Origin of the sequence: Winogradskyella sp. (genome assembly GCF_028289625.1) — a bacterium.
In the GTDB taxonomy this organism is placed as follows: domain Bacteria; phylum Bacteroidota; class Bacteroidia; order Flavobacteriales; family Flavobacteriaceae; genus Winogradskyella.
The window spans coordinates 1-52563 of record NZ_JANQOM010000091.1 but is presented as its reverse complement, the minus strand read 5'-3'; the positions used below and the strand labels follow the sequence as shown (position 1 = coordinate 52563).

50 protein-coding genes, 1 tRNA gene and 1 pseudogene are annotated in these 52563 nt (G+C 34.3%); 36 read left to right on the top strand and 16 right to left on the bottom strand.

Features of this window, described 5'->3' with window-relative positions; genetic code table 11:
- From Q0992_RS16800 to Q0992_RS16750, 11 genes and pseudogenes are all read left to right on the top strand, one after another.
- Positions 1-380: pseudogene (locus Q0992_RS16800) on the top strand (acylneuraminate cytidylyltransferase family protein); the annotation flags it as partial.
- Positions 381-420: 40 nt separating this feature from the next.
- Positions 421-1224 carry a sulfotransferase gene (locus Q0992_RS16795; protein WP_299527073.1) on the top strand — a complete coding sequence of 268 codons (804 nt, stop codon included), beginning with the start codon at positions 421-423 and terminating at the stop codon, positions 1222-1224.
- A gap of 3 nt (positions 1225-1227) precedes the next feature.
- Complete coding sequence (locus tag Q0992_RS16790) at positions 1228-2271, top strand: N-acetylneuraminate synthase family protein (protein WP_299527072.1); 1044 nt, start codon at positions 1228-1230, stop codon at positions 2269-2271.
- Positions 2264-3394, top strand: a complete 1131-nt coding sequence (gene neuC / locus Q0992_RS16785) for a UDP-N-acetylglucosamine 2-epimerase (RefSeq protein WP_299527070.1) — start codon at positions 2264-2266, stop codon at positions 3392-3394. Before Q0992_RS16790 ends, neuC begins: the two co-directional genes overlap by 8 nt.
- On the top strand, positions 3387-4772 hold the full coding sequence (locus Q0992_RS16780; protein WP_299527069.1) for a hypothetical protein: 1386 nt from the start codon (positions 3387-3389) through the stop codon (positions 4770-4772). The genes neuC and Q0992_RS16780 overlap by 8 nt, the downstream gene beginning before the upstream one ends.
- Positions 4772-5923: a glycosyltransferase family 4 protein gene (locus Q0992_RS16775; RefSeq protein WP_299527067.1), complete on the top strand. Its 1152-nt coding sequence runs from the start codon at positions 4772-4774 to the stop codon at positions 5921-5923. The genes Q0992_RS16780 and Q0992_RS16775 overlap by 1 nt, the downstream gene beginning before the upstream one ends.
- A 7-nt stretch (positions 5924-5930) precedes the next feature.
- Complete coding sequence (locus Q0992_RS16770; RefSeq protein ID WP_299527065.1) at positions 5931-7067, top strand: glycosyltransferase; 1137 nt, start codon at positions 5931-5933, stop codon at positions 7065-7067.
- Positions 7064-8143 carry a glycosyltransferase gene (locus Q0992_RS16765; RefSeq protein ID WP_299527063.1) on the top strand — a complete coding sequence of 360 codons (1080 nt, stop codon included), beginning with the start codon at positions 7064-7066 and terminating at the stop codon, positions 8141-8143. Before Q0992_RS16770 ends, Q0992_RS16765 begins: the two co-directional genes overlap by 4 nt.
- Before the next feature lie 12 nt (positions 8144-8155).
- Positions 8156-9511, top strand: a complete 1356-nt coding sequence (locus tag Q0992_RS16760; RefSeq protein WP_299527061.1) for an O-antigen ligase — start codon at positions 8156-8158, stop codon at positions 9509-9511.
- Positions 9465-10472 (top strand): glycosyltransferase family 4 protein, encoded by a 1008-nt coding sequence (locus Q0992_RS16755; protein ID WP_299527059.1) that lies wholly within the window; start codon positions 9465-9467, stop codon positions 10470-10472. Before Q0992_RS16760 ends, Q0992_RS16755 begins: the two co-directional genes overlap by 47 nt.
- 55 nt (positions 10473-10527) lie before the next feature.
- Positions 10528-11922, top strand: a complete 1395-nt coding sequence (locus Q0992_RS16750; RefSeq protein WP_299527057.1) for a sugar transferase — start codon at positions 10528-10530, stop codon at positions 11920-11922.
- A 7-nt stretch (positions 11923-11929) separates the two neighbouring features.
- Here Q0992_RS16750 and Q0992_RS16745 read toward each other — a convergent pair whose 3' ends face one another.
- Positions 11930-13099 (bottom strand): DUF4105 domain-containing protein, encoded by a 1170-nt coding sequence (locus tag Q0992_RS16745; RefSeq protein WP_299527055.1) that lies wholly within the window; start codon positions 13097-13099, stop codon positions 11930-11932.
- A gap of 8 nt (positions 13100-13107) precedes the next feature.
- Complete coding sequence (locus Q0992_RS16740; RefSeq protein WP_299527053.1) at positions 13108-14178, bottom strand: PorV/PorQ family protein; 1071 nt, start codon at positions 14176-14178, stop codon at positions 13108-13110.
- 143 nt (positions 14179-14321) lie between these two features.
- On the opposite strand from Q0992_RS16740, the gene Q0992_RS16735 reads away from it, so the two are divergent.
- Positions 14322-15080 (top strand): CDP-alcohol phosphatidyltransferase family protein, encoded by a 759-nt coding sequence (locus Q0992_RS16735; protein WP_299527052.1) that lies wholly within the window; start codon positions 14322-14324, stop codon positions 15078-15080.
- A 159-nt stretch (positions 15081-15239) separates the two neighbouring features.
- Positions 15240-15539, top strand: a complete 300-nt coding sequence (locus tag Q0992_RS16730) for a hypothetical protein (protein ID WP_299527050.1) — start codon at positions 15240-15242, stop codon at positions 15537-15539.
- A gap of 1 nt (position 15540) precedes the next feature.
- On the opposite strand, the gene lptB is transcribed toward Q0992_RS16730, so the two are convergent.
- The 4 genes from lptB to Q0992_RS16710 form a co-directional block, all read right to left on the bottom strand.
- On the bottom strand, positions 15541-16281 hold the full coding sequence (lptB, locus tag Q0992_RS16725; RefSeq protein WP_299527048.1) for an LPS export ABC transporter ATP-binding protein: 741 nt from the start codon (positions 16279-16281) through the stop codon (positions 15541-15543).
- A gap of 73 nt (positions 16282-16354) precedes the next feature.
- Positions 16355-16702, bottom strand: coding sequence for a carboxymuconolactone decarboxylase family protein (locus Q0992_RS16720; RefSeq protein ID WP_299527046.1), 348 nt, complete (start codon positions 16700-16702; stop codon positions 16355-16357).
- Positions 16695-17519, bottom strand: coding sequence for a twin-arginine translocase subunit TatC (tatC, locus tag Q0992_RS16715; protein WP_299527044.1), 825 nt, complete (start codon positions 17517-17519; stop codon positions 16695-16697). Before tatC ends, Q0992_RS16720 begins: the two co-directional genes overlap by 8 nt.
- Positions 17519-18484 carry an SIS domain-containing protein gene (locus Q0992_RS16710; RefSeq protein ID WP_299527042.1) on the bottom strand — a complete coding sequence of 322 codons (966 nt, stop codon included), beginning with the start codon at positions 18482-18484 and terminating at the stop codon, positions 17519-17521. The genes tatC and Q0992_RS16710 overlap by 1 nt, the downstream gene beginning before the upstream one ends.
- Positions 18485-18650: 166 nt before the next feature.
- Between Q0992_RS16710 and recQ the strand changes: the two genes are divergently transcribed.
- The 10 genes from recQ to Q0992_RS16660 all read left to right on the top strand — a co-directional run bounded on the left by recQ (position 18651) and on the right by Q0992_RS16660 (position 28545).
- Positions 18651-20852 carry a DNA helicase RecQ gene (gene recQ / locus Q0992_RS16705; protein WP_299527040.1) on the top strand — a complete coding sequence of 734 codons (2202 nt, stop codon included), beginning with the start codon at positions 18651-18653 and terminating at the stop codon, positions 20850-20852.
- Positions 20853-20943: 91 nt separating this feature from the next.
- Entirely contained in the window at positions 20944-21732 is a 789-nt protein-coding gene (locus Q0992_RS16700) for a hypothetical protein (protein WP_299527039.1), read from the top strand.
- Positions 21733-21892: 160 nt separating this feature from the next.
- Positions 21893-23362: a hypothetical protein gene (locus tag Q0992_RS16695; RefSeq protein ID WP_299527037.1), complete on the top strand. Its 1470-nt coding sequence runs from the start codon at positions 21893-21895 to the stop codon at positions 23360-23362.
- A gap of 151 nt (positions 23363-23513) precedes the next feature.
- On the top strand, positions 23514-24230 hold the full coding sequence (locus Q0992_RS16690) for a hypothetical protein (protein WP_299527035.1): 717 nt from the start codon (positions 23514-23516) through the stop codon (positions 24228-24230).
- A gap of 139 nt (positions 24231-24369) precedes the next feature.
- Positions 24370-24945, top strand: a complete 576-nt coding sequence (locus tag Q0992_RS16685) for a hypothetical protein (RefSeq protein ID WP_299527034.1) — start codon at positions 24370-24372, stop codon at positions 24943-24945.
- A gap of 241 nt (positions 24946-25186) precedes the next feature.
- Positions 25187-25999, top strand: coding sequence for a type II secretion system protein GspG (locus Q0992_RS16680; RefSeq protein ID WP_299527032.1), 813 nt, complete (start codon positions 25187-25189; stop codon positions 25997-25999).
- Between the two features lie 267 nt (positions 26000-26266).
- Complete coding sequence (locus Q0992_RS16675; RefSeq protein ID WP_299527030.1) at positions 26267-26533, top strand: hypothetical protein; 267 nt, start codon at positions 26267-26269, stop codon at positions 26531-26533.
- A 179-nt stretch (positions 26534-26712) separates the two neighbouring features.
- Complete coding sequence (locus tag Q0992_RS16670) at positions 26713-27288, top strand: cysteine hydrolase family protein (protein WP_299527028.1); 576 nt, start codon at positions 26713-26715, stop codon at positions 27286-27288.
- Between the two features lie 47 nt (positions 27289-27335).
- On the top strand, positions 27336-27899 hold the full coding sequence (locus Q0992_RS16665; protein WP_299527025.1) for a hypothetical protein: 564 nt from the start codon (positions 27336-27338) through the stop codon (positions 27897-27899).
- A gap of 160 nt (positions 27900-28059) precedes the next feature.
- Positions 28060-28545 (top strand): DUF3667 domain-containing protein, encoded by a 486-nt coding sequence (locus Q0992_RS16660; protein WP_299527023.1) that lies wholly within the window; start codon positions 28060-28062, stop codon positions 28543-28545.
- A gap of 366 nt (positions 28546-28911) precedes the next feature.
- On the opposite strand, the gene Q0992_RS16655 is transcribed toward Q0992_RS16660, so the two are convergent.
- Complete coding sequence (locus Q0992_RS16655) at positions 28912-29349, bottom strand: hypothetical protein (protein WP_299527020.1); 438 nt, start codon at positions 29347-29349, stop codon at positions 28912-28914.
- A gap of 148 nt (positions 29350-29497) precedes the next feature.
- On the opposite strand from Q0992_RS16655, the gene Q0992_RS16650 reads away from it, so the two are divergent.
- The 5 genes from Q0992_RS16650 (at position 29498) to Q0992_RS16630 (ending at position 34805) form a co-directional block, all read left to right on the top strand.
- Positions 29498-30430: a peptidylprolyl isomerase gene (locus Q0992_RS16650; RefSeq protein WP_299527017.1), complete on the top strand. Its 933-nt coding sequence runs from the start codon at positions 29498-29500 to the stop codon at positions 30428-30430.
- Between the two features lie 310 nt (positions 30431-30740).
- The gene (locus Q0992_RS16645) at positions 30741-31442 is read left to right on the top strand and encodes a tetratricopeptide repeat protein (protein ID WP_299527015.1); all 702 of its coding nucleotides are present in this window, start codon (positions 30741-30743) and stop codon (positions 31440-31442) included.
- Positions 31443-31554: 112 nt separating this feature from the next.
- The gene (gene crtD, locus Q0992_RS16640) at positions 31555-33033 is read left to right on the top strand and encodes a 1-hydroxycarotenoid 3,4-desaturase CrtD (protein WP_299527013.1); all 1479 of its coding nucleotides are present in this window, start codon (positions 31555-31557) and stop codon (positions 33031-33033) included.
- Positions 33030-33665, top strand: coding sequence for a carotenoid biosynthesis protein (locus Q0992_RS16635; RefSeq protein WP_299527010.1), 636 nt, complete (start codon positions 33030-33032; stop codon positions 33663-33665). The genes crtD and Q0992_RS16635 overlap by 4 nt, the downstream gene beginning before the upstream one ends.
- Positions 33666-34805, top strand: coding sequence for a lycopene cyclase family protein (locus Q0992_RS16630; protein ID WP_299527008.1), 1140 nt, complete (start codon positions 33666-33668; stop codon positions 34803-34805).
- On the opposite strand, the gene Q0992_RS16625 is transcribed toward Q0992_RS16630, so the two are convergent.
- Entirely contained in the window at positions 34802-35041 is a 240-nt protein-coding gene (locus Q0992_RS16625; protein WP_299527005.1) for a hypothetical protein, read from the bottom strand. The two genes, Q0992_RS16630 and Q0992_RS16625, sit on opposite strands and share 4 nt — an antisense overlap.
- Positions 35034-35489: an SRPBCC family protein gene (locus Q0992_RS16620; RefSeq protein WP_299527003.1), complete on the bottom strand. Its 456-nt coding sequence runs from the start codon at positions 35487-35489 to the stop codon at positions 35034-35036. The genes Q0992_RS16625 and Q0992_RS16620 overlap by 8 nt, the downstream gene beginning before the upstream one ends.
- A gap of 232 nt (positions 35490-35721) precedes the next feature.
- Between Q0992_RS16620 and Q0992_RS16615 the strand changes: the two genes are divergently transcribed.
- The 4 genes from Q0992_RS16615 to Q0992_RS16600 are packed head-to-tail and all read left to right on the top strand — an operon-like array spanning position 35722 to position 40891.
- A complete protein-coding gene (locus Q0992_RS16615) occupies positions 35722-37668 on the top strand; it encodes a peptidylprolyl isomerase (RefSeq protein ID WP_299527001.1) in 1947 nt (648 codons plus the stop codon).
- 6 nt (positions 37669-37674) lie between these two features.
- Positions 37675-38526 carry a peptidyl-prolyl cis-trans isomerase gene (locus tag Q0992_RS16610; RefSeq protein WP_299526998.1) on the top strand — a complete coding sequence of 284 codons (852 nt, stop codon included), beginning with the start codon at positions 37675-37677 and terminating at the stop codon, positions 38524-38526.
- Positions 38474-39934, top strand: a complete 1461-nt coding sequence (locus Q0992_RS16605; protein ID WP_299526995.1) for a peptidylprolyl isomerase — start codon at positions 38474-38476, stop codon at positions 39932-39934. Before Q0992_RS16610 ends, Q0992_RS16605 begins: the two co-directional genes overlap by 53 nt.
- A gap of 3 nt (positions 39935-39937) precedes the next feature.
- Positions 39938-40891, top strand: a complete 954-nt coding sequence (locus tag Q0992_RS16600; RefSeq protein ID WP_299526992.1) for a MoxR family ATPase — start codon at positions 39938-39940, stop codon at positions 40889-40891.
- 75 nt (positions 40892-40966) lie between these two features.
- On the opposite strand, the gene Q0992_RS16595 is transcribed toward Q0992_RS16600, so the two are convergent.
- Positions 40967-43276 (bottom strand): S9 family peptidase, encoded by a 2310-nt coding sequence (locus tag Q0992_RS16595; RefSeq protein WP_299526991.1) that lies wholly within the window; start codon positions 43274-43276, stop codon positions 40967-40969.
- A gap of 394 nt (positions 43277-43670) precedes the next feature.
- On the opposite strand from Q0992_RS16595, the gene Q0992_RS16590 reads away from it, so the two are divergent.
- From Q0992_RS16590 to Q0992_RS16580, 3 genes are all read left to right on the top strand, one after another.
- Entirely contained in the window at positions 43671-45938 is a 2268-nt protein-coding gene (locus Q0992_RS16590) for an aconitate hydratase (RefSeq protein WP_299526989.1), read from the top strand.
- A 134-nt stretch (positions 45939-46072) separates the two neighbouring features.
- Positions 46073-46744: a Crp/Fnr family transcriptional regulator gene (locus Q0992_RS16585; protein WP_299526987.1), complete on the top strand. Its 672-nt coding sequence runs from the start codon at positions 46073-46075 to the stop codon at positions 46742-46744.
- A gap of 9 nt (positions 46745-46753) precedes the next feature.
- On the top strand, positions 46754-47317 hold the full coding sequence (locus Q0992_RS16580) for a TlpA disulfide reductase family protein (protein WP_299526985.1): 564 nt from the start codon (positions 46754-46756) through the stop codon (positions 47315-47317).
- Between the two features lie 251 nt (positions 47318-47568).
- Here the strand turns inward: Q0992_RS16580 and Q0992_RS16575 are convergent, their stop codons facing one another.
- The 6 genes from Q0992_RS16575 to Q0992_RS16550 all read right to left on the bottom strand — a co-directional run bounded on the left by Q0992_RS16575 (position 47569) and on the right by Q0992_RS16550 (position 51931).
- Positions 47569-48015, bottom strand: a complete 447-nt coding sequence (locus tag Q0992_RS16575) for a sterol desaturase family protein (protein WP_299526983.1) — start codon at positions 48013-48015, stop codon at positions 47569-47571.
- Between the two features lie 15 nt (positions 48016-48030).
- The gene (locus Q0992_RS16570) at positions 48031-48870 is read right to left on the bottom strand and encodes a phytoene/squalene synthase family protein (protein WP_299526981.1); all 840 of its coding nucleotides are present in this window, start codon (positions 48868-48870) and stop codon (positions 48031-48033) included.
- Positions 48871-48901: 31 nt separating this feature from the next.
- Positions 48902-50356: an NAD(P)/FAD-dependent oxidoreductase gene (locus Q0992_RS16565; RefSeq protein ID WP_299526979.1), complete on the bottom strand. Its 1455-nt coding sequence runs from the start codon at positions 50354-50356 to the stop codon at positions 48902-48904.
- Positions 50356-51261 carry a MerR family transcriptional regulator gene (locus tag Q0992_RS16560; RefSeq protein ID WP_299526977.1) on the bottom strand — a complete coding sequence of 302 codons (906 nt, stop codon included), beginning with the start codon at positions 51259-51261 and terminating at the stop codon, positions 50356-50358. Before Q0992_RS16560 ends, Q0992_RS16565 begins: the two co-directional genes overlap by 1 nt.
- 145 nt (positions 51262-51406) lie before the next feature.
- Positions 51407-51491: transfer RNA gene (locus tag Q0992_RS16555), tRNA-Leu, on the bottom strand.
- Between the two features lie 83 nt (positions 51492-51574).
- Complete coding sequence (locus Q0992_RS16550; protein WP_299526975.1) at positions 51575-51931, bottom strand: hypothetical protein; 357 nt, start codon at positions 51929-51931, stop codon at positions 51575-51577.
- A gap of 113 nt (positions 51932-52044) precedes the next feature.
- Here Q0992_RS16550 and Q0992_RS16545 point away from each other — a divergent pair, with 113 nt between their 5' ends.
- Positions 52045-52341, top strand: a complete 297-nt coding sequence (locus Q0992_RS16545; RefSeq protein WP_299526973.1) for a hypothetical protein — start codon at positions 52045-52047, stop codon at positions 52339-52341.
- Positions 52342-52563: the final 222 nt, after the last annotated feature.

Genomic DNA, 52563 nt, shown 5'->3' with positions numbered 1-52563 from the left:
TCGTTTTATTGCAACCAACCAACCCTTTACGCCCAAAATTGCTTTTGGAAGAAGCTTATAAAATTTTTATGGATAATAATTCACAAAGTCTCTTTACGGTTACTAAGTATCATAAGAAATTAGGAAAAATTAAGAACAATACATTTCAACCTTTCAATTATGACATTGGTCAACGCAGCCAAGATATAGAGCCCTTGTATTTCGAAAATGGATTAATATACATTACTAAAGCGGATATCATAAAAAAAGGAATAATATTCGACCAAATGTCTTTTCCGTTAATTGTCGATCATAAATTTGCCCAGATTGACATTGATACTTTTGAAGATTTAAAATATGCTGAATATCTACTTAGTTCAAGTGGTAATTCGTTGTTATGAAAAGAATTATTCAATCTTTTAAATCAGATCAGATAAAATAATGAAAATTTCAAATAAAATTAAGGTGATATTTAGAAGTTTCTTCTATCGGATTATTAATAAAAGACAGAATCCCATATTCATATTAGGTACAGGAAGATGTGGTAGCACCTTATTAGTTGATATTTTAATGACTAATCCAGGGATACAAATAGATCAACAAGAACAGTACGATTGGTTTTTAATGGCGGCTAATGATGAGGGGAAAAAGCAAAATCCTATATATTCAGATTTAATAAATTTTGAGCTTACCGCTCAAAAAAGTTTAGAGCAGTGGACCCCTTTTTATAGAGCCAAATTACGGTTAATGATGGATAGTAAAATATTAAAAAACGATAAAGTATTTTTTTTAAAGAGCCCAGCCATCACCTTTTTACTTCCTGAAATAAAGAAATTATACCCAAAGGCAAGATATGTTCATTTATATAGAAATGGTTATGCGGTTTCAAGATCTTGGTGTAAAAAGGAATATTTTAGAGTAAAGGAATATCAAAATGCTTTTACCGAGGATCATTTTATTTTAGAATGTGCAAAGTATTACAATGCCTCAATTGTTGTTATAAATACTTTTTTAACAACGGTCGAAAAAGAAGATCAATATACATTAAGTTATGAGGCACTTACCCTTAACCCAGAAAAAGAGATCAATGGACTATTAAAATTTGCTAATGTAGAACATCCTTGTGCATATGATTTTTCTAAAATTAAGAGTACAAACTTTAAAATAGATAAAATCGAAAAGAAGTTAAAATCCCAACTGACTTCAATTATGAACGAAAGTCTAAAATCATTAAATTATATTTAATTAATGTCAGCACCCTACATCCAAATATCAGATCGAAAAATAGGACGTGATTACCCGCCTTTAGTTATTGCCGAAATTGGTATTAACCACGAAGGGTCATTACAAGTTGCAAAAGAAATGGTAGATGCCGCAAAAAGAGCGGGTGCTGAAATGGTAAAACATCAAACACATATTGTAGAGGATGAAATGAGCAAGGCTGCAAAGGCTGTCATTCCTGGTAATGCAGATGTTTCCATTTATGATATTATGGAACGTTGCGCACTAAATGAAGCTGATGAACTGGCACTGAAGAATTATGTAGAAGATAAGGGTATGATTTTTATATCTACACCATTTTCAAGAGCAGCTTCAGAGCGTCTCAATAAATTTGATGTACCTGCTTATAAAATAGGTTCTGGTGAATGCAATAATTACCCTTTGTTAGAACATATTGCAAAGTTCGGTAAACCAGTAATAATGAGTACAGGTATGAACACCATTGAAAGTGTTAGTAAAGCCGTGGACATATTTAAAAAACATCAAACCCCTGTTGCATTATTACACACTACAAATTTATATCCTACACCTTCACACTTAGTGCGTTATGGAGCAATGATGGAATTGCACAAGGCTTTTCCAGATCATGTATTTGGTCTCAGTGACCATACATTAAATAACAATGCATGTCTAGGTGCTGTGGCCCTAGGTGCTTCAATTTTAGAACGCCACTTTACTGACCATATGAATAGACAAGGTCCAGATATTGTATGCAGTATGGATGAAGATGCCTGTACTGAACTTATAAATGGGAGCCGTGAAATTTGGTCCATGCGTGGTGGTACCAAAGCACCCGCTAAAGAAGAGCAAGTCACCATAGATTTTGCTTTTGCAACCGTATGTTCCATCACGGATATAAAAAAGGGAGAATTACTTTCAAAAGATAATATTTGGGTAAAGCGACCCGGAACAGGTAAGATATTAGCAGAACATTATAATAACCTTTTAGGAAAAACAGCATTACGCCATATTCCTGAAGGGGAACATTTAGACTATACGGATTTTGAATAACAAAAAGCGCAACATAGTTTTTTTAACCGGGACACGTGCCGATTTTGGGAAGATAAAAGCCTTAATCCAAAGTTTGGAAAAGCATACGGAATTTGAGCCTTTTATTTTTGTCACTGGTATGCACTTAATGGACGAGTATGGCTATACTTTAATAGAGGTGGAGCGTTGTGGATTTCAACATGTTGAGACATTTCATAATCATACAGACGAAGCAACAATGGATTTAACCTTGGCTAAAACGATTAATGGATTCTCAGCCTATGTTAAATCTATTAATCCAGATTTAATAGTTGTGCATGGTGATCGCGTAGAAGCTTTAGCCGGAGCGATAGTCGGAAGCCTTAATAATATTCTTGTCGCGCATATAGAAGGTGGTGAGCTCTCAGGAACTATTGACGAACTTATTAGACATTCAGTTTCTAAATTAAGTCATCTGCATTATACCTCAAATGATGAAGCTAAGAAACGCTTAATTCAAATGGGTGAATTGGAAGCTACCATTTATACGATTGGTTCACCAGATGTGGATATTATGTTTTCAGATAAATTACCAGATTTAGCTGAGGTAAAAGAGTATTACGAAATACCTTATGAGAGCTTTGCCTTAGTAATGTACCATCCTGTCACTACAGAGCTAGACTCTATTTATGAGAATGCCACTAAATTGGTGGAAAGCCTTATTCAAAGTGGAAAAAATTATGTGGTCATTTATCCTAATAATGACTTAGGCAGTAAACGTATTCTTAAGGCCTTTCAAAAACTAAATACAAACTCAAGATTTAAAATATTCCCCTCGATACGGTTTGAATATTTCTTGACGCTTTTGAAAAACTCGGAATTTATAATTGGAAATAGTAGTGCAGGTGTGCGAGAAGCGCCATATTATGGCATACCCACTATAAATATTGGTAATCGCCAAATGAATAGGGTAATTGGTTCAGAAATTATAAATATTTCATGTGAGAAAAAGGATATTAGCGAGGCTATTAAAACTGCTGAAACACTTACTTTAGATAAGAGTAAAACTTTTGGAAATGGAAATAGCGCGGCGCTATTTATAGAAAGTCTAGAATCGAGTACGATATGGAATGTTAACCATCAAAAGCAATTTAAAGATGCCTAAAAAGCACGTTTTATTTTTGGTTCCAGATGGTGTCGGCATAAAAAATTACTTGTACTCTGATATTATTAAGCATTTAAAAAACAACTGTAAAATTACCATTTGGTCTCCTTTGCCAAAAGATGCTTTTGAAAATGTAGTGCAACTTCACAATATAAAGTTCGGGTATAAGCATCTTCAATTTAAGCCCGAGAATTTTAGAACTAGACTGTATAGAGAAGCAACCACCTATGCGCGCTTGGTACATAATAGTAAATTGATGAAAAACGATACCATAATGACCAATTGGAGGCGTCCAAACTATAGTGTCAAGGTTAAGCTATTGTATCGATTAGCGGAGTTATTGGGTAAGCTTATTTCAAATAACTATCAAAAAATTTTAAAGTTTGAATCTAAAAGCAGAAACAATATTTCAAAAAGTCTCATTCAGAAATATATCAAAGATTTAGAGTTACTCGAGCCAACATCTATTTTTATTACTCATCAGCGTGTGCCAGGACTAATGCCTATATGTTTGGCAGCCAAAACCTTAAATATTAGGACCTATACAGCTATTTTTTCATGGGATAACCTATCAAAAGCACGATTGGCAGTAAAGACAGATAACTACTTGGTTTGGTCAGAATGGATGCAGGACGAAATGAAAGCCTATTATCCAGAAATACCTCAGAGCAATGTGCTATTAGTAGGAACACCACAATTTGAATTTTATCTGGATAAAAGCAGAATTATAGAGCGATCAGAATTTGCCTCAAAGTATCAGCTAAACGTCAACAAAACATGGATTTGTTTCAGTGGCGATGATATGACGACCTCCCCACATGATCAGTTATTTTTGGACCATGTATTAGACTCCTTAAATAGAATGAAGGATAACATCCAAGTCATCTTTAGACGTTGTCCTGTAGATTTTTCTGATAGATATGATGAGGTTTTAAAAAAGCATAAAGACGTTGTAGTTTCCATAAATCCAATTTGGAATGCCCAAGCTCAAACTGGTTGGGAAGGTTTTTTTCCGATGTATGATGATATCGATATGCAGGTAAATTTAGTGCGTCATTGTGCATTAGTTATTAATTTAGGAAGTACTATGGCACATGATTTTACAACCCATGGTAAACCATGTTTATATCTTAATTATAACCCATCTAAAGAATCTGAATGGAGTACTAAAATTATTTATAATTTTCAGCATTTTAGAAGTATGGCTGGCTTAGATGCAGTGGGTTGGATAAATAGTAAATCCGATATAGATACCGTTGTGTCCATGGTTCTAAAGAATCCGAATAGTGTTGCCAAGGACAAAAAGATATGGATGGAAAAGGTCGTTTTACATCCATTAGATCAGAGCTCTAAAAATATAGCTAAAACTATTGAATAATGCATATTTGTTTTATAACACACGAGTATCCCAAAACTGGATTTTCACATGGTGGGATTGGTACCTTTGTTAAAACATTTTCAAGGCAGCTTGTAGAAAAAGGGCACGAGGTTTCGGTAGTAGGAATTAATAATTATACCTTGCAAAACGAGGTTGAACATGATTTAGGCGTAACAGTTTATCGTTTAAAACCGAAACGTATAAAAGGCCTTACTTGGTTTTTTAATACGAATAGCATTAATAACAAAATTAAGAAGATTAATGCCAACTCACCTATTGATATAGTTGAATCGTCAGAACTAGGATTAGCATTCACCAGAAAACTAAAAAACATTAAATATATAATTCGGTTACACGGTGGCCACCATTTTTTTGCAGAATCTGAAGAACGAGGTATTAATAAGTGGAAAGGATTTCAAGAAAAAAGATCTTTTAAAAAAGCAGATGCCTTCATAGCAGTTTCAGATTATGTAAAAACGCACACAGAGCAATATCTGAGCTATGATAATAAGCTAGTTGTAACCATTAAAAACGCTGTTAACCTTGATGTGTTTCAGCCAAAAACGAATGTGGAAATTGAAAACCATTCACTCCTATTTGCTGGAACCGTTTGCGAAAAGAAAGGGGTAGGGCAATTAGTTAAAGCCATGCCAAAGGTATTAAAGTACAATCCTAATGTAAAATTGTATCTCTACGGTAGAGATTGGAAATTAAAAGATGGAAGGTCATACATTGATTATGTGAAGCATGATATTATGAAGCCGCAAAGTTTGGATGAAAGACAGATTAAATTTATGGGAGTCGTTCCTTTAGCTAAGTTAGCAAAAGCCTATGCGAAAGCTCAGATTTGTATATTTCCTTCACTGATGGAAACTCAAGGTTTAGTGGCACCTGAAGCTATGGCCATGCAACGGTTAGTAATTTTTTCAGACAAGGGTCCAGGTCCAGAAACAATTACCCATGGCAAAACAGGTTTACTATGTAACCCTTATAATCCTGAGGATATTGCAGATAAAATTATTTGGGCACTTAATAATAAGTCAGAAAGTGAAAAAATCGCTTTTGAGGGCTATAAATTTGTAATGAAGAATTTTAATAACCAGACCATTACTTTACAAAATTTAAATTTTTACGAGTCTATTATAAAGTAATCATCATTTGAAACAAATTAGAACCATAGCAATTTTCACACTTGTAGAGCATAAAAATAAAGACGGAAAATTTTATGGTTATGGTCCATATGTTAAAGAAATAAATATTTGGACGCGTTATTTTGATAAAGTCATTATCGTTGCGCCAAAATCTGATGACAATGTTATTGAGGCGATTGATTTAGCGTATTTACACCACAATATTGAGTTTAAGTCTATTCCGCATTTTAATATAAAATCTATAACTAACCTTTTTAAATTAGGAATAAAATTGCCTGCTATCGCTTTAAAAATGATTTCGGCGATGCGCAAGTCTAATCATCTTCATTTTAGGTCACCAAGTAATGTTGCAGCCATTGCTAGTGTCTTACAAATCTTCTTTCCATCCAAAAAAAAGACGGTAAAGTATGCTGGAAATTGGGATCCGAAGAGCAGACAACCGTTTGGTTATAGGTTCCAAAAATGGCTATTTAGTAATACATCACTATCAAAAAACATGAAGGTGCTGGTTTATGGTGAATGGCAAAAACAATCACACAATGTTTTGCCGTTTTTTACAGCCTCATTTAATGAAGTTGACAAAATTGATTTTCTCAATAAGGATTATAGTTCAGCTTTAAAATTCATTTACCTAGGCGCATTAGTAGAAGGTAAACAACCCTTACTAGTTATTCAAATCGTTGAGCAACTGCTTAAAAATCATCTAGAAGTTGAGTTACATATGTATGGATATGGTAAGTTATACCAGCCTTTGCAAGACTATATAACATCAAAAAAATTGACATCGGCTATTTTTTTACACGGTAATAAACCGTTTAATGATATTAAAGAAGAAATAAAAAAAGCACACTTTACAATTCTTCCATCTAAGAGTGAGGGCTGGCCCAAAGCTTTAGCAGAAGGCATGTTCTTCGGAGTAATCCCTGTCGCAACAGCGGTTTCATGTATCCCCTGGATGTTAGATAACGGGAAAAGAGGTATTTTAATAGCATCTGAATTGAATAGTGCTGTGGCCAAAATAGAAGAAGAATTGAAAAGAGGCAATTCTCATCTAAATTCAGTTGCTTTTAAAGCTCAGAATTGGGCACAACAATTTACACTAGATTCTTTTGAAGAAGGTGTGAGACAAGTATTAGAAGTATGACATTGAGGGTGATGCAAATAATAGATACTTTACAGGCTGGCGGAGCCGAACGATTGGCTGTAAATTACGCCAATGGTTTAATCAAGTTAGGCGTTACCTCTTTCCTGTGTACAACGAGAGACGAGGGACCCTTACGACAATCCATACATGATAAGGTGGGCTATATGTATTTAAAGAGGAGATCAACATTTGATTTTCAAGCAATTTTAAAATTAAAACAATTTGTAAAGCAAAATAAAATAGATATCATTCACGCTCATGCAACATCGTATTTCATTTCAATTTTAGTGAAAATCTTTGTGCCAAAGGTTAAAATTATTTGGCATGATCATTATGGCAATAGCGAATTATTAGAAGATCGACCAAAACGTATGTTACGAGTTTTCTCACGATGGTTTGCTTTTATTTTTAGCGTAAATGAAAAATTAAAACGTTGGTCAGAAAAAGAATTGAAGTGTAAAAGTGTAACTTTTATAAAGAATTTTTCAGTTCTAACTAGAGCTAACACCAATAAGACTATATTAAAAGGCACGAATGGAAAACGTATTTTATGCCTAGCAAATCTGCGTCGACAAAAAGATCATCCACTACTTTTAAAGGCTTTTAAACAGATTCATCAAGATTATCCCGAATGGTCCTTGCATTGCGTAGGTAAAGATTTTAAGGATGCGTATTCTAGTGAATTTTTTAAATTGGTCGACAATCTTGGGTTGCAGAATTCCGTTTATTTCTACAATAGTAAATCTGATGTTTTAAATATTATGAAACAATGCCAAATCGGTGCGCTATCCTCAAAATCTGAAGGTTTACCTTTAGCAATATTAGAATATGGGTTTTCAGAATTAGCAGTAATAACAACCAATGTTGGAAACTGTGGGGAACTTATTAAAAACAGTACATATGGCATATTGGTAGACTCAGGCAATGTTAGTCAGTTTGTAAAAGGGTTAGAAAGCTATATCAATGATAAAGATTATAGATTATCTTGTGCTAAGGCATTTAATCAGAAAGTCATCAAGGAATACTCTGAAGAGGCAATTCTTAATGAAGTATTAGAAATTTATAAATCCTTATAACAGTCTAGCATTTTGAATCTAAGCTATATTCATAAAATTACCATTCATATAATTCTAGGACTCTTATTATATAATCTAGACTTTTTTCCACGTTTGTTTTATTTTGGGGTCATCGCTTATTTCTTGATATCAATTTTTAATGCTGCTCAAAGCGATAAGACGACTACAATTTTACAGGCTAGTGCTTACATTGTCGGAGTTGAAGTATTGTTTAGAATGACCGGAGCAGGAGTATTCTATGAGTCTTCCAAGTATTTGGTAATTTTGTTTATGGTAATCGGAATGACCTACAATGGCTTATCCAATAGGTCATATCCATATATGATTTTTTTATTTTTATTAATACCATCCATTTTAGTGGCCTCATTAAATACTGGTATTGACGCTAATCTCAGGAAAAATGTTGCCTTTGTATTAAGTGGTCCGGCCTGTTTAGGGATATCGGCATTATATTGTTTTAATAAGAGACTAAACCATCCCCAGCTAAAAAGTGTAATTCTTCATCTCGGTTTACCAATAATTAGTCTTACAACGTATCTATTTCTCTATACTGTGAGATTGGAAGAAATATTTAAAGGGACACAATCAAATTTTGCAGCTTCAGGTGGATTTGGACCCAATCAGGTTTCTACTGTTCTAGGATTGGGAATGTTTGTGTTTTGTGTTAATTTTTTCCTGAGTTCTAAGAGTACGGTGATAAAAGGCATTAACATTCTTTTATTTGGCCTCATAAGTTATCGCGCCATTATAACCTTTAGTCGTGGGGGAGTTTTAACTGCAATATTGATGATTATCGGCTTTTTAGGTATATTTTATCTAAAGACAAGTTTAAAAAGCAAAAGAAGGATTAGTTTATATTTTGTGATGTTACTTTTTGCGTCTTCAGTTATATGGCTTGTAAGTTCAAGTCAAACAAGTGGATTAATTGACAAGCGTTATTCTAACCAAGATGCTAGTGGTCGAGTTAAGGAAGATGTCTCGGCGGGAAGAGTAGAAATTTTTAAGAGTGAATTGGAAGGATTTTATAGCGAGCCTATATTTGGTGTTGGAGCTAGCGTCATGAAAGAACGGCGTAAGGCAATTACTGGGGAAACTATTGCGACACACAGTGAGTTGAGTAGAATGATTTCAGAACATGGCATTTTAGGGGTCATAATGCTACTCATATTGCTAATAACACCCTTAGCTTACCGAATAAATAATACACGAAACTATTTGTTTTATGCATTTTTGATTTTCTGGTTTGCTACAATAAATCACTCAGCCATGCGGATTGCTGCACCAGGTTTTATTTATGCTTTAGCCTTATTAAATATTACTTATGAAAAACGTCCTTTACATAGGAAACGCGTTATCAGGCAAGGGTAGAACGAAAACCACAATCGAGACCTTGGGCGAACGCCTTGAGGCTTTTTGTAGTGTTATGATAGCTTCAAAAAAAACCAATAAGCTACTCAGATTATTGGATATGATGATACTAGTGATCCGAAAGCGAACTCAAACGGATTTTGTTTTAATTGATACCTACAGTACATCAAATTTTTATTACGCATTAATTATAAGTCAATTATGTAGAGTTTTTAAACTAAAATATATCCCAATTCTACATGGAGGTAATCTTGAAAGTCGATTAAAAAATAATCAAAAAATGTCAGGCTTAATTTTTAATAATGCGTATCAATTAATTACACCGTCACGTTATATGGAGGATATATTTCGCACGTATGGTCATACAAATATTGAGTTTATACCTAATTTCATTGACTTAGAAAACTATCCATTTTTAAATAGAAAAATAGAGGACATTAAGATGTTATGGGTGCGTTCATTTTCAAATATTTACAACCCCCAACTCGCAATACATGTGCTTAAGACACTCACAGACCTTGGATATAATGCTTCTTTAACTATGGTTGGTCCTGAGGTGGATGGATCTTTAAATAAAGCTAAGACTTTGACGAAAGCCTATAATTTAGATGTGAATTTTACTGGTCTATTAGAAAGAAAAGATTGGATAAGCTTATCAGTGTCTCATAATGTGTTTATAAACACAACTAATTTTGATAACATGCCTGTAAGTATTATTGAAGCTATGGCACTAGGCTTGCCAATAGTATCTACAAATGTTGGTGGAATACCGTATTTGATTTCTGATAATATCGACGGAATATTGGTGCCAGCTAATGATGTGGAGGCCACGGTAAAAGCAATTGTTAAATTAAAGAAAAATGAAAGCTTAAAAGACAAATTAGTAACAAATGCCAGAAAAAAAGCAGAGCAATTCGATTGGAAAGTGGTCAAATCTAAATGGGAAACGCTTTTGTCTTAAATTGATATTAAACTAAATTGTACTTATTATCTTTACATGGTAACCAATTTTGTAGATGAAACATAAAAAGGGTATACACTTTGAAGTCTCTGAACGGAAGGTTCTATTGAGAATTATGGATTTGGTTATGGTTTGTTTAGCTATTTATAGCTTAAATCTGTATCCAAAGTTTGATTATATTTTATTCAACGAAGAAAACATTGTAGCATTAGTATTACTGGGAGTATATGTTATAATTTTTGGCTCTATATTCGAACTTTATGACCTTCAAAAAGCAAGTAAGTTCGATACAACTTTTAGAAATATAGTTATAACCACATCAACAGTGGTATTGTTTTATCTTTTAACTCCAATTTTATCACCTTACTTACCTGAAGAACGTATACAAATAGTATATGTCTATGTGGCAATAATTTTATCTATTTTATTGTGGCGCTTTCTATATATCAATCTTATTGAGACACCTAGGTTCTACAAACGTGTTCTATTAGTAGGTGAAGTTTCAAATATTGACGGTTTAGTAAATGCACTTAAGATTTCTGATCCAAATTATAAAATAGTAGGTTTTATTAATAGTGAAGAATCGACTCCAGAATCCGTGAAGTTTAAGGGTCTTAAGGAATTTGAAGCAAAAGACTTCCTTGATACAATTGAAAAAGAGCGAATCTCAGAAGTTTTAGTAGCGAGCTTTAACACTGAAGCTATAATTGCAGAAGTTTACCATGATTTAATTTTGCTATTAGAACGCGGTTTTAAAATAAGGGAGTACACACAGGTTTACGAAGAGCTTCTCCATAAAGTACCAATACAATTTGTCGGCAAGGATTTTTATAAATATTTTCCTTTCAGTAGGAGTAATGAAAACAAATTATATATTTTCTTTCAACGTGCCTTTGATATAGTTATTTCTATCATAGGACTATTATTTGGCTTAGCACTTTTACCATTTATTGCATTAGGTAATAGTATAGGAAACAAAGGCCCATTATTTTACTCCCAAGAACGTGTTGGTAGAAATAGTAGACCATTTAGGATTCTTAAGCTAAGGACCATGATTGTGAATGCAGAAAAAGATGGTGTTAAGTGGGCGCAAAGAAATGATAGGCGTATTACATCATTTGGCATGTTTTTAAGGCGGTCTCGTTTAGATGAAATCCCTCAGTTTTTTAATGTTTTAAAAGGGGAAATGAGTATTATAGGCCCAAGACCAGAACGGCCATTTTTTGTGAATGAATTGTCGCGTATAATCCCTTTTTACGAAACACGACATATCATTAAACCTGGTCTTACAGGTTGGGCGCAGGTAAATACCAGATACGGCTCTTCAATACAAGACAGTCTAACCAAGTTACAATACGATTTATACTATATTAAACATAGGAGCATATTTCTAGACTTTAATATTATAATTAAAACACTTAGCACAATTTTATACTACAGAGGACAGTAGAATATTTTCAACTTTTACTAAAAAAATTCAGTAAAAATATATAGCGCATTAATAGTGCTAGCAATAAAGGAATTAGGGTAATCGCAAAGACTTGTACACCAATCAACCAATGTAGTGTCATTAAACAAAGCAGTATAATCAAAAACTTTAAAAAGCCTTTTACCCAATTTTTAACCTTATCGTTTTTAAATTGATAAATTAGCACTAGGTTTAATGGAAAAGCCCAAAGTAGATTATAATTATAACCAGTTGCTGTATGGTCTGTTGCAAACCATAGAAGCAAAAGGAAAACTCCTATGAGTCCAGTAATTCCAAAAAGTAGGATATCAAGCCATTTACTACGTGTTTTTGATTTATAATTCATGTAAGTAATATAAATTATCACTATAGCTATTAAACCAATGATAATTAATGGACTGAAAAAGATATTCGTTGAATTTTTAGCAGATTTTTTTTCAAATAGTGTTGATGCGCTTTTTACTAGATTTTTAGTAGTATCAAGTTTTGCTGTACTAAAGAATGAATGAATATATTTTGGTAAGAACATATATTCATTGGCAGTTGCATTCTTATCGATGACAGAACCTAAAGCTATATCAATCCCCAAACTTCCCCAAGAATTGCGATTTAAGTGCTCATAGATAAGCTGCCTAAAGGTTTTTTGCTCAATACCTTCAGGTAATTCAAATGTAATTTTGTTTTTGGTTACTATATCAGAAACATCCCTTATTCTCGTAGCACAGTTATCATAGAAAAAGTCATAAAGATATTTTCGGTTTTCAGGCTTATAGTTATCTTCCAAAAAATCAAAAAGTTGTTGTTTTTCTTCAAAAGTAAGGTTTAAGACCTGCTCTTCGATACTTCTATTATGTTTTGAGTAATGATAAAAAATATCGGTAAAACGATGCCTACTTATCATATAGTTCAATTTACCCCTTGCAAATTTTAGGTAGAAGTTTGGTGCCTCAAAATCATATTCGCCATAACCATATACCAAATCGATTCTTTTACTATCATCTTTAATTCGGAAGGCATTATGTCCAAAGGCATCATTTAGTGATGTGCCAGGACCAAAGGTCAGAACAGACACTTTAGCATTTTTGGTTAAAGAAAACCGTTGGCCAAAACCTAAAAACGAGACAAGTAATAAGGTAAAGAGTAATAGTTTTAGTTTCATAGGCTTGGCTATCTAAAAATACTAAAATCTATTTTTAAAGAGAAAACATTAGAATATAAGGCAGCACTCTGGTCACCAATGTCCGTAAAAGCATAATCGATTTGTATGCCTTTGTACTTAAATCCAACTCCAAAATTTGGTTGGAATGTTAAGTCTTCAGAGTTGTCGATTTGCAACTCATTTTGAAAATTACCAACACCACCTCTGAGAAAAACCAAATCCGTATATCCAAATTCGAAACCCAAAGCAGGATTTATACTCGCAAAAGACGTAGAGATAATATCGTTATTTTCTTCAAAACGGACATTGAGATTAGCGGCAGCGGTAAATGAGTAATCATAGTGGAAAATCCATTGCTTAGACATCCCTAATTCTAGCTTAGGAATTGTAATCTCAGTAGTTTCAGGTAATTCTTGGTTTTGCCCTTCAATAGCACCGCTTATTCGTTCAAAATTTTCTTCATCTATGGACCAAGCATTGTAGGTCGTTGTGATATCCCTAGCCATAAGGCCAAATTTCCAACCCGATTTATTTTCAAACTGAATGCCTGCATCTAGGCCAAATCCCCAAGAGGATGCAAAATCCCCGATGATCCGTCTTATAACTTTAGCATTGACACCAAAATTCAAACCATCCAAAGGTAGTTTTCTGGCATAAGAGAATGTTAGTCCATAATCCGCAGTAGAAAAGGTACTGATTCGGTCGTAATTTATATTGCCTTCATCATCAATTAACTGTGTGGTATCTAGGATATCATCAACACCAAATCTTATAATCGAAATCCCTACAGCACTTCGGTCATCTAAGGGCATACCATAAGCGATGTAGTTATAGTTAGCAATATTTGCAAAATAACTCGAGTGCATGAGGGCAAGCTGGTTATCTTCAAGGTGTACCAATCCAGCCGGATTCCAATACCCAGAATTGACATCTGCAGTTTGGGATACTACAGCATTACTCATGCCAAGCGCAGCAGCATCTACACCTATATTCATAAATTCATTGGAATATTTTCTGGTGGTTTGAGCCGAAGCTATTAGCGTAAAAAGTGTTAAGAGAATTACTATGTAATTTTTCAACAGCAAAATTTTTTACAAAGATGCACAATTTTTCTATGTATTTAACTGCAAAAGTGGCTACTTATTGTTCTAAAATATTTGCAATTCAACAAAAATAATAAGTGAAGCCCAAATACTTTTTTATTTTTACAAAAATAGAACTGATGAGTTTTAAGCGACACATACCCAATATGGTTACACTTCTTAATCTGTTTTCGGGTTGTATTGCGCTCATTTTTGCTGTTTACGGAAACTTTGTCGTAGCAGCATTTTTTGTTTTTTTGGGCATATTCTTCGACTTCTTTGATGGTTTGTTAGCACGCAAGCTTAATGTACAGAGTGTTTTAGGGATACAGTTGGATTCTTTAGCGGATTTAGTGACAAGTGGAGTAGTGCCAGGAATTATTATGTTTAAGTTAATATCGCTTACTGTGGATAGTCCAGACTTTGCATCGCATTCTGATAGTTGGAACTCAGTTTTTCATTGGCAAGGGTTTAAAATGTCTGTTTTACCATTAATAGGCTTATTAATTCCATTGGCTTCTGCTTACAGATTGGCAAAGTTCAATTTAGATGAAGACCAGCAAACCTTTTTTAAAGGTTTACCAGTACCTGCAAATACCTTACTCATCTTATCGCTTCCATTGATTTTAGAATATCAGAATAATGATTTAATGAACTCCATAATCATCAATAAATGGTTTTTAATAACATTGACGCTTTTAAGTTGTTACTTGCTCAATTCTAGTATCAAATTATTTGCATTGAAGTTTAAGGATTGGAGCTTTAAGGAGAATGCCATGCGCTATATATTTTTGATTTTAAGCGTGGTGACAATTATCGTTTTAAAATTTGCGGCTATACCGCTTATTATCTTGCTATACATTATCTTATCGTTATTAGATAGAAAAAATATTAATTAACAGCCCCTTTAAAACAGTACACGGAATATGGTATTGCTAGCTAATGAGATTATGCAATACGTAAGAGAATATGCTATTTTATAATTGCCGTTTTAGTAGTTATAGATATTGTGCAAGTATGTTATCAAAAGAAATTAACTAAAGAAGAAATCATATAAAATGAAAAAGTTTAAATCAAAATCCTTCGTCATTGTTTTTTTGATATTATTGGTCATCCAATTTTTGATTGTATTTATGGATGCAAAGCTAAATACTAGTAGTAGTGTTAATGAAATTACCGATAAAGTAATACTGATTTTCAGCTTTCCTATAAACCTCATAAACGAGAATTTACCATTCTATGTCAGGGAAAGCATTTTCATAAGAGCGATCTATTGGTTAATGAATCTATTTATTCAATCTTCTGTTTTGTACTTGGGATGGCTTACGCTTAAAAGAGTACTGAAAAAGATGAAATAACTTAGAATTCCAATTTCTTTTTACGAAGCTCAAAGTTCTGTCCTAGATAGACTTTACGTACCATTTCATCACTGGCGAGTTCTTCGGGTACACCTGCTTTAAGGATACCGCCTTCGAACATCAAATAAGTTCGATCTGTAATGGCTAAGGTTTCTTGTACATTATGGTCGGTAATAAGAATACCTATATTTTTTTTGGTGAGTTTGGCTACAATACGTTGAATATCCTCTACAGCAACAGGATCGACTCCAGCAAAGGGCTCATCCAATAAAATAAAGTTAGGGTCTGTGGCGAGGGCACGAGCAATTTCTGTACGACGTCGTTCACCACCAGAGAGTAAATCACCACGGTTGGTTCTAATATGGCCTAGGCCAAATTCCTCAATTAGCGACTCCATTTTTTCATGCTGTTGCTTTTTGCTCAATTTGGTCAACTGCAACACACTCAAAATATTGTCTTCAATGCTCAATTTTCTAAATACCGAAGCTTCCTGGGCCAAATAACCGATACCATTCTGGGCACGTTTATACATTGGGTATTTGGTAATGTTGGTGTTGTCTAAAAAGATGTTACCACCATTAGGTTTAATAATGCCAACAATCATATAAAAACAGGTTGTTTTTCCAGCACCATTAGGTCCGAGTAAACCCACAATTTCTCCTTGATTAACCTCAAGGGAAACATCCTTAACTACTTTCCGTCCACTATAGGACTTCATTAAATTTTCGGCACGTAACTTCATAAGTTGACTTAAAACGCTAAAAATAGTAAAATCATATAGATTCGATTAAACAGGGTTGCGTTTTATTAAAAGTTTAACCTTGATTTTCAAGCGCCTCCCAATACTCATGGGCACGCCTTAAATGTGGGATGACAATGGTGCCACCTATCAATGTTGCGATGCCCAAGGCTTCACTCACTTCGGCTTTGGTTAAACCTTCGTTGTAAGAAGCTTCTAAGTGGTATTTTACACAATCATCACATCTTAAAACGGTCGATGCTACCAAACCAAGCAATTCTTTAGTTTTCTTATCCAAGGCACCTTCTGTAAAGGCGTTGGTATCTAGATTAAAAATACGCTTTACAATTTTGTTGTTATCCGCTAATATTTTCTCGTTCATTTTTGAACGATATTCGTTGAATTCTTTAACGATATCAGACATGTCTTTTCTTTCTGTTTTGGTTTCTAACGACAATTGCCGAAATATAAATACTCACTTGGTATAAGACCAGTATTGGTATTGCTACAATAACTTGACTTGTAATATCTGGCGGTGTTATAATGGCAGATAAGATGAGTACAAGCACTAAAGCATACTTTCTGTATTTTCTTAAAAATTGTGGTGTTACTATGCCCACTTTTGTTAAAAAGTAGACCACTATAGGTAGTTGAAATACAATACCAGATGCTAATGAAGATGAACGTACTACAGATATTACAGAACCAAAATCAAAATCATTATGGATTTTAACAGAAATACTTTCATTAGCTAAGAAATTTATGGTTAAAGGTGTAATAACATAGTAACCGAATAAAACGCCAATAAAAAATAATAAAGATGAGATAATAATGAAGCCTTTTGAGTATTTACGTTCTTCTGGCATTAGGCCAGGACTAATAAAGCTCCAAAGTTGATATAAAACATATGGAAAAGCAATAACAAAACCAGCATAAATCGATGTCCATATGCGAGCCGCAAATTGGGATCCTACTTGGCGACTTTGTAAATCGAAAGGAAATTTATCAGCACAAAATGTAGTATCTTCTATACCTAGGCTCATAGACATTTTACATAAGCCCTCATAAGTGGGAAATGTCATCTCTGTTGGCGCCAAAATAATAACATCAAATAAAAAATAAGGAAAGCAAAACGCTATAATGGCAACTAAAAATATTGCTATAGTCGCTCTTATTAAGTGCCATCTTAAATCTTCAAGATGGTCTAGAAAAGACATCTCGTCAATATTCTTCTTCGCCATTAGATAATGCCTTCTTTAATTAAATCATGAAGATGCACAACTCCTGCGTACTTTCCATTTTTCTCAACAAGTAGCTGAGAAATGCCAAACTCTTCCATGAGTTCCATAGCATCGACAGCCATGGCGTCTTCAGCGATACGTCTTGGATTAGTGCCCATAATATCCTTGGCTTTAATTTGGGTAATATCATCACTTTTAGTGAGCATTCGTCTTAAATCACCATCTGTAATGATGCCTACAATTTCATCATTATCAATAACTGCAGTAACACCAAGCATTTTTTCCGTAATCTCAACGATAACCTCTTTTAAGCCAGCTTCCAAACCAACTTGTGGTTTCATGTTTTGCGAAGACAAATCATTTACCCTTAGATAAAGACGTTTACCTAAAGCGCCACCAGGATGGTATTTTGCGAAATCCTTGCTAGAAAAGCCTCTTATTTCTAATAAACAAACCGCTAAAGCATCACCAATAACCAATTGTGCCGTAGTACTTGTGGTAGGGGCTAAGTTATTCGGACAGGCTTCCTGAGCTACAAAAGCGTTTAGGACAAAATCGGCTTGCTGCCCTAAAAAAGAATCTTTATTCCCAGTAATCGCTATCATTTTGTTCTTGGCATTCTTAATAAGTGGTACCAAAACTTTAATTTCTGGAGTATTTCCACTTTTCGAAATGCAAATCACCACATCGTCCTTAAGGATTAGACCCAAGTCACCATGAATGGCATCAGCAGCATGCATAAAAATGGCTGGTGTACCTGTAGAATTTAAGGTAGCCACAATTTTATTAGCGATAATCGCACTTTTGCCAATACCTGTAATTATAACACGACCCTTAGAATTATAGATTAATTTAACCGCATTTGCGAAGTCATCTGTAAGTAATTTCGACAAGTTGGAGATTGCTTTGCTTTCTAACTCAATAGTACTTTTGGCAAGGCTTAAAATAGAAGACACTGTGTTCAAAACTAATTTTTTTGAGTGTTTTTTTATTTAAAGAAATTGTTATCTTTAAGGTTATGCAAAAGTACATGAATTTTTTCATTCGATGCTTCTGAAACACCGATTGAAGAAATATTTTTGCTAACCAACAGGTTACTGAATAAATGTATATAAAATACTATAGGGATTAATGAGTATTGCAGAAATTGATTTACACTTCGCTTTAAAAAAATACTTTGGTTTTTCTGGATTCAAAGGGCTACAAGAAGAGGTCATAAAGAATGTTGTTGAGGGTAATAATACCTTTGTTATTATGCCTACAGGTGGTGGTAAATCATTATGCTACCAATTGCCAGCCTTAATTAAGGACGGAACAGCCATTGTAGTATCTCCGTTGATAGCTTTAATGAAAAATCAGGTGGATGCTATAAGAGCAGTGTCTGAAAACGAGGGTATAGCCCATGTTTTAAATTCGTCATTAAATAAAACAGAAGTTAAGCGTGTAAAAGACGATATTACCAATGGCATCACGAAGTTGCTTTATGTCGCACCAGAGTCATTGACCAAAGAAGAATATGTTGACTTTTTACGGTCCGTTAAAATCTCGTTTATGGCAGTCGACGAAGCGCACTGTATCAGTGAATGGGGACACGATTTTAGACCGGAATATAGAAACCTACGCCATATCATAAAACGTATCGGTGATGATATTCCAATAATCGGGCTTACGGCAACCGCCACACCAAAAGTACAAGAAGATATCCTGAAGAGTTTGGGCATGACTGATGCCGTAACCTTCAAGGCATCGTTTAATAGACCGAATTTGTTTTATGAAGTACGACCAAAGACCAAGAATGTCGATGCGGATATTATTCGTTTCGTCAAACAGCACGAGGGCAAATCTGGTATTGTGTATTGTTTGAGTAGAAAGCGTGTTGAAGAGTTGGCACAAGTGCTTCAGGTCAATGGCATAAAAGCGGTGCCCTATCATGCCGGTTTGGATGCCAAAACCAGAGTGAAGCATCAAGATATGTTTTTGATGGAAGACACTGATGTGGTGGTGGCAACCATTGCTTTCGGAATGGGTATTGATAAACCAGACGTACGTTTTGTGATTCATCACGATATTCCAAAGAGTATCGAAAGCTATTATCAAGAAACAGGAAGGGCAGGTCGCGATGGTGGTGAAGGGCATTGTTTGGCATTTTATGCCTATAAGGATATTGAGAAGTTAGAAAAGTTTATGTCTGGCAAACCTGTAGCTGAACAAGAAATAGGTCACGCCTTATTGCAGGAAGTCGTTGCTTTTGCGGAGACGTCTATCTCGAGAAGAAAATTCATTCTACATTATTTTGGTGAGGAGTTCGATAATGACACTGGTGAAGGAGGCGATATGGATGATAATGTCCGAAACTCCAAAAAACAAGTTGAAGCTCAGGATGATGTTAAAATACTCTTAGATGCGGTTCAAAACACTAATGAAAAGTATAAATCCAAAGACTTGGTACAAGTGATTATTGGTAAGTCTAATGCTTTGATAGCGTCCCATAAAACCGATACCTTACCGTTTTTTGGTATCGGTAAAGACAAAGAGGCCCGACATTGGATGGCCTTAATCCGTCAGGTGATTGTTGCTGGGTATCTAAAAAAAGATATTGAAACTTATGGTGTATTGCGATTAAGTGATGCAGGTAAAACCTTTATTAAACAACCGAAGTCCTTTATGATGGCCGAAGACCATGTCTATGATGAGGGGTCTAACAATGGCATCATTACCAACGCTAAAGGTGGAGGTGGTGCAGCCGATGAGCGTTTAATGACCATGCTCAAGGATTTGCGTAAGCGCAATGCCAAACGTTTGGGAGTACCGCCTTTTGTGATTTTTCAAGATCCATCTTTAGAGGATATGGCTTTAAAATATCCAACCACTTTAGAAGAAATGTCCAATGTGCATGGTGTTGGGGAAAGTAAGGCCAAAAAATATGGTAAGGACTTTGTGGCTTTAATTGCCGATTATGTAGAAGAACACGATATCGTGCGACCCGATGATTTGGTCGTGAAATCTACAGGTTCTAACTCTGGATTAAAGCTCTACATTATCCAGAATGTGGATAGAAAATTACCGCTCGATGATATTGCCTCAGCCAAAGGCATTGAAATGCCAGACTTCATTAAAGAAATGGAATCTATTGTCTATTCTGGTACCAAGCTCAATATCAATTACTGGATAGATGAAATTCTGGATGAAGACCAGCAGGAAGAAATTCACGATTACTTTATGGAATCGGATAGCGATAAAATCTCGGATGCTATCGAAGAATTTGATGGCGACTACGAGGACGAGGAGCTACGCTTATACCGTATTAAATTTATGAGTGAGGTGGCGAATTAAGGATTCCAATCTACATTAAAATTCCTATTATCCAGAAAATAGTTACTAATATGATTCCTATTGGTAAACATATAACGAGTTAGCACCAATTATGAAATCGAGTACATCAATAATAATTTTGCTTCTATTTGGTTTGTTTTATTCCTGCAATGAAATATCTGAAAATAAGAAAGCGGAATTTATTGAAAGTAAATTATTTGGTAATGTAAAAAGCATAGAAACTAAAACTTTTGAAAATGACACTTTAAAATCAAGAATGCTTGAGTTTTATACAGAAAGTGGAATAATTGAAAAAAAAGAAACATATTTCGAACCTAATTTATCTTCAATTATTAGATATCAAGAATATGACAATAAAAACAGATTGGTAAAAGAACAAATTGTTACTGACGGAGATTCGACTTTCTCAAGTAAATATTACTACAATAGTCTTGGACTTGTAAAAAAGGAGGAATATTACCTAAATAAACTTCAATCAATTACGGAATTCAAAGTGGATAGTGCTGGAAAAATGATAGAAAAGAAATTTGGATATGTTGAGACAGATGGATTTAGGAGTTGGAAATATGAATATCCCAATGAAAATCTAACTCTTACTAAGGAGTTTTTTAAAAGTAGTTCACCAGAAAAAATAACTGAATTGAAAATTATTCCTGAAGAAAATAAAAAGGTTTTGACGAAAAAATATTTATTTCCTGCTCGAGAGACAAAAGAAATTTTCTATCACGACAGTTTAGGAAATTTAAAGAGAAAAGAAAAGTTTTATAATGGAGAATTGAAAGAAAGCTTAAGTTTTGAATATAAATTAGACTTTCAAAAGAATTGGATAATCTCTGAAAACGGATTGACTAAAAAAGAAAGAATTATAAAGTATTATTAAATAAATAACAGGTGCTAACAATGGCTATAAATAATTGCTTTTTCTTGCCTACTTCTGAAAATCCTCGCAGATTTTCAGTTTGGTGTGTACTTGCAAAGTTAAATGCTAACCCACGCAACTACTCATAGCCTAGACCGTTGGCAACAATACGAATGAAACCGTGAAACCAAGAGAAAAGAAAATATATTTAAGAGAAACTACGGACATTTCATTGCTCGAAGAAAAATCGGAATATTCTTTTACGAACATTTTACCATTAAGACACATAAATATTATAGATAGAGATATTTATTTCAATCGTATTTATGAAAATCAGAAAAAAGGTAAAATTCAGTTGCAGAAAATGTTAGACGAAGTTAAAAAAGTTACATTTTCTAAAGATGAATTAATACATTGGTTTTATAAGGTCAAAGATGATGCTGTAAACGAAGCTCATCACATAATGATAAGACACGAAGCATCATCTGGAGGAGATGATAGCGACATAGATTTTGAAAGAATTGGATTGCTTACAGGAATCTATGAAGAAGCCGAAAAATTTATTTCAATAATGATAGCTATTGAGCCAATCGATAAAAATTCACCTCACTACTCGATTTTAGACGAGTTAGAGCTAATTGACAAAGAATTTATTGAATCCGATAATATTCCAGGCTTCTATAATGTTCAAAGTCATCCAAAATATAAGTTAAGAAAATTTCAAGTTAAAAATTTACACGAGGATTGGTATAGCGAATTAGATAAATACAAAGACTCTGAACATATTTCAGAAGAATTTGGTAATATAGAACGTCTTTTGGATAGATATCATAATGACTTCACTTGGTCGATGTATAAAATAAAACCGAGAGGCGATATAAAATCCTATTTAGAATTTCATTATAATTCTTTCAAAAAAGACAAGTACTTATTCGTTAATCACATTGAGTATAGAATACTACCTCAATTAGAAAATTTCACAAGAACTGACCATAAGCTCTACGAAAAGTTAATTTATGAATGGATAAACGAGAAGAGAGAAAAATTAAATAATGAAGAGAAAGACTTTTTATTAAATTCAATTACAAGTGTTTGTTTGACCTTTTTAGATAATGTATTTGAATACAAAAAAGCTCAAAGTGAAAATAAATACAATATTATTTTAAGAGATTTTCTAAAGCACCGAATTAATAATAGAAAATGGAGTATTAAAGACCAATCAATGGGTGGAACAACTGACCCAAAGGCTGAGAGTAATACCTCCGGAATAGCATTTCGAGATTTAATAATTGAAAACGAAGATGGCAATCATTTATCTGCAATAGAATGTTTACGAATAAAATCAATTCCTAAAGATGAATCGTCTGACACTATAATCAAAGAACATTTAGTGAAAATTTTCAGAAATGAACCGATTGGAATAAGTCCTCTATTTGTTATTTCTTATTGCGAGACTAAAAGCTTTGAAGATACTTGGAATAAATATTTGAATTACATTACGCAAATTGACTTTGGACAGTATCAACATTTAAGTTTAGAAACAGAAATCGGAATTGAAGAGTATTCTAACCTTAAAGTTGCGAAAATGAATCATTATAGAAGTTTGAAAAACATTGAAGTTTATCACTTATTTATAAATATGAATCCGTAAAGTACTGTTGCCAACAACGTGTATAGTTCATTGCTCGGAAATTCCTATCGGAATTTCATTCGCTTCTGAACAATGGGTCTGTCTTTATTTGCTATCTTAGTGAAGACGCAACAAACCATACACGAACACTTGTTAGGCAACATTAGAACGAATGAAATACCTTCAAATATTTACGATTTCCATTTTACTATTCAGTTGTTCAAGCAATAAGAATACAACAACAGATTTAGAGAAAATCGGTCTAAATGGAAACATTAAAAGTTTGAAGTTTGACCACGAAAGAAATAAAGCGGAAAAGGAAAACGAAAATGCTTACTATATTGAAAACGAATTTTATTTCAATCAAAAAGGCTTTATTTCAGAACAAAGACAGTATTCGTCAGAAGGAATAATACAAATTCACGATTTTAATTATAATACAAATGACCAATTGATTTCAAAAACATATTTTGATGGTTCCAGAAAGTTTATGAATAAATCAAAAATTGAAAACAAATTAAATCAAAAGGGGAAATTAATTAAACAGTCTGAATATAGAGCTTTAGGAAACTCTTTAACAGATTCAATAAATCTAAAATATAGCGTATTTCCAGACCAAATAACAGAATTTTTTTATGATTCTAATTGGAATTTGACTCAGTACAATTATTATGATAGAACATCGTCATTTATAAAAGAGGTAATAGAACTGAATGATAGAGGAATATTAAGAAATTCGACAATTGTAATTTCTGATGGAGAAATATTCAGCGTATCTTCATATGAATGTGTTGAATATGATTCAATGGAAAACTGTCAAAGATATCGAGTCACAGAAAATGATTCTACAGAATCGTTTTTAAATTTAAAAATTGAATATTATAAATAACGTTGCCTAACAATGGCTATAAGTAATTGCTGGTTCTCGCCTACTTCTGAAAATCCGCAAGGATTTTCAGTTTGTTGCGTACTGGCAAAATTAAGTGCTAAACCACGCAACTACTCATAGCCGAACCGTTGTGCAACATTTGAGAACTCAAGTGAGAAACATAATATTTTTTCTTTTCACCATATTGTTTTGCGCTTGTAATGACAAGGCTGAAAACTCACAAGTTGTTGAACTATATAATTCGCAAATAAATATTCCATTGTTATTTGAGCAAGTTGACATTGATTCATGTAAAAACATATACTCGTTCAAACACTCTAAAGATTATAGCCAGCTGGAATTTAAACTTTGTGAATATGGATTAAAATCAGGTAGGCAAACTTTTGAAAACCTAAATAAATTTTTTGAAGAAGAATGTGAACTCTTAAAAGAAGAAATTCCTGAGGCTGAAACTATTGCCTCAAAGTCTAAAAACAACAAAACCTTTTTTATTTTTACTCATGATTTTAAAATAGGAAATAAACATTTCAGAAATAACTATATAGCTTATGAAAACTATTACTTGACAATTAGATTTGAATCTACAAATCAAGTAACTATCAATGAACTCAAGAATACATTGGAAAAACTTTACAGTCAAGATTTATCAAATAAAATAAATTCAAAAGAATCAAATGAAATCTGTTATAACTGTAAATCACCTTTATTTTGGTAAAAAAACATTGCACAACAACGTGTATAGTTCATTGCTTCACAATGAACTGCATTAAAATTTCTAAATAATATTTATATCTTTATTTATCGGAAAAATAACAAGTCAAAGCCTTGCTATTTTTCTCCCACGGATTTTTTGCCAGTTGCAAGCAACTTGGCTCACCAAAGCTAAAAATAGCTTCGGCTCAATCCGCAACAAACCATACACGAACACGTTGTAGCACATTACCGAAACTCACGAAATGATTGAACTAATATTATCAACTTTAGCTGAATTTGGACTTATTCGTGAGGATTTTAAACACCATAGAAAAATTACGAAAAAGGAAAAAGCTGATGGAAAGAAAAGACCTTTCCAAAGGTATTTTCTACAACCAAGTTCTATAATGGTAATTGTAGTTTTAGTTGTCGGAAGTATAAGTGCATTTCTGTTTTTCAGCTACCAAAGAACATTCATTTTCCCTGAAAAAACTAAAAGTGAACTTTCTGAAATAGCTGAAAGAATGGAAAAGTGGAATGAAAAATTTGGAACATACCCAGCAAACCTAAAAGAATTGATAGGAAATAACCCTATGAGGCAGGACTGGAAAACTGACTCTTGGAATCGTCCTTATCAATATTCTGTTATTGAAAGCGGAAATGGATTCTTAATCGTTTCAGCAGGTTCAGATGGAAAATTTCAAACGAAAGATGATATTAAGATGACTAAACAAAATACGTCTCGAAAATTAAAACTCGTCGTCACATATGACTACGGAGAAAAAACAAAAATCATAACTGAAAAAGCAACAGAGGAAATAATTAAAAGCACTATGAAATCAATCAATTGGAATGAATTTCACATTGTGCAACTGGAAGACGAAAATGCTAATGGATACAAAGCCTTGGACGTTGGTGGAAGTTTAGGAGATGATGGATTAGCTTCTGGACTTGTGACAGACGACGACCATATTCTCTTGGTAAAGCCATTGGAAACTGTTGACCAAATGACGGAAATACTTCTTGACTTTTTAAAAGGGGAAGATATTTGGCGGAATAAATATGAATATAAATAACGTGCTACAACAACGTGTATAGCTCATTGCGGCTGAATTCCTAATCGGAATTCATTGCAATTTACTATCTTTCGGTTACGGCGGAAAATCATAGTTGATTTCCCGCAACGATCCATACACAAAACCGTTGTTCGTAATATGGGAAAACCCAAGATTATTAGGATAAATTTACTATTTGGACTTCTAATTCTGACCTTGATTTCTTGTGCAAAGTCGAAAAAAAGTAATACTGAATTTATTTTTGAAAATGGAGAAAGTAGTGTGACAATGAAAATCTTAAATGGGAACAATTATTTGACTTATGATACGCCAGTAAGAACAGATTTTGAATGGAAAAATATCGACCCAAAATCGGGTTCAATTTATGGAGCAGGAATAAAAATACTTGAAACAAAAAATGGAATTACTAAAACGGAAATAAATGTTCCAAGTAATCATTTAGAATCTAACATACTGAATATAAAATTACGTTTTGACATTAATGGAGAAACGACTAGAACGGAATTTAATGTTCTTGTAAAAAATGGAAAATAAAATAATACGCACAACAACAATGTCTATAAATAATGGTACTGTTCTAGCCTAGCCTTCAACGGGCTTAGGTCATCGCTTCGGAAAATCCATAGGATTTTCCTCTGGTTCGTTCCATTTTTGCTAAGTTAATTGCTAATCAAGCAACTATCCTTGCACCAATTGTTGGGCTCAATAAAAAAATGAAGACAGCAATAATAGTTATAGATATGCTAAATGACTACTTCCAAAAAGGAAGGTTGAGCTATAACAGAACAAGACTATGTAATAGTATCAACGAACTGGCGAATTGCGGTAGAGATAGTGACTTTAGTATAATTTGGGTTAGACAAGAATTTAAGGAAGACTTAAGTGACGCCTTCCTCATCATGAGAAAAAAGAGTATCTCAAAAACGATTGAGAATACTGAAGGTTCGCAAATTCTCGATGAACTGATTAGAAATGAGAATGACTATGAGATTGTGAAGAAACGATATAGCCCATTTTTCAAAACCAGACTTGACAAAATTTTAAATCAAAATAATATTCAGCAACTGATTATTTGTGGCATTAACACCCATGCTTGTGTTAGGATGGCGGCAATAGATGCATATCAAAGAGACTTAGAAGTTATAATTGCTGCTGATTGCGTTGATTCTCCTGATGAAGAACATCACAAAGTAAGTCTGCGATACCTTGGGAGTGAGATTTCAAGAGTAATGGATAACGAACAAATAAAAAAAGAAATACTGGGTCCAACAAAAAGTAAAACATACTAAAGCGTATTTTACTTAGGACCGTTATATGTAATCAAAAAAAAAACTACATGAAAAAAAACTTACTAATTATCTTACTGACAATTTTCACCTTAAATTCTTGTCAATCACAGTCGAAAGACAAAACCGAAATGTATAAAATTGAATCTGGGGAATATGCTTCAGAAAGTGGAAATTTTATAATAGATTTTCCAATAAAACCGAGATTACAAATTATAGATAATCAAATCGGAACGGATAAATATAAAATCTATAATTATAAAGCGGTTGCCGGACAACAAATGATATATATGGCTGAATATATTGACTTTCCAGAATATGTAATGAAATCTTGGGACAAAGATCAAGCCTATCAACAAATTTTAAAAACAACTGAAGCAAAGTACGGTGGAGTTTTTAAATTGACTAAACAAGAGCCTACCGAACAACATAATTTAAAAGGAATTTATTACGAATTTTCTTTGAATCTTGAAGCGAATGTTCCTAAAGGAGTCAAAGGTGGAATTAAAGGAAAAATATTCTTTGTTGAAAATAGGTCATATCAATTAACTTATTTTGGAGAAGAACAAGAATTAATTGACAAATATCTTAATTCATTCAGACTGATAAAATAACCACATAAAACAAAGACGCGCATGGCTCATTGCGACTCCCAGATAATTATAGGCTAATCGGAACTCATTGCATTTTCATATCTTTTTCGCTTAAAAGAAAATCAGATGCGAAATTTCTTTAAAAAAATATGGATAAACCCCTTGTATTCAATGGTTACTAATGGAATGTAAAAATTGTGGACATACCTTTGAAGAAAAATTCTGCAATGCATGCGGACAAAACAGCAGCGTTAGTCGACTAACTTTAAAGAGCTTTTTGGGCGAATTATCTGATAGTATTTTTCAGGTTAATCGTGGTCTTTTCTTTACCATAAGGCTTTTATTTCTAAGGCCAGGATATGCAATTAGAGCCTATTTAAATGGACAACGAAAGTACTATTTTAAGCCAATCGCCTTTGTGTTGCTCTTATCCACATTTTACTTTATCATTACAAAAATTTTTGGAGCAAACACACTTTTAGCTGATGCCATTACAGGATATCGTAGAGGTTTAGAAAGTACAGCAGATTTAACGCTTAATACAGCGGTTTTCAAATTCTTAACGACATGGTTAATCGATAATTTTGCGTATACAACGCTTCTGCTGATACCTATTGTTTCCTTCGCAACATTTATTTCTTTTTTAGGTAAGGGACAAATTATCTAGAACACATCGTTATTAACTCCTATCTGTTTGGATTACAAACCATTTTCTATACGTTCTTCACCATAGTGGATTTTTTATTAAATAAAAATGATTTTGCTGTATCATTGGCCTTCTTTCTGTCGGTCTGTTATAGAATTTGGACATTCTTTCAATTTTATCATACGGATAAGAAGCGTTACATCGGACTTCGTCTTTTGTTAGCCTATGTGCTTTCGTACTTATTTATTGTTATTGGTACTGGACTATTGTTTTTAGGAGCAATATTGTTTGTTTAGCTTTAAACTTAAAGCTAAACATGAAATGATTTGAACTATTGGTATTACTTGTGAAGTTGCCTTGAGACTAAATGCTTAAATCAATAGTCATTTACTTTTTGGCTTTAGCATACTTCGTAAACAACACCTCCTGGTGTTTTACTTTTAATACAATTTCGTTTAGCGTGGCTTTTTCTAAGCGTTTAATGTCCGCTTTTTCAATCTGAAAATCGATATTGGTCGCATTGCGCCCTTTAGTTTCGGTGTGGCTAGATTCAAACTCAAGGGAATCCGAGTTTAGGGTCAACTCAAAACCCTTACCTCTAAAGCTGAGTTGTGCACCATTCTTGCACTTTACTTTTAAAGTACCAACAACAACGGTTTGAAAAAACAGATAACCACCCAATTCATTTAATCCAGAAAACAACACATTATGTTCTGAAACGCCATAAGGTGGATGCTCAACGGAAGCAATTATAGCTTCAACAGTATCTCCACTAGAAACGTCAGATTCAGATTTGCTAAATAATTTGGAAAAAGAGAAGCCCATAAACATAAATTTAGCCAAAGCTACGTAAAAAAATAATCTTTAAGACCCAAGACCCAAGACCCAAGACCCAACTTCTAACTTCTAACTTCTAACTTCTAACTTCTAACTTAATTCGTATCTTTGCAGCCTTAAAACAAAAGAAAACACAATGCAAGACGGTTTATACGCAAAATTCAATACCTCAAAAGGTGAAGTAGTAGTCAATTTAGAATTCGAAAAAACTCCAGGTACAGTAGGTAATTTCGTGGCATTGGCAGAAGGCAATTTGGAAAACTCTGCTAAGCCTCAAGGCACTCCATATTACGATGGTTTAAACTTCCACCGCGTTATTCCAGATTTTATGATTCAAGGAGGTTGCCCTCAAGGCACAGGCACAGGAAGTCCTGGTTATAAATTCGATGACGAAATTCATCCCGATTTAAAGCATGATGCTCCAGGGAAATTATCGATGGCCAATGCAGGTCCTGGTACTAATGGAAGTCAATTCTTTATCACACATGTTGAGACACCTTGGTTAGATGGTAAGCATACCGTTTTTGGCAATGTCGTTGAAGGTCAGGATATCGTTGATGCCGTGGCACAAGGAGATAAGATTGAAAGTATTGAAATCATTAGAGAAGGCGAGGCTGCTAAAGGATTTAATGCCGTTGAAGCGTTTAGAACTTTTGAAGGAGCTCGTGAAAAACGTATTGCTGCCGAACGTGAAGCTGCAAGAGTCGAACTTGATAAATTAGCTGCAGGATTTGATGAAACCGCTTCAGGTTTACGTTATAAAGTCATCCAAAAAGGCGATGGTAAAAAGGCTGAAAAAGGCAATATGGTATCCGTACATTACAAAGGCCAATTAGCAGACGGAACAGTTTTCGATTCATCATATAAAAGAAATGCACCATTAGACTTTCAGGTAGGAGTAGGACAAGTCATCCCTGGATGGGATGAAGGTATTTGCTTGCTTAATGTTGGTGACAAGGCGCGCTTGGTAATACCAAGTGATTTGGGATATGGTTCCACAGGTGCAGGAGGTGTGATTCCGCCAAACGCTACTTTGGTTTTTGATGTTGAACTTATGGGAATCAAATAAGCTTGTAAAAAATACTGGTAACATTATTCAAAAAAAATCGTCTCACTTATTAAGTGAGACTTTTTTATGCATAGTATATTAAATTATCACTTACTAAGTTTGTCACTTGGAGTGTTCACGGCGTGGCGTGATTGTATCGAGAAGTTGACAAATATGTAGTTCTCGATAGTTCTACTGAGTCAGTTGTAGCATGATTTGCTTTTCCAGAGATAGTTATCGGGACGCAAATAACTTGGTCTGACTTAACTTTAATAATAAAATTTAACCCATACACCTTTGCTTTGTGCTTTGGTGTATAAGCCAATCAAAAATGAAACCAAAAACACCAACCTTAATTCTTATCGTCTTGGCCTTATTAGTCAGTTGCGGAAATTCTGTTGAATATTCAGAAGCCTTTAAAAAAGAAACCTCAGGGAAATACCTTTATAATCCAGATGAGCTGATTTTGGTCTATTATGACGACAATAAACTTCGCCTTAATTGGAAAGGTGGCGAAATAGAACCTGTGACTTTAGAGGAAAACGAATTTTTTGTGCCAGATATGTACAAGAAGTTTCGTTTTGTACAACATCCTGAGACCCAAAAACGTTACTTATCTATTGTTGATGAAGATAACCAAGAGAAAACAACTTATGACTATCTCAAAGTTGGTGATGATTATAAAACGCCAAGTCAATATTTAGAAGTCGGTAACTATGAAGCCGCATTAGCTGGTTATTTGGAAATTAAGAAGCAAGACTCTACCAGCTCTTACATTAGCGAATGGGGTTTTAATAGTAAGGGGTATCGTCATATAAGAAACAAAGAATATGATAAAGCCATTGGTGTTTTGACAATGAATACCAAGCTGCATCCTGAAAGTCCTAATGTTTATGATAGTTTGGCTGAAGCTTACCTGAGAAGTGGTGATAGTTTACAAGCCTATACCAATTATAAAATAGCTTTGGAAAAGAATTCGGGCAATAAACGCGCAAGGAATTACATAAATGCTTACAAACCTAAGCAAGATTAGTGTAATAGATTACTAGGTTTTTAGTTAAAAATAAAACGCACCAAAACAAATCCTTATAAAATGTTAATGTTAATATAGACGGGATAGTTTTCAACGTATCTTTGTCTTGTTGATGAAAAAGAAAACTATAGCTGTAATTGGTGCTGGTATTGCTGGTATAGCATCTGCTATTAGGCTTCGGTCACAAGGACATGAAGTTACGGTATTTGAAGCCAACACTTATCCTGGTGGCAAGTTAACAGCTTTTTCTGAGAGAGGTTACCGTTTTGATATGGGACCTTCGCTTTTTACCATGCCGCAGTTTATAGAGGATTTGTTTAAAGCGGCCAACAAACCAATTGCCCAGTACTTTAAGTATAAGAAAAAAGATATCGTTTGTAATTATTTTTATGAGGACGGTACAACCTTTAGCGCTTTAGCAGATATCAATGCATTTGCGGATGAAGCTTCTAAAACCTTCATGGTTGAGAAATCAAAGCTTTTGGATTATCTAAATAGAAGCAAAAGAAAATATGATTTAACGGCGTCCTTATTTTTGGAAAAATCGTTACATAAAACATCTACATATCTATCTAAAGACACTATAAAGGCTATTTTCAATGTTAGCTCTCTAGACATTAATACATCCTTGGATGATTTAAATTCTAAGGTCTTTAAGGATGAGCGTTTGGTTCAGTTTTATAACCGCTTTGCCACTTACAACGGTTCGTCTCCCTATCAAACCCCTGGAATTATGTCTATGATTCCACATTTAGAGCAGTATTATGGAACTTATTTCCCTAAAGGAGGCATGCATTCTATTACGCAAAGTTTATTTCAATTGTCCAAGGATATTGGTGTTGTCTATGAATTCAATAAAAAAGTAGAAGAAATCATTGTTGAAGAGGGTAAAGTACAAGGTCTAAGGGTGGATGAAAATTTTTTTGAAGCAGATGTTGTAGTTTCAAATGCTGATGTTGTACCGACCTACAGATATTTATTACCAAAGCATAAAGCACCTGAAAAGATTTTAAGCCAGCCTAGGAGTAGTTCAGCCTTGATTTTTTATTGGGGAGTAAGACAACAATTTCCGCAACTCGATTTGCATAATATTTTCTTTTCAAAAGATTATAAGACCGAGTTTAATTACATCTTTAACGAGAAGGATGTATATCACGATCCCACGGTTTATATCAATATTACATCTAAAGAAGAGCCAAATGATGCGCCCAAGGGGTGTGAAAATTGGTTTGTGATGATAAATGTACCAAGTAACACAGGTCAAGATTGGGATATCATAATCGAAAGGGCAAGAGCGAACATTAAAAATAAGCTCAACAGATTACTCAAAATAGATTTAGATACTTTAATTGAATACGAGAATATCTTAGACCCAAGGTTGATTGAGTCTAGGACCCAAAGTTATCAAGGTGCCTTGTATGGGGCCTCTAGTAATAACAAATATGCGGCATTTCTAAGACACCCAAATTTTAAAAGTTCGATTAAGAATTTGTACTTCTGTGGTGGAAGTGTACATCCAGGAGGAGGAATACCATTGTGCTTATTATCAGGTAAAATAGTATCAGATTTAATTCAAAAGGCAACTGAATGATAGATAGAAAATTCGTAAGGTACTTATCCATCTTTTTGATTTGGTTGTTTTCTGTTTCAGGGGTTATAGGATTTTTATCTCCTGAATATTCAGAATGGTTTTTAAGTATGACACCTTTTAATTTGCTTTTAACCTTTGTGATTTTAGTAGTAAATATTGAAAAATTTGAAAAGCAGATTCTAATAGCAATTGCCATACCATTTTTATTGGGTTTTATTACCGAAGCCCTTGGTGTGAATTATGGATTGATTTTCGGAAATTATGCCTATGGTGAGAATCTTGGTTATAAAGTTTATGGTGTGCCAGTTATGATATGTGTTAACTGGGCATTATTAACTATGGCAACGGCAGATGTATCAAAACGATTTGCCAAGCATATAATAGCCACCTCATTAATTGGAGCAGCATTAATGACTGGTTTGGATTTCATTTTAGAGGTTTCAGCACCTCGTTTTGATTATTGGGAGTTTGAGAATGGAGAGGTTCCATTACAGAATTATTTGGGGTGGTTTGTTACGGCGTTTATAGCGCACTTGGGTTATCAATCTTTTAAGATTAAAACAAATAAGACCATTTCATTTAATGTGTTAATTTCTATTGTTGTATTTTTTACCGTGTTTTTATTCTTTTAAATGACAAAGTACGACTACATCATCTTAGGCGCTGGAGCATCTGGTTTGATGCTGGCTTATCGCATGGCCAAAGACGCGTTTTTCGACGATACATCTATTTTGATTATAGACCAAGTTAAAGAAAAGGGTAACGATAGAACTTGGTGTTATTGGGAAAAAGGACAAGGCGAATGGGACGATATTTTGACTAAAACATGGCCTAAAATTTTCTTTGGGAGTCAAAAATATTCTGAAACTATTAAAATTTCACCTTACAATTATAAAATGATAAAGAGTGATGATTTTTATAAGTCGCTTTGGAAAGTCATTTCAAAAAAATCAAATATCACTTTTGTTAAAGCTTCAGTAAAGGATTTTTCGGAATATGACAATCGGGTTGAGGTGATTACTGAGAACGAAAGCTATTCGTGTTCAAAACTATTCAACAGTATACATCGACCACACGTTTATGATGGGCAAGATCAATATCCTGTGCTTAAGCAGCATTTTTTAGGATGGTTTATAAAAACAGAATACGATGTTTTTGATGACACGGTAGCGACTTTTATGGATTTTACGGTGCCACAAAATGGAAATACACGATTTATGTACGTGTTACCTATAGATAAAAAAACGGCACTCTTTGAGTATACGCTCTTTTCTGAGGACTTACTTAAACAATCAGAATATGAAGATGCCATAAAAGTTTATTTAAAAGCTAAGGGCATTCAGGATTATAAAATTATTGAAAAAGAAAAGGGTGCTATTCCTATGACATCTTTTAAATTTTCAGAATTAGATTCCAAACACATATTAAATATCGGTACTGCTGGTGGTTGGACCAAAGCCAGTACAGGATATACCTTTAGAAATACAACCAAAAGAACACAACAACTCATATCTTTTTTAAAACAACAACAAGACCTCTCCAGATTTAGTAAAATATCCAAATTCTGGTATTATGATTTACTCTTTTTAGACGTTCTCGGAAAGCACAATGGAGAAGGCGCCAATCTATTTGCTTCTATGTTTAGAAAAGGTAATACTAGTACGATTTTCAAATTTTTAGACGAAGAATCGAGTTGGTTTGAAGATTTGAGAATTATATTTTCTGTGCCATCAAAACGATTTATTCAATCCCTGCTAAAACGTCTAGTTTAACTTTCAGAATAGATTTGTCCTCTGTGAGGTTTAAGCGCATCTCTGATAGGCTTCATTTTAGGTTCATCAACAACCATATATGCAATACTATGCATTTCGCTAAAAGTCTCTACTCCGGTTTTAATCACATCCACAGCGTTTAGTGCAATGTATTCTTTTAAATGAATGAGATGATGCTCAGCTGTTTTTTGGCTTACGGGACCTCTAAAATCCCATATGAGTTTTAATTTACGCATTGGTTATGGAAGTGCCGTTTTCGACAAAATTTTTAAAATTAGTCATGTATTTTTTCGTTTGCTTTTTGAAGGCGCCTGGCATTAGGAAGAGCATAGCATTCATCATAAAATTAGTGGGTTGAAATTCGTTTTTGCAAATCCATTTTGTGGAACCCTTAGAGGTTTCGGTAAAGTAGTTCTGTTGAATATTTCTAACTCCTTTGGTATTGTAAGTGGCATGAAATTCTTCAGGGAAATTTTGCTTAGTAACGGTTTCTATGAGTTCCATCTTCCGTTTCCCAAAATCATAACTCAATTTCATCTTCGCACCAAACTGACCTGGTGTTCCGGAGATATGCTCTGTGCTGACCAAGCCATTTTGCCAATGCTTCTTGTTTTGGGTAGAATCCATTTTTTTAATAACCTCATCAAGTGGTTTATTTATGATAATTTCAGTAGTATATTTCATGCTGTAAAATCGATTCTAGATAAATATAGTAAAACCGTAAATACTAACTCTAAATTATCGACGTTCCTACCATTTTAGAAGCTGTAAACGAATTATTACAACACGATTGTTAATTAAATTATGATGGCTGTTCGACTTGTAAAATAAGTGATTTGTGTTATTTTTGCTGCATTCAGAAATTCATGTAATTAACTTAAGATTACAATGATTTAACAAAGAAAATATTATGAAAATGAAACTAAAATTTAAATGGTTGTTTTTAGCGTTATTCGCACTCAATTTTTCGTTTTCCCAAGACCAAGATGAAATACTTTTAACTGTGGATGGTGACCCTGTAATGACTTCAGAATTTTTAAGGGTTTACAATAAAAATTTAGATTTAGTTAAAGATGAAAGTCAAAAGGATGTAGATGGCTATTTGAAGCTTTTTACGGAATACCAATTAAAATTAAAAGAAGCGAAGCGTTTAAAACTGCACGAAGATGCTAAATATCAGCGCGAATTTCAAAGATATAAGAAACAGCTAACCCAAAATTATTTATCTGAAAATAAAGTTACGGATGCCTTGGTGAAAGAGGCCTATGATCGTAGCGGTGTTGATCTTAATGCGTCTCATATATTAGTGAGATTGGATGACAATTCCCAAGATACATTAAGTGCCTATAATGAAGTATTAAAGTTAAGAGAACGTGTTTTAAAAGAAGGTTTTGATGTAGTAAAGGCAGATGTACATAATGGACAAACCATTTTCTTGGAAGATCTAGGGTATTTTTCTGCATTTAAAATGGTTTATGACTTTGAAACAGCGGCATATAATACACCTAAAGGAGAAATCTCTATGCCATTTAGAACACAGTTTGGGTATCATGCAGTTAAGATAAACGATAGACGACAATCTCGTGGCACCATAACAGCAGCTCATATTATGGTAGCGCTACAGCAAAAGGATTCGCTTCTAAACCCTGAAGAGCGCATAAATGATATCTATAAAAAGATTGCGCAAGGCGAAAGTTTTGAATCGCTTGCTAAGCAGTTTTCGGATGATAAGAGTTCTGCAAAAAACGGTGGAAAGTTATCGTCTTTTAAAAGTGGGCAATTGAGCTCTACTAAGTTTGAGGATGAGGCCTTTGCCTTAAAGGCAGATGGAAATATAAGCAAGCCCTTTAAAACAGAGTACGGTTGGCATATTGTAAAACGAATAGATTTAAAGCCTATCCAAACATTTGAGGATCAAAAGCCAACCCTAGAGGCAAGAGTAAAAAGGGACTCAAGATCCAAGCTTATCAATACTGCTATGGTCAATGAACTTAAGAAACGTTACCAAGTATCCCATGAAACCGATGCAAAATCTTATTTTGAATCTATTTTGAACGAAGAATTTTTTAAACGGTCATGGAAATTGCCAGAAGAATTCGATAAGGGTAAAGCAGTGTTCACCATTAACAATAAAGCATTTACCTACAGCGAATTTGGGCGCCACTTAATGTCAGCACAACGTACTTATATGAATAAAAGCACCTCTTTTTCCAATGTTGTAGATAGAGAATATCAAAAATTCTTTGAGAAATCCATTTTACAATATAGAGAAGATAACCTTGAGCTCGAAAATGAAGATTTTGCCAATATACTTAAGGAATATAGAGACGGATTGTTATTATTTGACTTAATGGAAAAAGAAGTTTGGAACAAAGCATCCAAGGATACAACAGGTCTTGAAAAATATTACCAAAAAAATAAATCAAAATATCAGTGGAACGATAGAGTAGATGTTGTAATGGCTTCAACGGCAGATAAGTCAGTGGCAGAAAAAGTTTTGAAGATGATGAGAAAAGGAAAGTCTGAAGAAGAAATAGTAACCGCTTTTAATACAGACTCCAAAAAGAATATCATTTTCACAAAGGGAGTCTTTGATTTGAATGATGACAAGTTGCCTTCAGGTTTGAGTTTTCAAAAAGGCGTTGATAAAATATACGAGCATAATGATGCGTTTCATGTTATAGATGTTATTGATGTATTGCCCTCTGGGGATAAAACCCTTAAGGAGGCAAGAGGCAATGTCATTAATGATTACCAAACTCAGATTGAAACGGACTGGATGGACAATCTTTATGGACGTTTTGATATAGTTGTTAATGAAAAAGCGCTTAATGCTGTTAAAACGAAAATAAAAAATCAATAGATTTTGTTGAAAAGAACGTTCTTGCTTTTAGGAATATGTTGCTGTTTTGTTAGTTGTGATTTTTTCAAAAAAAAAGATGATCGCCAACCAATAGCAAGAGTCAACGATGCTTACCTCTATAAAGAGGATGTAGCAGATTTGGTGCCAGAAGGTGCAAGTAAACAAGATAGCTTGGTTATAGTTAACGCTTACATTAACCGCTGGGCAAGGCAATTGTTGTTAATGGATGGTGCGTTGCTCAATCTCTCAGAGAAAAAACAGGAAGATTTTTCGAAGCTTATAGAACAATACAAAAATGATTTATATACCAAGGCTTATCTCGAGGCATTGGTAAAGAAAAATATAGATACGGTTGTAAATATTGATGAAGCTAAGGTGTTTTATGACGCTAATAAGGAATCGTTTAAGCTAAATGACGACTTACTACAATTAAGATACATTAGTCTGCCATTAAACCCCATTGATTTAGATACCATTACAAACAGATTTAGACGTTTCGAAGCTAAGGACAAGCGCTATCTAGATTCAATTTCCCTTCAATTTAGATCCTATTCCCTAAACGATTCACTTTGGGTTAAGTTTAGTCAGGTTGTGGAAAAAGTTCCTGTAGTTACTCAAGAAAGTAAAGGCCAACTGTTAAAAAAATCTAATTTCTTACAACTCAAAGATTCATTAAACCTATATTTGATGCAAGTTAATGACATACGTCTACAGAATGATTATGCTCCTTTGGAGTACGTTAATAAATCCATAAAACAAATTGTCATTAATAAGCGAAAATTAGAGCTTATTAAACAACTCGAAAATGATATTTCAAAAGATGCTATTAAAAATAATAAGTTTCAGATTTACAACTAATATCTTAAGTATTTGTTACTTCTTGCTGTTCGTTGGCGTGGTTGGTGGGCAAGAAATTATTCTAGAAGAAGCACCAGTCAAAAAAGCAAAAGATAGTGTAGTCAACAAAGCACGAATTAAAGCCGATGGTGTGGCTGCCGTTATTGGTGATTTTATTGTTTTAGAGTCTGACTTAGATCGCGAAATTGCACAATTAGAGGCACAAGGTGCTGATTTATCAGGTGTTTCACGATGTGAACTTTTTGGAAAACTTTTGGAGGACAAGCTATATGCACATCAAGCCATTCAAGATAGTGTTATAGTTAATGAATTATATATTCAATCCCTCGTAGAACAGCAGATTCAGGGTATCTTGGCACAAACCCAAGGAGATATGCAAGGCTTGTTGAAGTTTTACAAAAAGGAATCGGAACAAGCGCTTAGGGATGAGATGTATGAGATTAATAAAAATAGTTATCTCGCTCGGGAAATGCAAAAGAAAGTTATTGATGGAGTAGAGGTAACACCCGAAGAGGTAAGGACATTTTTTAATGATATTCCCAAAGACGAAAGACCAACATTTGGTACCGAACTTAAAGTAGCCCAGATTGTGGTAGTTCCAGAAGTTACCGAAGCTGCCAAACAAGAGGTAATCAATAAATTAAAAGGCTTTAAGCGTGATGTCGAAGAAAACGGCTCGAGTTTTACCACCAAGGCTTTGTTTTACTCTGAAGATTTAGGTTCAAAAAATAATGGAGGCTTATTGCCAACCATGAATAGAAAACAACCAAGAATGGTTAAAGAGTTTAGGGATGTTGCTTTTAACTTACAAGAAGGGGAGATTTCCGATCCATTTGAAACTGATTTTGGTTTCCATATCATTTATTTAGAAAAGATTAGAGGCCAAGAGTATGAAGTAAGGCATATTTTGTTGCGACCAGAGATTACGCCAGACGCTATTAAAAAAGCAAAGGATGAAATTGATAAGGTGAGAGAGCTAGTCGTCTCTGGAAAACTATCATTTGCTGAGGCCGCTAGGGAATTTAGTGATGAAGAAGAGACGAAATATGAAGGCGGTAAACTTACCAATCCTACAACACAAGATTTTAATTTTGAATTGACCAAAATGGATACGGAAATGTACACCCAGATTCAAGGATTAGAGGATGGGAAGGTTAGTGAAGTCATTCAGGATGAGGATCGTGTGAATAGGATTAAATTTAAAATTATGACGGTAACCGATAGAATAGATGACCATGAGGCTGATTTTGCCAGGGATTATTTAAAAATCAAAGAACTGGCACTACAAGATAAACATGTAAGGGCTATAGATAAGTGGCAAAAAGAAATTATAGAAGAAACCTATGTTAAGATTAATGGTGTATATAGAGACTGTGAATATCAAAGTAATTGGTTAAAAACACAATAATAGATGTCTGATGTTACCATAATCGAAAACTTTGTAAAGAAGTGCAAAGTTCTTAAACAGGAAATTGCTAAAGTCATTATAGGTCAGGACGATGTTGTAGACCAGATTTTAATCTCTATTTTTTCTGGCGGCCACTCTTTATTAATTGGAGTACCGGGCTTAGCAAAAACCTTAATGGTGAATACCATTGCGCAGGCTCTAGGTTTAGATTTTAAGCGCATTCAGTTTACACCAGATTTAATGCCAAGCGATATTCTCGGGAGTGAAATCCTTGATGAGAACCGTCACTTTAAATTTATAAAAGGTCCAATATTTGCCAATATTATTCTTGCTGATGAAATCAACAGAACACCGCCAAAAACCCAAGCTGCACTTTTAGAGGCTATGCAAGAACGAGCGGTTACAGTTGCTGGCCATCAGTATAAATTGAGTTTGCCTTATTTTGTGTTGGCTACACAAAACCCTATTGAGCAAGAAGGAACCTACCCGTTACCCGAAGCTCAATTAGACCGATTTATGTTTGCTATCAGATTGGAGTACCCTTCATATAAGGAAGAGGTTGAAGTCGTAAAAGCGACTACTACGGATATGCAAGTATCGGTTAACGCCTTATTTACTGCCGAAGAGATTATCGATTTTCAGAATGTTATTCGTCGTATTCCGGTAGCCGATAATGTGGTAGAATATGCAGTGTCGCTAGTAGCTAAGACACGACCAAAAGCGGATACTGCAGCAGATATCGTAAAAGAGTTTGTGGATTGGGGAGCAGGACCACGAGCCTCTCAAAACTTAATTCTTGCAGCAAAAACCCATGCTGCTACCATAGGTAAATTTTCACCAGATATAGAAGATGTTCAAGCCATTGCCACAGGGATTCTTAGACATCGAATCATAAAGAACTACAAAGCTGAAGCGGAGGGAATAACAGACGAAAGGATTATTGAAAGCCTGTTCTAATCCTTAAAAGAAGTTTAAATAAAAGGCCTCATGAAAATTTTCATGAGGCCTTTTAGTTGCTATTCGTTTTTTGATTTAGTCTTTGATGGGTTGCTCTAAGTCTTGTTTTAAGTGTTTAGCATAAAAGCCCATCATGGCCTTGTATAGAGCAATTCTGTTTTCTTCTTTACCAAACCCATGGCCTTCATCGTATCTTACCATATAAGGTACGTCAACACCTTTTGCTCTCAAGGCTTCAACGATTTGATCTGATTCGTCGATGTTCACCCTTGGGTCATTGGCTCCTTGCACCACAAAAAGTGGCTTTTTGATTTTTTCAACATGAAATGCAGGAGATACTTCTTTCATAATTTCCTTTTCTTCAGGTACATCCGGATCGTACCAGATTTCCTCTACAATTTCTTTATAAGGCTTCCAATACTCTGGGAAAGAATCGTAAAACGTGAAGATGTTAGACACACCAACATAATCGACACCACAAGCATACAAGTCAGGCGTTTTAGTTAAACCACGCAATACAGCATAACCACCATGACTTCCACCATAAATTGCTGCATTGTCTTTATCAACCCAACCTTGGTCTATCACATATTGTAAACCATCTTCTACATCGTCCATAGCTTTTCTACCAATTTGCTTAAATCCTGATTCCAAGAACTCACGACCATAACCACCAGAAATTCTAAAGTTTACCTGTAAAGTCGCATAACCACGGCTCGCAAATAGCTGTGCCTCTGGATTAAAACCCCAAGAATCTCTAATGCCTTGTGGTCCACCGTGTGGATTTACAATTACAGGAACTCGTTTACCTTCTAGAGCAGCTTTTGGTAGGGTTATGTAGCCATGAATGGTTTTACCGTCTCTACTCGTAAATGTGATTGGTCGCATCTCAGCCATATCCTCTTCAAGAAGATTTGGCATTAAATCATAAAGTAATTTAAACTCATCTTTTTTAGCATCATACGAATAATAAGTGCCATATAATTTATCACTTTGTAAAAAGATTAAATATTTGCTCTCATCATCAGTTACATCAGCTATGGAATAGCTATAATTAGGAAATTTGCTTATGATTTTACCGTGTAGTTTTTTGTAATAATCACTTACCGGAACAATGACATTTTTATCACCTTCATAAGAAAAATAATCTAGTTCGTAACCTCTATGTCTCGATAATGAAAGACCAGAAACGTCATAGTTGTCATTAGAAAATAGTTTTTTAATGACTTTATCTTCCTTTATATCGTATAAATAGATTTGTGTTTTGTCGCTATCTAAGTTAGATATCACATAAGCATCATGAGGATAGTCAGTAGCATAATTAAATGATGAAATACCAAAACTATCCTTCCAGTTTAATTCTTTTATAACTTCAAAAGTTTCTCCATCAAAAGTGTAATATAAATCAAAATTTACACCATTACGCAATCTTGCAAAGCCGCGTAGGTTTCCATCTTTATCAAACTCATAACCATCAATAGGGTTGGCGGCATCGTCATTTTTATAGAGCTGTTTGAGTTCGCCAGTGACGATATTGATTTTATAAGGTTCAAAAATTTGAGGATTATTTTGATTCATAGAAATAATCATATGGTCTTTATCTTCTTTAAGGCCGTTTAAGATGTTCACTTTTACACCATCGAAAGGTGTCAGCTCTTTTTGATTTTTTCCGTCTATATCTACAGCAAATAAGTGATAATCTTCATTACCCCCTTTGTCCATGATGTAAACTAGTCGGTTGTTATTTGCCCAGCCAAAGCCTCTAACGAGTTCTTCTTTCTCTTCAATAACACGTGTCACCTCATCAGTTTCTACGTTTTTTACATAAACATGGTTTTTCTTATTGTCGTCTTTCTCTCTATACGATAAGTACTTACCGTCTGGAGAAAAATTGAAAGATCTTGCTTTTGGTCGGGCAAAATAGTCTTCAACGGCATACTTATAACTGTTAATAGGTTTCCAGTTCGATAATTTTTCTAAATCTTCTTCAGAAGTGGGTAAAGCGGTATTACCAGGTAAGGTTTTTACGGTTTTGTTTAAGGTTAATGGTAGTTCATTTCCGCTTTGATAAAATGTACCTGTAAAAGTATTTTCTGCGAACGTCCCCACATATTTAATACCAGCTTGATTAAATTTAATGGTCAATGTGTTATTTTCGAAAGTAGTGACATCCATAGGAATATCAGTAGCACCTTGTGATGGGCTGTCCATGGTAGAAGCATAAGTTCCATCTTCCATTGTGATATTAAATACTAATGGAATCTCAGTACCTTGTGCGGATAGTTTTCCTTCCCACGCACCTGTTATTTCTTGTGCATAGGTTTGCGATAAGAGTCCTATAAATAAAAATAAGACTCCACTCAATTTTAAAATTGTAGTTTTCATTTTAAAAGTTTAAGATTGAAAGTTCGTTTACTTGTACTGAATAAATTTCAGTATTGATTGTTCAATTAATACACAGTTAGAAGACATATAACAGACTTTGTTACAGATAAAACGTTAAAATTAGGATTGGTCTTTGAAAATTATATTTGCTATAAATGCAGATATAAAAAAAATGAATCGAAATACATAATCATTCTAAATAAGTCAGATTGTTAAATTATTGATGCTAAAACAATTTTATTGTTAAAATTTAAAATAATACTTAAAAAAAGTTGAAAATTATGATTTAAATTTAAAGAAATTGCGATTTTGTTACATATTTTTAAAAACCCTTAAGAATTCGTAATTTTGTGGGACTTAAAAAAAATAATTATCAACCTTTTAAATATACTTTATGGCTTTTGACATTGACATGATTAAAAAGGTTTATGCAACAATGGCTGAGCGCGTAGATGCAGCTAGGGAGATTGTAGGTAAACCATTAACACTTTCAGAAAAAATATTGTATTCTCACCTTTGGGAAGGAAAACCGACACAAGCATTCACTAGAGGAAAAGATTACGTCGATTTTGCACCAGATCGAGTGGCTTGTCAAGATGCGACTGCACAGATGGCATTATTGCAATTTATGCAGGCAGGTAAGGCTAAAGTTGCTGTTCCAACAACGGTACATTGTGACCACTTAATTCAAGCCAAAAATGGAGCTGAATTTGATTTAAGGCATGCAAATGAAACTAGTAGAGAAGTCTTTGAGTTTTTAGAATCAGTATCTAATAAGTATGGTATTGGATTTTGGAAGCCAGGTGCTGGGATTATACACCAAGTAGTATTAGAAAATTACGCATTTCCGGGTGGAATGATGATTGGTACGGATTCGCATACGGTAAATGCCGGCGGATTGGGTATGGTTGCCGTTGGAGTTGGTGGTGCTGATGCCGTTGATGTTATGGCAGGTATGGCATGGGAGCTTAAATTCCCGAAACTCATAGGAGTTAGGTTAACAGGTAAGTTGTCTGGTTGGACAGCACCTAAAGACGTTATCCTTAAAGTAGCAGAAATTCTTACTGTTAAAGGAGGAACTGGATCGATCGTTGAATATTTTGGTCCAGGTGCTTTGTCAATGTCATGTACAGGAAAAGGAACTATCTGTAATATGGGAGCTGAAATTGGTGCAACGACATCTACTTTTGGTTATGATGATTCTATGGAGCGCTATTTAAGAGCTACCGATAGGGCAGATGTAGCAGATGAAGCTAATAAAATAAAAGAATACCTTACGGCAGATGCCGAAGTTTATGAGAATCCTGAGCAGTATTTTGATCAGGTTATCGATATTAATCTTTCGGAATTAGGACCATTATTAAACGGCCCTTTTACGCCAGACTTATCCACTACTGTAGGTAGGGAAATGACAGAAAAGGCTAAAGATAACGAATGGCCAATGCAAGTAGAATGGGGATTGATAGGGTCTTGTACCAACTCCTCTTATGAAGATTTATCAAGAGCATCGTCAATAGCACAACAAGCCTTAGATAAGGGGCTAAAGACGAAAGCAGAGTTTGGTATTAACCCAGGCTCTGAGCAAGTACGCTATACGGCTGAACGCGATGGTATTTTGCAGGTTTTCGAAAAACTGGATGCTACAATATTCACCAATGCTTGTGGCCCTTGTATTGGGCAGTGGGCACGTTACAGCGATCCAAAAAATGCGCCTAAGAATAGTATTGTACACTCGTTTAATAGAAACTTTGCCAAACGTGCCGACGGTAACCCGAACACGCATGCTTTTGTAGCCTCACCAGAAATTACAGCAGCTATTGCTATTGCAGGACGTTTGGATTTTAACCCAATCACAGATACACTAATTAATGAAGATGGAGAGGAAGTGATGTTAGATGAGCCAACAGGATGGGAACTGCCACCAAAAGGTTTTGATGTTAAGGAAAATGGCTATTTAGAACCTGTAGCGGATGGCAGTGGAGTGGAAGTTACTGTAAATCCTGATTCTGAACGTTTGCAGTTGTTGACGCCATTTGAGCCTATAGGTGATTCTGTTACTGGTGCTAAGCTTTTAATCAAGGCCTATGGAAAATGTACTACAGATCATATTTCTATGGCTGGTCCTTGGTTGCGTTTTAGAGGACATTTGGACAATATTGCCAATAATACTTTAATTGGTGCTGTTAATGCATACAATAAACAGACCAATTTTGTAAAGAACCAACTAACAGGTGAGTATGGTGGAGTGCCAGACACACAGCGCGAGTACAAGAAAAATCGGACTTGGTCAGTTGTAGTAGGAGACCACAATTATGGTGAAGGTTCATCTAGAGAACATGCTGCAATGCAACCAAGACATTTGGGTGTTGCTGCGGTGATTGTAAAATCTTTTGCTCGTATCCATGAAACCAATCTTAAAAAACAAGGTATGTTAGGTCTTACCTTCGCTAATGAAGCCGATTACGATTTAATACAAGAAGATGACACTTTCAACTTCTTGGATTTAAATGAATTTGCGCCAGGTAAACCGTTGCATATCGAGGTGGTTCATACTGATGGGTCTAAAGATACGATTTCTGTAAACCATACCTATAATGATTCTCAGATTGAATGGTATAAAGAAGGATCAGCACTTAATTTAATTAAGAAGCAGAACGCTTAGATTTGAGTAAGTGTTTATTATAGTTTACAAAACTCTCAGTTATTGCTGAGAGTTTTTTTTGATATTTTGTAAGTTTTTTCAAATAGCTGCGACACTTTTTACATATACTACCAATATTCTAAGCGCTATTTGTCATGAAATCATTTTGGTTTTTTGAAGACGTCAACCTGTTTAAGCTATTGTGCCCTCATAAGTTTAAAGCTTACAAACAAGCACATACTTTTGATCACTACCGCAAAGAAGATTATATTTATTTTGAAAATGACTCTTCTAATAAAGTGTATTTAATAGAAAAAGGAAAAGTAAAAATCGGCTATTATAGTGAAAATGGTGATGAAATGGTTAAAGCTATTTTAACTAAAGGTGAATTATTTGGCGAGAAAGCCATATTAGGAGAAAGTCGTCGCGAAGAATTTGCACAATCATTAGACAACCAAACCTCTATATGTCCTGTTGGTGTGGAAACCATGCACGATTTAATGCGAGATAATCAAACATTTAGTTTCAGAATTTATAAATTTATTGGTTACAAGTTTAAAAAACTCGAAAGGCGATTACAATTGTTGCTTTTTAAAGACTCTAAAACGAGGTTGATTGAATTTTTGGATGAACTTTGTTCAGATTATGGGTATAATTGCGAAAAAACAGGAGATCAAATCATTAATCACCCATATACGCAAAAGGATATCGCATCTTTAATTGGAATTTCGCGACCAACATTGAATATCCTTATGAACGAACTCAAAGAAGACGATATCATAGACTTTAATCGCAGACAGATTAGAATCCATAACACTTCGGCATAAATATATTTAATGAAATCTAAACTCAATAAGCGAAATATTATATTTCTCGTTATAATCGCCATTCTCATCATACCTCAAACAAGACAGCCTTTGCAGATATTATTGCATAAGGGGCTGAGTTACATCAACCAATCTTCGGTTATTAATGAATCAGATAGAGTTCTTATATCTTATGATAACTGGCAGTTGCAATCAGATACTAATACCCAACTTGACTTTAAGACCACAAAAGGTAAAGTCGTATTTGTAAATTTTTGGGCGACTTGGTGTCCTCCCTGTATTGCAGAAATGCCAAGCCTTCAGGCATTATACAATGATTATAACGATAAAGTAGAATTCTTATTCATTACAGGTGATAGTTTTAAAACGGTAGAAAACTTCAAGAAAAAAGAGAATTACAATTTTGAAGTCTTTAACCCTTTGAATAATATACCAGAAGCGTTAACAACGCGATCCATTCCGAGGACATTTATTATTAACAAAAAGGGAGAAATTGTGGTTGACGAATCTGGTGCAGTAGACTGGAATAGTAAAACCGTAAGAGGCCAACTAGATCAATTGCTTTCCGAATAATTTATAATCTGCTTAAAGTTTAAAACCTTGCTTTGTAGTTTCATTACAGCTACATTAGTTTCAATAAATCTCTATTAAGAGTATTTGTCATTTCGAACGCAGACAGAAATCTCATCATATATTCAAGACTAGGAGATTCATCGTCCTTTCCCTTCGACTTCGGTCGGAGCTCAGCTCTGTCAGAATGACTAGATGCAACAAATTGAATTTCATTCATTGACCAAAACTATGGATTTGAAATCTATGGTGGTTTATTTGAAATACTTAAAAGGAACGATTAGCATTCCAAAGTTTTCACCATCCTTTTTGCCCAAATGTTTATGATGAATTTTATGAGCACGTCTTACTCCACGAGCATATTTATTATCGATATTTCGTAACCACTTAAAACGTTGATGAATGAATATATCGTGTACAATGAAGTAGGCTAATCCATAAGCCATTATACCTATGCCTATAGGTAAGCAGTACCACATATTTTGTTCGCCCCAAAGATAGAAACAGGTCATGCTTACTACAGCGTAGAAAATGAAGAAGGCATCATTACGTTCAAACCAACTGTCGTGATCTTTGTGATGATGGTCTTTGTGCAAACTCCACAGAAAACCATGCATAATGTACTTATGCGTAAACCATGCGTTGAACTCCATAATGAAAAACGTTCCGAAGAAAATTAATATCCAAAAAACAGTTTGCACACCAGTAATCTTAGTTTAAAGCAAATTTAATTGATATTTCACATAACTACGTGTCAGCAACTCAATCTTTTTATAATTAGGCACTCTAATTCTTGCTGATTTAATCTCTAAGGCAGGAGTGTTTTTAAGCTTCTGAAGTAATTTGTTATAGTAACGATAAGCCATAAATACGCCAAAGCGCGCTTCAAGCGGTAAACGCTTAATCCCTTTTAGACCTTTAGAGAAATCGTCTTCGATGTCTTTTATTATAGCTTGTTTCGACGCTTCATCTAAATGATTGAGATCGGTATTTGGGAAATACGTTCGGCTTAGATCTTCAAAATCAGCTTTTAAATCTCTTAAGAAATTCACTTTCTGAAAAGCAGAACCCAAGCTCATAGCAGAATCCTTTAGATCTTCGTATTTTTTATTATCTCCCTTTACAAAAACTTTCAGGCACATTAAGCCCACCACATCTGCTGATCCATAAATATAGTTTTTGTACTCTTCCTCTGTGAGATAATCTTTCTTAAATAGGTCTAATCGCATACTATCCATAAAGGCATCAACCAAATGTTTATCAATGTTGTATTTATGATAAGTCTCTTGAAACGAATTCAAAATAGGATTCAAACTAATTTTATCTTTTAAAGCATTTTCTAATTCGGTCTCAAAATTTCTAAAAAGCTTTTCCTTATCATAATCATGAAAGGAATCTACAATTTCATCAGCAAATCTCACAAAACCGTAGATGTTGTAGATGTCTTGTCTGATACTTTCAGATAGCATTTTTGTAGCCATCGAAAATGACGTACTGTAGGCATTTGTAACGAGCTTGCTACACTCTTTGGAGACATTGTCAAAAATTGATTTCATGATGTTAGGTATCTTTTCTTAGCAATTCAACTTAATTCTTATTGATGAGGTCAGCCACTAGCTTTCCTGATATTAACGATGGAGGTACTCCAGGGCCAGGGACAGTTAATTGCCCTGTAAAGTAGAGTCCATCCACTTTTTTACTTTTTAATTTAGGTCTAAGGAAAGCAGTCTGTTTCAATGTATTTGCCATCCCATAAGCGTTACCTTTGTATGAATTATATTCACTTACAAAATCGTTAACACAAAAGGACTCTTTAAAAAGTATATGATCTTTAACATTTTGATTGGTTATATTTTCAAAACGATTTATAATGATATCAAAATATTGTTCTCTCAGTTCTGGAGTATCTTCCAATCCTGGCGCGATTGGAATGAGAAAAAATCCTGTTTCGCAACCCTCTGGCGCCATACTTTTATCCGTCACTGACGGAAAGTTAACATAAAATAATGGATTTTCGGGCCATTTTGGGTCATCATATATCTCTTCGGCATGATTTTCAAAGCTTGTATCGAAGAATAAGTTGTGATGTTCTATGGCTTTGAGCTTTTTATTGAAGCCAACATAAAAGAGAAGCGACGAAGGCGCAAATGTACGTTTGTCCCAGTAAGCTTCTGAATATTGTCGATAATTTTGATCTAACAAGGTTTCAGAATGGTGATAATCGGCACCACTAAGCACAATGTCCGAATCTATAGTATTTCCATTCACCCTAAGACCGATGGCTTTTCCATTTTCAACGTTAATCTTTTCAACATTACTATTGGTGTTGACCTCGACTCCCAAGCTTTCGGCTAAGCTTTTCATAGCTTTGATGATTTCGTACATGCCACCTTTTGGGTGCCAAGTCCCTAGGCCAAAATCGGCAAAGTTCATAAAGCTATAAAACGATGGAGTGTCACTAGGCTTTGCGCCTAAAAATAATACTGGAAACTCTAGCGTGGAAATCAACTTAGGGTTCTTAAAGTTCTTTCTCACTTCAGAACTGATGGTTTTAAAAAAACGGTCTACTCTAGTGACGGTATCTTTGGTTACCAATTCGAAAGGGGAGATGCCAGGTTTTAATACTACCTTATTAATGGCAATATCATAATGGTCTTGGGCTTGTGCTATAAATTTTCGAAGTGGCTTAGAGCTGCCTGCTTCGATACGCTCAAATTCCTCACAGATTTGATCCATATGATCTCCGATGGTAATGACTTCATCAGAAAAAAAAATCTTATATGCAGGACTTAACTTATCGAGCTGGTAATAATCACTCGTGCTTTTACCAAAATCATTAAAAAACTTTTCAAAGATATCTGGCATCCAATACCAACTAGGACCAATATCGAACGTGAAACCATCCTTGATGAGTTGTCTAGCTCTTCCGCCAACAGTGGCGTTCTTTTCGTATATAGCTACCTTATGACCGGCTTTGGCTAAATAGCAAGATGCCGATAGGGATGAAAAGCCCGAACCTATTATGGCTATCGTTTTACGCACTAATTATCAACTTTGTCGATTAATGATTGTATACTCTTAAATGCCGAAACGCCTTTAGGTAAGTTGTCTAAGTCTAAGGCGTTCAGCATCTGACCTAAAATCCAAAGTTGGGTGTTGCTACCATTGAGCAGAAGCGTATTGAAATTATCCATATATTTATTGATATCACCTTTTTCTGGTTTTACCGTGAAATATGAGATGTAGATAATTTCGTCGTAGTAATTCTTTAAGTCTGCTAAGCTTTCTAGTGGTACGCTAAATCCTAAGAATATGGATTGGTAACCTTTGCTGACCAATTGATGGTTAATGAACATCAAACCTAACTCATGAATCTCGTTTTCGGGTAGATATAGGACAAATGTTTTTTTCGAATTGTTGACTTGTTTAGACTGTACTTTCTCAGTATTGATTAATATTTTCTGGCGAATAAGCGCGGTTAAAAAATGCTCATGCGCAGGACTAATAGTGTCCGTTTGCCATAACAACCCTATCTCTGTTAAGAGTGGAATAAAGATATCATAGAAAATCTCATAAAACTCTTTTTCTCTCAATAAAGATTCATAGGTGTTGTAGAAAAGAGTTTGGTCAAAATTTAGCATGGAAAGTTTAAATGCATTAATGGCATGGCTTTCCATATTGTTCTCGGCAGCAATTTCCCTAACCAGTATCGGAATTTTATGTTCTTCTATGGTGGCTATTTTTGAAATTTTATAGCCGTTATTATTAAGGTAGCTTACATTGAGTAACTTCTGAAAGCTCGCTAAATCGTAATATCTGATGTTAGTATCGGTACGCTTGGGCTGTAGTAGGTTGTAGCGTTTTTCCCAGATTCTTATGGTATGTGCTTTAATACCAGTAAGGTTTTCTAGGTCTTTGATACTAAACTGATTTTTAATATTGTTCATTTTTTAATAAAAATGTTTAAACAAAAATAAGATTTTAACTGAGAATATACCCACAATTAACATAATTTAATGAAAAACCGCCTGTTGATAAGTACTCTTGTGGAGAAGGTTTAGGAAGAAAAACTAAGACGATTGTGATATAAAGTGCGCACGAGAAGACTCGAACTTCCACGACCTAAACGGTCACTGGCCCCTCAAGCCAGCGCGTCTACCAATTCCGCCACGTGCGCGTATGTAGTGTATTGGGATGCAAACATACTGATAATTTTTCTTAGGAAAAATGGAGATATAATAAAAAGTAAGAAATAGTTAGTTAAGGGTTTCTGAACCTCTCAAGAATCTCCTTATTTTGTCTAATGATGATATCCAGTTTTTGTTCAATAGTCTCATCAATAAATCCCCCTTTTTGAGTTTTGGTTTTTTGGTAATCAGGATTTGGTTCATTAGTCTTATCATCATTAAGCATCTCACCTTTACCTAATAAAACCCACTCAGCGCTAAGGTCGGTATAGAGACTTAAGGTTTTTTCTAATTTATCGCTACCTATTTTACCATTATTTCTTATTTGTGATCCAAAAGCACCATTAGAATAACCCACTGAAGATTCGTAATTTTGTATTGTAATCCCTTTAAAATCAAGGTATTTTTTAATTCTTTGTACTGAACTCATGAAAATTTATTAGAAAAAACCTTACAAATATTTTGATATTAGAAAAAATCTTAATAACTTTGTTTATATGAGGGAAAGGTACACAAAACCTACCTAAAAACTACATATTATTTATGATAAGTAGAGAATTTAGACAAAAGTTTAAAAAAGATTTGGGTGATAATTTCCAGTATTCCAGCAAGGTTCGGCAAAAACTCGAAGCCGCCAAGATGTATACCAACAGAGGAAAAGTAGCCCATATCAAAACCATTAATAACGTGTTTCAAGGTTATCAAGACAATATAGCTATAGAATTGATGATTATGGAGCTTTATGAGGAAGAGATATCCAAGAAGAAAAAACTCGAAAAGTTAAGAAATAAGCATTCCAAAAAATCAGAGGATCCGCAAAAAATCCAAAAAGAGAAATAGCATATGCTTCTAACTTTTATATGTAAAAAAGGCTTTATGAATTCAATGCGTAATGAAATTGTAAGGATTAGATTAGAATAGGATTTGTACTTAGATTTTTAATAGCAATAATCCTCTATATCTTTATATAGATTCACTTTGTTTATTAACTCAACAGGCCAAATTTACCTTGAATTTGGCCTCAGTTTACACCAAAAACCCTAGATAGTTTTATCTAGGGTT

Bases quoted from the DNA above. Each gene is read 5' to 3' on its own strand.
- Q0992_RS16745 (WP_299527055.1), bottom strand. From the start codon at position 13,099: ATGAAACTAAAACTATTACTCTTTACCTTATTACTTGTCTCGTTTTTA.
- Q0992_RS16585 (WP_299526987.1), top strand. From the start codon at position 46,073: ATGAAATCATTTTGGTTTTTTGAAGACGTCAACCTGTTTAAGCTATTG.
- Q0992_RS16755 (WP_299527059.1), top strand. From the start codon at position 9,465: ATGAAAAACGTCCTTTACATAGGAAACGCGTTATCAGGCAAGGGTAGA.
- Q0992_RS16670 (WP_299527028.1), top strand. From the start codon at position 26,713: ATGAAGACAGCAATAATAGTTATAGATATGCTAAATGACTACTTCCAA.
- crtD (WP_299527013.1), top strand. From the start codon at position 31,555: ATGAAAAAGAAAACTATAGCTGTAATTGGTGCTGGTATTGCTGGTATA.
- Q0992_RS16730 (WP_299527050.1), top strand. From the start codon at position 15,240: ATGAAAAAGTTTAAATCAAAATCCTTCGTCATTGTTTTTTTGATATTA.
- Q0992_RS16560 (WP_299526977.1), bottom strand. From the start codon at position 51,261: ATGAACAATATTAAAAATCAGTTTAGTATCAAAGACCTAGAAAACCTT.
- Q0992_RS16795 (WP_299527073.1), top strand. From the start codon at position 421: ATGAAAATTTCAAATAAAATTAAGGTGATATTTAGAAGTTTCTTCTAT.
- Q0992_RS16750 (WP_299527057.1), top strand. From the start codon at position 10,528: ATGAAACATAAAAAGGGTATACACTTTGAAGTCTCTGAACGGAAGGTT.
- Q0992_RS16690 (WP_299527035.1), top strand. From the start codon at position 23,514: ATGAAATACCTTCAAATATTTACGATTTCCATTTTACTATTCAGTTGT.
- Q0992_RS16645 (WP_299527015.1), top strand. From the start codon at position 30,741: ATGAAACCAAAAACACCAACCTTAATTCTTATCGTCTTGGCCTTATTA.
- tatC (WP_299527044.1), bottom strand. From the start codon at position 17,519: ATGGCGAAGAAGAATATTGACGAGATGTCTTTTCTAGACCATCTTGAA.
- Q0992_RS16660 (WP_299527023.1), top strand. From the start codon at position 28,060: ATGGAATGTAAAAATTGTGGACATACCTTTGAAGAAAAATTCTGCAAT.
- Q0992_RS16650 (WP_299527017.1), top strand. From the start codon at position 29,498: ATGCAAGACGGTTTATACGCAAAATTCAATACCTCAAAAGGTGAAGTA.
- Q0992_RS16680 (WP_299527032.1), top strand. From the start codon at position 25,187: ATGATTGAACTAATATTATCAACTTTAGCTGAATTTGGACTTATTCGT.
- Q0992_RS16765 (WP_299527063.1), top strand. From the start codon at position 7,064: ATGACATTGAGGGTGATGCAAATAATAGATACTTTACAGGCTGGCGGA.
- Q0992_RS16780 (WP_299527069.1), top strand. From the start codon at position 3,387: ATGCCTAAAAAGCACGTTTTATTTTTGGTTCCAGATGGTGTCGGCATA.
- Q0992_RS16655 (WP_299527020.1), bottom strand. From the start codon at position 29,349: ATGGGCTTCTCTTTTTCCAAATTATTTAGCAAATCTGAATCTGACGTT.
- Q0992_RS16630 (WP_299527008.1), top strand. From the start codon at position 33,666: ATGACAAAGTACGACTACATCATCTTAGGCGCTGGAGCATCTGGTTTG.
- Q0992_RS16590 (WP_299526989.1), top strand. From the start codon at position 43,671: ATGGCTTTTGACATTGACATGATTAAAAAGGTTTATGCAACAATGGCT.
- Q0992_RS16605 (WP_299526995.1), top strand. From the start codon at position 38,474: ATGATATTTCAAAAGATGCTATTAAAAATAATAAGTTTCAGATTTACA.
- Q0992_RS16700 (WP_299527039.1), top strand. From the start codon at position 20,944: ATGAAATCGAGTACATCAATAATAATTTTGCTTCTATTTGGTTTGTTT.
- Q0992_RS16620 (WP_299527003.1), bottom strand. From the start codon at position 35,489: ATGAAATATACTACTGAAATTATCATAAATAAACCACTTGATGAGGTT.
- Q0992_RS16625 (WP_299527005.1), bottom strand. From the start codon at position 35,041: ATGCGTAAATTAAAACTCATATGGGATTTTAGAGGTCCCGTAAGCCAA.
- Q0992_RS16790 (WP_299527072.1), top strand. From the start codon at position 1,228: ATGTCAGCACCCTACATCCAAATATCAGATCGAAAAATAGGACGTGAT.
- Q0992_RS16545 (WP_299526973.1), top strand. From the start codon at position 52,045: ATGATAAGTAGAGAATTTAGACAAAAGTTTAAAAAAGATTTGGGTGAT.
- recQ (WP_299527040.1), top strand. From the start codon at position 18,651: ATGAGTATTGCAGAAATTGATTTACACTTCGCTTTAAAAAAATACTTT.
- Q0992_RS16775 (WP_299527067.1), top strand. From the start codon at position 4,772: ATGCATATTTGTTTTATAACACACGAGTATCCCAAAACTGGATTTTCA.
- Q0992_RS16635 (WP_299527010.1), top strand. From the start codon at position 33,030: ATGATAGATAGAAAATTCGTAAGGTACTTATCCATCTTTTTGATTTGG.
- Q0992_RS16580 (WP_299526985.1), top strand. From the start codon at position 46,754: ATGAAATCTAAACTCAATAAGCGAAATATTATATTTCTCGTTATAATC.
- Q0992_RS16570 (WP_299526981.1), bottom strand. From the start codon at position 48,870: ATGAAATCAATTTTTGACAATGTCTCCAAAGAGTGTAGCAAGCTCGTT.
- Q0992_RS16615 (WP_299527001.1), top strand. From the start codon at position 35,722: ATGAAACTAAAATTTAAATGGTTGTTTTTAGCGTTATTCGCACTCAAT.
- Q0992_RS16665 (WP_299527025.1), top strand. From the start codon at position 27,336: ATGAAAAAAAACTTACTAATTATCTTACTGACAATTTTCACCTTAAAT.
- Q0992_RS16595 (WP_299526991.1), bottom strand. From the start codon at position 43,276: ATGAAAACTACAATTTTAAAATTGAGTGGAGTCTTATTTTTATTTATA.
- Q0992_RS16735 (WP_299527052.1), top strand. From the start codon at position 14,322: ATGAGTTTTAAGCGACACATACCCAATATGGTTACACTTCTTAATCTG.
- Q0992_RS16600 (WP_299526992.1), top strand. From the start codon at position 39,938: ATGTCTGATGTTACCATAATCGAAAACTTTGTAAAGAAGTGCAAAGTT.
- Q0992_RS16550 (WP_299526975.1), bottom strand. From the start codon at position 51,931: ATGAGTTCAGTACAAAGAATTAAAAAATACCTTGATTTTAAAGGGATT.
- Q0992_RS16675 (WP_299527030.1), top strand. From the start codon at position 26,267: ATGAAAATCTTAAATGGGAACAATTATTTGACTTATGATACGCCAGTA.
- Q0992_RS16720 (WP_299527046.1), bottom strand. From the start codon at position 16,702: ATGTCTGATATCGTTAAAGAATTCAACGAATATCGTTCAAAAATGAAC.
- lptB (WP_299527048.1), bottom strand. From the start codon at position 16,281: ATGAAGTTACGTGCCGAAAATTTAATGAAGTCCTATAGTGGACGGAAA.